Below are 57,671 nucleotides of genomic sequence, written 5' to 3' on the forward strand. Positions count from 1 at the left end.
GACCGATAGCAAACTGTTGACCAGTGCAGCCTGGGACGCCCAGTCGCTCAACGAGCTGAAAACCAAAGCAGGTAAAGACCCGGCGGCGAACATCCGCCCGGTCGCCCGCCAGGTGGAAGGGATGTTTGTACAGATGATGCTGAAAAGCATGCGTGAAACCCTGCCGAAAGACGGGATGTTCAGCAGTGATTCAACGCGTCTCTACACCAGCATGTATGACCAGCAGATTGCGCAGCAGATGACTGCGGGTAAAGGCCTCGGTCTGGCTGACATGATTGTCAAACAGACCGAAGCCGCGCAGGGCATTCAGCCTCAGGAGCAGCCGCAGCAGGTGCCGATGAAGTTCGACCTGGAAACGGTGACCAGCTATCAGAACCAGGCCCTGACGCAGCTGGTGCGTAAAGCGATGCCAAAAGCCACGAGCAGCGGCGATGAGCCGCTCTCCGGTGACAGCAAAGACTTCCTGGCGCAGCTTTCTCTGCCTGCGCGTCTTGCCAGCGAACAGAGCGGCGTGCCGCATCACCTGATTCTGGCGCAGGCCGCGCTGGAGTCGGGCTGGGGTCAGCGCCAGATCCGCAAGGAAAACGGCGAGCCGAGCTTCAACATCTTCGGCGTGAAGGCCACCTCCAGCTGGAAGGGGCCGACAACGGAGATCACGACCACCGAATACGAGAACGGTGCGGCGGTGAAGGTCAAAGCAAAATTCCGCGTCTACAGCTCTTATCTGGAAGCTTTGTCCGATTATGTCGGTCTGCTGAGCCGAAATCCGCGCTATACCGCCGTGACGCAGGCGGCGACGGCGGAGCAGGGCGCTCAGGCGCTGCAAAGCGCGGGCTATGCGACTGACCCGAACTATGCACGTAAGCTCACCAGCATGATCCAGCAGCTGAAATCCATGGGCGAGAAGGTCAGCAAAGCCTATAGCACAGATATTGAAAATCTGTTCTGAAAGTTCTCAAGTCCCGGTGGAGGTTGCCGATAACCTTCATCAGGACTCGTGTCTGAACGTATAAAAGGAACCCCCATGTCCAGTTTGATTAACAGCGCCATGAGTGGCCTCAGTGCTGCGCAGTCGGCACTCAATACCGTCAGTAATAATATTTCAAGCTATAACGTGGCAGGTTACAGCCGCCAGACCACGGTGCTGGGCGCATCTAACAGCACGCTGACCGGCGGTGGCTGGGTGGGTAACGGGGTCTATGTCTCCGGTGTCCAGCGTGAGTATGACGCCTTCATCACCAACCAGCTGCGCGCCGCGCAGACGCAGAGCAGCGGCCTGACGACGCGCTATCAGCAGATGTCAAAAATTGACGATGTGCTCTCTGATTCAACCAATTCACTCTCGACCACGTTGCAGGATTTCTTCAAAAGTATGCAAACGCTGGTCAGCAACGCAGAGGACCCGGCTGCGCGTCAGACGGTGCTCGGTAAAGCAGATGGTCTGGTGAATCAGTTCAAAACGAACGACCAGTATCTCCGTGACCAGGATGCGCAGGTTAATACCGCAATTGCTTCAAGTGTTGAGCAAATTAACAATTACGCAAAACAGATTGCGAATCTAAACGATCAGATCTCCCGTCTTACCGGCGTGGGGGCGGGCTCATCGCCAAATGACCTGCTCGATCAACGCGATCAGTTGGTGAGCGAGCTGAACAAAATTGTCGGTGTGGAAGTTGCTGTACAGGACGGCGGCACCTATAACGTCTCCTTTGGCAACGGTTACAGCCTGGTGCAGGGGAGCAAAGCGAACCAGCTGGCGGCAGTGAAATCCAGCGCCGATCCGAGCCGGACGACTATCGCCTACAGCGATGAAGTGTCCGGAAATATCGAAATCCCCGAGAAAATGGTCACAACCGGCTCTCTGGGCGGGTTGTTAACGTTTCGCTCCGAAGATCTGGATAAAGCGCGCAACAACCTGAATCAGCTGGCGCTGGCCTTTGCCGATGCGATGAACAAGCAGCATGAAGCCGGGTTTGATGCCAATGGTGATGCCGGTGGCAAGCTGTTCGATTTTGGTTCGCCATCCGTGGTGACCAACAGCCGCAATACCGGGACGGCGGCCATGACCGCTACGGTGGCTGACAGTACGAAAGTGCAGGCCACCGATTACAAACTGCAGTTTAACGGAACTGACTGGACCATTACCCGTTCGGATAAAACCAGCTTCACCATGAGCCCGGATGCGAGCGGTAATCTGTCCTTTGATGGCCTGAACGTCAACGTGAGCGGTAGTGCGAACACCAACGACAGTTTTATCCTGAAGCCTGTTTCCGACGTTATCGTCAATATGGAACTCAAGTTCAGGGATGAATCCAAACTGGCAATGGCATCGGCAAACAATGGCGGTGAAAGTGATAACCGCAACGGTCAAAAGTTGCTGGATCTACAAAACAGTAAGGTTGTTGGTGGAAATAAAACGTTCAATGATGCTTATGCTTCTCTTGTCAGTACCGTCGGTAGCTCAACGGCAGCATTGAAAACCAGCAGCGAAACAAAAGCGAATGTGGCGACGCAGTTAACCAAGCAGCAGCAGTCCATCTCTGGGGTAAACCTCGATGAAGAGTATGGCAATTTGCAGCGCTATCAGCAGTATTACCTTGCTAATGCGCAGGTATTACAAACTGCCAGCACGCTCTTCGATGCAATTATCAATATTCGCTAAGGCTGAGGTGAAGAATGCGTATTAGCACCCAGATGATGTACGACCAGAACATGCGAGGGATCACCGATTCCCAGGGCAAGTGGCTGAACTACGGTGAACAAATGTCAACCGGAAAGCGCGTCAATCGTCCGTCTGACGATCCTATCGCGGCGTCACAGGCTGTTGTTCTGTCTCAATCTCAATCTCAGAATAGCCAGTTTGCGCTGGCGAGAACGTTCGCCTCGCAAAAGGTTTCTCTGGAAGATAACGTGCTCAGTCAGGTCAATGCAGCAATTACCAGCGCGAAAGAGAAACTCGTCAACGCGGGAAATGGAACGCTAAGTGATGACGATCGTCTGTCTCTGGCGAGTGACTTGCAAGGGATCCGCGACCAGCTGATGAACCTTGCAAACTCAGCGGATGGTAATGGTCGGTATATCTTTGCGGGTTATAAGACCGAAGCGCCACCATTTGATTCCGCGACAGGCAATTACAATGGTGGTACGCAGGCTATCTCCCAGCAGGTTGATACCGCCCGTAATATGGTCATTAGCCACACCGGTCAGCAGATCTTCGAAAGTATTACCAGTAACGCAAAAGAACTTCCTGGCGGCGGTTATGGTGAGACGAATATGTTCAAGATCCTCGACACGGCCATTTCCGCCCTCAAGGTTCCAGTTGATAACGACTCCGCCGCGGCTGAAGTACAGAATAAAACTATCTCTGATGCGCAGATCGGCATCACCAATACCCAGAACAACGTCCTTACCGTCGTGGCGGACGTGGGCACCAAGATGAATGAACTGGAAAAACTCGATAACCTGGGTGACGACCGCGCGCTGGGGCAGACACAGCAGATGAGTGATCTGATCAACGTTGACTGGAACAGCGCGATTTCGTCGTACATCATGCAGCAGGCGGCCCTGCAGGCCTCTTATAAAGCGTTTAGCGATATGCAGGGCATGTCTCTGTTCCAGCTGAACAAATAACATCTTGACCTCTTAGAGCATGTCTTGAAACTGGGCATGTTTTACTGCCCAATCCGTCTGGATTGGGCATTTTTTTATGCAGCTTCCGCCGGTGCGGAGGCGGCGCGTGCGCTTTCTATTAAACGGATTGCCAGCGCAATGACGCCACAGACTGTCGCCAGAGCGACCACGCCCGTCCAGCCCGCCAGCGAGTAGATATTGCTGCCTAACGCGGAACCCAGCGCCATCCCGATAAAGACAACCGTAAAGAGCAGGGCGTTGAGACGACCGCGCGCCTGCGGTTCAAGGCTGTATACCAGGTTCTGGTGAGCGACCAGGCTGGACTGCAGGCCCAGGTCGAACCCGACGGCAGAGACGGCGATCAGAATCAGCTGTCCATGAACGCCCAGCGCGGGCATCAGGAACATCAGGGCGAATGAGACGGTCACAAGGACTGCACCAAGCTGCGTGACTTTACCTGCGCCCAGTTTGTCCGCCAGACCTCCTGCCAGCGGGGCAGCTAACGCACCGGCGGCACCAGCAATACCAAAACCGCCTGCGACGGCACTCCCCAGGTGATAGCGTTCCAGCAGCATGACCGCAAGCGTAGACCAGAAGGCGCTAAAGGCAATCGACAGAAAACCCTGAGCCAGCGCCGCACGGCGCAGCGCCGGATAGCGACGCCACAGATGTTCCATTGAGCGCATCAGCGCGGGGTAGCTCAGCGTGGAGTGAATGGCAAAACGGGGAAGCACAAACCACATCATCACCCCGATGAACGCAATGCTCGCCGCCGCCAGCTGGTACATGACGCGCCAGCCAAACGCTTCGCCCACCACGCCGCTCACGGTTCTTGATAATAAGATACCCATCAGCAGCCCGGTCATTACCGTACCCACGGTTTTCCCCTGTTTACCTTCCGGCGCAAGGATGGCCGCGGCAGGGACGATATCCTGTGCCATGGTGGCGGCCATGCCGATGAGCAGGCTTGCCAGCAGCAGAGAATGGATCTGCCCGGTCAGGCTGCAGCCGAGAAGAAACATCGCCAGCGCCGCACTCTTTATCAGGATTAACGTCCTGCGGTCGTGGCGATCGCCAAGCGGTAGCAGGAACAGGATCCCCAGGGCATATCCCGTCTGGGTGAGCGTCGGGACCATGCCCATTCCTTCGATACTCAGGTGAAGGTCTGCGCCCATCAGCGGCAGCAGAGGCTGGGCATAATAGATAGATGCCACGCTGAAACCTGCACCGATCGCCAGCATTAAGATTACCCAGCGGCTCACGGCATGGGCGGCGGTTGTTGTGTTCATAAGATGTTCCTCATTCGTCGTGTGAGGCTATTTTTTATCAGTACGCCTTGCGACGGTAGCGGGCCCGGTGGTAAAACGCTTATACGTTGAACGTATAGATTAAAATGCAATGAAAAGAGCTGAGCGTATAGACCGGGTAGAGTTAATGCGGACGTTTGTCCGGATAGTGGAGGCGGGTTCCCTCTCTGCGGCGGCGCGGCAGCTGGCCACCACCCAGGCCACGGTGAGCAGACGATTACAGTCGCTGGAGACCATGCTGGGCGTGCGCCTGATATTGCGCACCACCCATACGACGCGGCTGACGGATGACGGCGAGCGCTGCTATCAGCACGCTCGTCGGGTGATTGACAGCTGGCTGGCGCTGGAAGATGAGGTGGGGCAGACGGAAGATGAGCCCGTAGGCGTGCTGCGGGTGCGGGCACCCCACGCGTTTGGTCAGGACCAGCTTCTGAAACCAGTAACCGAATTTTTGCAACGCTATCCGCAGCTTTCCATTGAGTGGATGCTCAACGATCGGTCGGCGGACTTCCTCGGCGACAACCTTGACTGTGCTATTCGGGTGGGCGTGGAGGTCGATCCGGCGACCGTATCCGTGCTGCTGGCGGAAGTGCCGCGCTCGGTAGTGGCTTCTCCGGCGCTGCTGGCCCGTTTTCCAACGGTTACCGCGCCGGAGGATTTGCAGCAGTTTCCCTGGATAGCGATTAGCTCTTTCTACCAGCGTCATGTGGAGCTTTTTCACGATGCATCACCTGCCACCGCGCGAGTAGCGATTACCCCACGCCTCAGCACCGATAGCTTGTATGTCGCACGCAATACGGCGCTCACAGGCCTTGGCGTGGCGGTGGTATCCAGCTGGACGGTACAGGATGATATTCGGGAAGGGCGGCTGGTGCATTTGCTGCCAGACTGGCAGCCAGCGGCGTTGCCGGTGCATCTGGTTTATCCCTGGTCCCGTTATTATCCGGCACGCCTGCGGCGTTTTCTGGAGTTGATGCGGCAGGTAATGCCGGAGGTCACCGGGATGAGAAAGCCCGTGCAGCAGCCATAAAAAAAGCCGACCCTAAGGTCGGCTTTTTTACTTTCAGCGTCGTTATTCGACAGACTGCGGACGCGTTGCCGGTGCGGTCGCCTGATGCGTTGCACTGTGGCCACCTGCAGCGCCTTTACCGTCGAAGCTGAACGCCGGGCGTACCCAGTCACTGTGACGCGGGGCTTCTGGCACGTAATCCGGCGCCGGGGCGCGAGTCATTGGTGCTGTCGCTACGTGGGCAGCGGCTGGCGCAGAAACAACCGGCTCAGGTTTCACTTCAGGCGCTTTCGGTTCTTCAACAACCGGTTCAACCTGAATCTCAACGTCCTGAACGACTTCTTCAGTGGTGGTTTCAACGAGGGCTTCAGCGGTGTCTTCCACTGCGGCTACAGGTTCAGCCTCTTCAGCCACTTCCTCAGCCACCACGACATCTTCTTCAGCAATAAGCTGCGGTGCGGCATCAACCGGCGCGGCAATCACTTCCGGATGAGTGGTTTCGACGTCCACTGCCTGAGGGGCTTCAGCTTTAACAACCTGAGGTTCAACCACGGTTGCCGCTTCAGTCACAACGTTTTCTACCGCTGCTACTGGTGCAATTACCTCTTCGGTTACTGGCTGTCCTTCAACAACCTGCTCCGGGCGAGCAACCGGGTAGCGGATCCAGACTTTACCGGATGCCATTTCTGGTGAAGCACAGGCAATGGTCAGCGGCATTGGCGACTGATTTGGGTAACGCTCGTCACGATAGCGACGACGGCGCTGACCGCTGACGCGCAGATGACGTGGAGAACGACGTGAACGGCGCGGCATACCGGCGTTATCACGGTTTTCACCGTTGTCATCCTGCTCAACGTTGTTTTCAACGACCGCAGGCAGATCAACTTTCGCCACTTGTGTACCGGTTGTGCTCTCTCTGGTTTCAACTGCGACAACGGCTGACTCTTCGGTTGCTTCTGAGGCGAAGCGAACTTTCTGAGCAAGCTGGCGCTGCTTACGACGCGGCATAACCTGAGTGCGTTCTTCCTGCTCGCTGTCCTGCTGTTCAACAGGCTCTTCGCGGTTCAGGTTCTTGACTTCCTGCTGTGCCTGACGCTTCTCGTCGTTACGGCGACGGCTGCGTTCACGGCGCGGCTGCTGGTCGTCACGCTGTTTGCTCTTCTCAGACTCATCGCCCGCCTGCTGGCGAATTTCACGATCTTCAACATTCTGCTGTTGTTTCTCGCGACGGTTGCGACGGTTGTCTTCGCGTTGCTCACGGCCTTCGCTATTCTCAGAACGATTATCACGACGCTCGCTGCGGTCATTGCGATCGCTACGGTCGTTACGATCGCGGCGGTTGTTCTGACGCTTACGGCGGTCCTGCTGACGCTCTGGCTTGGCCGCTTTTGGCTCTTCTTTCGGCTGCTCAGGCTGAACTTCTTCGCCAGCAAACATCTTCTTCAGTGCGCCAAAGAAGCGGCTCAACAGACCCGGCTGTGCCGGCTGGGCTTTCGCTGCCGCTGCTTCTGGTTTCTGCGCTACAGATTTGGCTGCCGGTTTTTCCAGAGCTGCTTCCGGTGGTGCTTCTGGCATGATGAAGGTTGCTAACGCAGGCTGCTCTGGCAGTTTGCGCTCGGCTGGCTCTTCATCGGAAGGCAGGGCCATCTCTTCTTCATGCAGCTTCGGCAGCAGGTAGCTGAGCGTGGATGTCTCTTCGCCTTTACGGACACGCAGTACGTGATAGTGCGGGGTTTCCATCTGGTCGTTTGGCACGATGATGCAGCGAACGCCGCCCTGGCGCGCTTCAATCGCACTTACCGCTGCTCGTTTTTCGTTCAGCAGGTAGGAGGCAATTGGCACAGGAACAATCGCGTGAACCTCTTTGGTGTTCTCTTTCAGCGCTTCTTCTTCAATCAGACGCAGGATAGAGAGGGACAGCGATTCGTTATCACGCACGGTACCGGTACCGGAACAGCGCGGGCAAACGTGATGGCTGGACTCACCGAGAGACGGGCTCAGACGCTGACGGGACATCTCCAGCAGGCCAAAGCGTGAGATATGGCTAATCTGGATACGAGCCCTGTCCTGACGCACCGCTTCGCGCAGACGGTTTTCAACCGCACGCTGGTGGCGAACAGGGGTCATGTCGATGAAGTCGATAACAATCAGACCGCCCAGGTCGCGCAGGCGGAGCTGGCGGGCGATTTCATCAGCGGCTTCGAGGTTAGTGTTGAAGGCGGTCTCTTCAATATCGCCACCGCGTGTTGCACGCGCGGAGTTGATGTCGATAGCGGTCAGCGCTTCAGTTGTATCAATAACGATAGAACCGCCGGATGGCAGACGCACTTCACGCTGGAAGGCCGACTCAATCTGGGATTCGATCTGATAGTGGCTGAACAGCGGGATTTCACCGGTGTACAGTTTAATTTTGCTGGTGAAATCCGGACGACCCAGCGCGGCGATGTGCTGGCGCGCCAGCTCAAGCACTTTCGGGTTATCGATCAGAATCTCACCGATGTCCTGACGCAGGTAATCACGGAAGGCACGCACGATAACGTTGCTTTCCTGGTGAATCAGGAACGGAGCAGGGCGGCTTTCCGCAGCTTTCTGAATGGCTTCCCAGTGCTTCAGACGGAAGCTCAGGTCCCACTGCAGCGCTTCGGCAGATTTGCCTACGCCTGCGGTACGCACGATAAGCCCCATGCCATCAGGCAGTTCGAGGCTTGCCAGCGCTTCTTTCAGCTCGGTACGGTCATCACCCTCGATACGGCGAGAGATGCCACCCGCACGCGGGTTGTTAGGCATCAGAACCAGATAGCTCCCTGCAAGGCTGATAAAGGTCGTTAGTGCGGCACCTTTGTTGCCACGCTCTTCTTTATCAATCTGAACGATAACTTCCTGACCTTCACGCAGAACATCTTTGATGTTTGGGCGGCCATGGGCGTTGTAGTTTGCGGGGAAATATTCGCGGGCGATTTCTTTCAGAGGGAGGAAACCATGACGCTCAGCACCGTAATCGACAAATGCAGCTTCAAGGCTTGGTTCAATGCGGGTGATTTTACCTTTGTAAATGTTCGCTTTTTTCTGTTCGTGTCCAGGACTTTCGATATCCAGATCGTACAGGCGCTGCCCATCCACAAGGGCGACACGCAACTCTTCTTGCTGAGTTGCGTTGATTAACATTCTTTTCATCGTAACTTACTCGTTATTCTTACATTGACGACAAAGCTGCGGGCAAGGTGACGCTTTCCGGGGTATGAACCGATGGCCTCGTGTCTGTTCACGTCGCCAACCTCACGGTTGTCGCTCGCTTAAGAGGCGCAGAGTGTCGGTTGCCTGTATTTCATACGGAAACACAGCGCAATTATCAGGGGAATTGCCTGGGTAGAACTCTCCAGAGAACAATCCTTATACCGGGAAGTACTGCAACCCGCAGCCCGCTAACTGCCTGAAAGATCAATACGTCTTACGCCATTGCTGCGTGGATGATCGGTCAGACAAAATTGGTCATTCCGTCAACATCCTTACTTAACCAGGATTTAACACGGAAAACAGCCTCATTATTCCACTGCTCGCCGGGTTATAGCAAGATGACTTTTACCAATTATCACCCGGTTACTCACAGTTTTTTCACTTCAGAACGGTGATTGGTTTAATAACCACCAAATCGGTTGCGCGAAATGGGGAGCAGGCCGGATAAAAGTAAATATAAGCATAGAAAAATGAGTGGCGCTAATGGCTGACGATATTTAGAATCGCCAACCATGAAAACAGAGACTCCAGCCGTAAAAATGGTTGCCATCGCCGAAGATGAAGCGGGGCAACGTATCGATAACTTTTTGCGCACCCAGCTGAAAGGTGTGCCAAAGAGCATGATTTACCGCATCCTGCGTAAGGGCGAAGTGCGGGTTAACAAAAAACGTGTGAAGCCCGAGTACAAACTTGAGGCGGGCGATGAAGTGCGTATACCGCCGGTCCGCGTTGCGGAACGTGAAGAAGAGACCGTTTCACCGAAGCTACAGAAAGTGGCGGCCCTGAGCGATGTGATCCTGTACGAAGATGACCATATTCTGGTGCTGAATAAACCGTCAGGAACGGCTGTTCATGGCGGTAGCGGTCTGAGCTTCGGCGTGATTGAAGGGCTGCGTGCCCTGCGCCCGGAAGCGCGTTTCCTTGAACTGGTGCATCGTCTTGACCGTGACACTTCTGGCGTACTGCTGGTGGCGAAAAAGCGTTCTGCGCTGCGTTCTCTGCATGAACAGCTGCGTGAAAAGGGGATGCAGAAAGACTATCTGGCGCTGGTTCGCGGTCAATGGCAGTCTCATGTAAAAGTGGTGCAGGCGCCGCTGCTGAAGAACATTCTGCAAAGCGGTGAGCGTATTGTCCGCGTGAGCCAGGAAGGGAAACCTTCTGAGACGCGCTTTAAAGTTGAAGAGCGCTATGAGTTTGCCACGCTTGTGCGCTGTAGCCCGGTGACCGGCCGTACCCACCAGATCCGTGTGCATACGCAGTTTGCAGGGCACCCAATCGCCTTTGATGATCGCTATGGCGACCGCGAGTTTGATAAGCAGCTGGCGGGGACGGGGCTATCGCGTCTGTTCCTGCATGCGGCAGCGCTGAAGTTTACCCATCCTAATACGGGGGAAATCATCCGTATTGAAGCGCCGCTGGATGAGCAGTTGAAACGCTGTCTTAAGGTTCTGCGCGGCTGAGTTTGCTTTCCTCCCTCTCCCTGTGGGAGAGGGACGGGATGAGGGCATCAGGCCGCAACGTTCCAGTCACATGGTCAGCGGATTACACTCTTCTCGCCTTAACATCTGACACAAGGCAATCAGCGATAACCCCACCAGCGTGTTGGGATCGCGACCGTCCAGCTTGTCGAAGAGCGCAATCCCTAATCCTTCACTTTTAAAGCTTCCTGCACAGTTGAGCGGTCGTTCCCGGCGCACATAATCCATGATCTCTTGCTCGCTAAGATGGCGGAAGTGTACGTCGAACGGCTCGCATTCGGTTTGCAGATGACCGGTGGCGGAGTTATAGAGCGCCAGGCCGGTATAAAAGGTCACTATAGTGCCTCGCGCACGCATAAGTTGCTGGAAGGCGTTCTCTTCCGTATGGGGTTTGCCGGTGATTTCGCCGTCCAGCACGCAGACCTGATCGGAGCCTATAATCAAATGGGCAGGATAGCGTGCGGCCAGCGACTGGGCTTTCTCCTTAGCAAGACGCGTCACCAAATGTCGCGGTGACTCGCCCGGCTGTGGCGTCTCATCAACCTCTGGCGCGGCGCATTCAAACGGGATCCCGAGTTTTTCCAGCAGCATTCGGCGGTAGGGAGATGTGGAGGCAAGGACGAGATTTGGCATATTTTTATCACCAGATATAGCGTATCGATGCCAGCCATTTTAAACTACAGGCCGCAATGTGTGCGAATAATTGGCAAAAGGCAGCTCTGGTTGCCTTTTTCTTTGACTCTATGACGTTACAAAGTTAATATGCGCGCCCTATGCAAAAGGTAAAATTACCCCTGACTCTTGATCCGGTTCGTACGGCTCAAAAACGCCTTGATTACGAAGGTATCTATACTTCCGATCAGGCTGAGCGTATTGCCGAATCCGTAGTCAGTGTGGACAGTGATGTAGAATGCTCCATGTCGTTCGCTATCGACAACCAGCGTCTCGCCGTTTTAACCGGTGATGCGAAGGTAACGGTAACGCTCGAGTGTCAGCGTTGCGGGAAACCGTTTGTACAGCATGTTCACACAACGTATTGTTTCAGTCCGGTTCGTTCTGACGAACAGGCTGAAGCACTCCCGGAAGCGTATGAGCCGATTGAGGTTAACGAATTCGGTGAAATCGATCTTCTGGCTCTGGTTGAAGATGAAATCATCCTCACCTTGCCAGTGGTTCCGGTGCATGATTCTGAACACTGTGAAGTGTCCGAGGCGGACATGGTCTTTGGGGAACTGCCTGATGAAGCGCAAAAACCAAACCCATTTGCCGTATTAGCCAGCTTAAAGCGTAAGTAATTGAGGAGTAAGGTCCATGGCCGTACAACAGAATAAACCAACCCGTTCCAAACGTGGCATGCGTCGTTCCCATGACGCGCTGACCGCAGTTACCAGCCTGTCTGTAGACAAGACTTCTGGTGAGAAACACCTGCGTCACCACATCACCGCTGACGGTTTCTACCGCGGCCGCAAGGTTATCACTAAGTAATCACGCGCAAGCGTGATTAGGCTTAGTGAGGATTTCCCCGTGCAAACGGGGAATTTACCGAACCAGGCTGCGACGATACCTTGACACGTCTAACCCTGGCGTTAGATGTCATGGGGGGAGATTTTGGCCCTTCCGTGACAGTGCCTGCAGCATTGCAGGCACTGAATTCTAATTCGCAACTCACACTTCTATTAGTCGGCAATCCCGACACAATCACGCCATTACTTGCAAAAGCTGACTTTGAACAACGTTCGCGTCTGCAGATTATTCCTGCGCAGTCAGTTATTGCCAGTGATGCCCGACCCTCGCAGGCGATTCGCAATAGCCGTGGTAGCTCAATGCGGATGGCTCTGGAGCTGGTGAAAGAAGGGCGAGCCCAGGCCTGCGTCAGTGCGGGAAATACCGGCGCGCTGATGGGGCTGTCGAAAATGCTGCTCAAACCTATTGAAGGTATTGAGCGTCCGGCGCTGGTGACGGTGTTACCGCATCAGCAGAAGGGCAAGACGGTGGTGCTCGATTTGGGCGCTAACGTCGACTGTGATAGTACTATGCTGGCTCAGTTTGCCGTGATGGGATCGGTGCTGGCAGAAGAAGTGGTCGGGATCAACAATCCCCGTGTTGCGTTACTGAACATTGGTGAAGAAGAGACTAAAGGCCTGGACAGCATTCGCGAAGCGGCTGAATTGCTCAAACAGGTTCCCTCCATCAACTATATTGGTTATCTCGAAGCCAATGAGTTGTTGACGGGTAAAACGGATGTTCTGGTGTGCGATGGCTTCACCGGAAACGTAACGTTGAAGACCATGGAAGGGGTCGTGCGCATGTTTCTTTCTCTGCTGAAATCTCAGGGAGAAGGCAAAAAAAGCGCCTGGTGGCTGGTTTTATTGAAGCGTTGGTTACAAAAGCGCCTGACGCGGCGATTCGGTCACCTCAACCCCGACCAGTATAATGGCGCCTGTCTGTTAGGATTGCGCGGCATCGTGATTAAGAGTCATGGTGCCGCCAATCAGCGAGCATTTGCTGTCGCGATTGAACAGGCAGTGCAGGCGGTGCAGCGACAAGTCCCTCAGCGGATTGCCGCTCGCCTGGAATCTGTATTAGCTAAAAGTGACTGAGCGTACATGTATACGAAGATTTTAGGTACCGGCAGCTATCTGCCAAAACAAGTGCGTACCAACGCCGATCTGGAAAAAATGGTAGATACGTCTGACGAGTGGATTGTCACGCGCACAGGTATCCGTGAACGTCGTATTGCCGCGCCAGACGAAACCGTGTCGACCATGGGTTACGAAGCCGCACAGCGTGCTATCGAAATGGCGGGCATTGATAAAGAACAGATTGGTTTGATCGTAGTCGCCACGACGTCTGCCACACATGCTTTCCCAAGCGCAGCGTGCCAGGTGCAAAACATGCTCGGCATTAAAGGCTGTCCGGCGTTTGACGTCGCTGCAGCGTGTGCAGGCTTCACCTATGCACTGAGCGTTGCCGATCAGTACGTGAAATCCGGTGCCGTTAAATATGCGCTGGTGATCGGTGCTGACGTGCTGGCGCGTACCTGCGATCCAACCGATCGTGGAACGATCATTATTTTTGGTGATGGTGCGGGTGCGGTGCTGCTGGGGCAGTCCGAAGAGCCGGGTATCATCTCGACGCATCTGCATGCTGATGGCAGCTATGGCGAATTGTTGACTTTGCCTAATGCAGATCGCGTTAATCCGGACAACTCGATTTACCTGACTATGGCAGGAAACGAGGTGTTCAAGGTGGCGGTGACCGAGCTTGCACACATCGTTGATGAAACGCTGGAAGCGAATAACCTTGAGCGTACCGCCCTCGATTGGCTGGTGCCGCATCAGGCGAACCTGCGTATCATCAGCGCAACCGCGAAAAAGCTGGGCATGTCGATGGATAACGTTGTCGTGACGCTCGATCGTCACGGCAACACCTCTGCGGCGTCGGTACCGTGCGCATTTGATGAAGCGGTACGCGATGGACGAATCAAACGGGGCCAGCTGGTCTTACTTGAAGCCTTCGGTGGCGGGTTCACCTGGGGTTCCGCGCTGGTTCGTTTCTAGTATAAGGAATAAAAAATGACGCAATTTGCTTTTGTGTTCCCGGGTCAGGGCTCTCAAACCGTTGGGATGTTGTCTGAAATGGCAGCACACTATCCGGTAATTGAAAAGACTTTCCGTGAAGCTTCTGATGCACTGGGTTATGATTTATGGACGCTGACCCAGCAGGGACCGGCTGAAGAACTGAACAAAACCTGGCAGACCCAGCCAGCGCTGCTGACCGCGTCCGTTGCGCTGTGGCGTGTCTGGCAGCAGCAGGGCGGTAAAGCGCCAGCGCTGCTCGCGGGTCACAGCCTGGGTGAATACTCTGCGCTGGTGTGTGCCGGCGTGATCGCGTTTGCTGACGCGGTACGTCTGGTTGAACTGCGCGGTAAATTCATGCAGGAAGCGGTGCCGGAAGGCACGGGCGGCATGTCTGCCATCATCGGTCTGGATGATGCTGCAATTGCAAAAGCGTGTGAAGAATCTGCTGAAGGCCAGGTTGTGTCTCCGGTAAACTTCAACTCGCCGGGCCAGGTGGTTATTGCCGGTCATAAAGAAGCGGTTGAACGTGCGGGGGCGGCCTGTAAAGCAGCGGGTGCTAAGCGTGCGCTGCCGCTGCCGGTCAGCGTGCCGTCTCACTGTGCGCTGATGAAGCCTGCTGCTGAGAAACTGGCGGTTGAGCTGGAAAAAATTACGTTTAACGCACCGACGATTTCCGTTGTGAACAACGTCGATGTGAAATGCGAAACCACGCCGGAAGCTATCCGTGACGCACTGGTTCGCCAGCTCTACAGCCCGGTACAGTGGACCAAAACCGTTGAGTTTATGGCCGCTCAGGGCGTTGAGCATCTGTATGAAGTCGGCCCAGGTAAAGTCCTCACCGGTCTGACAAAACGTATTGTTGACACCCTGACAGCCTCGGCGATTAACGAGCCGGAAGCGATGTCAGCGGCACTCTCGCAATAAAAGAGGAATACCATGAGTTTTGAAGGAAAAATCGCCCTGGTCACTGGCGCAAGCCGCGGTATCGGGCGTGCAATTGCTGAAACACTGGTTGCGCGCGGCGCGAAGGTGATTGGTACAGCAACCAGCGAGAATGGCGCTCAGGCCATCAGCGAGTATTTGGGTGCAAACGGTAAAGGTCTGGTACTGAATGTGACTGAACCTGCATCTATCGAATCTGTTCTGGAAAATATTCGCGCAGAGTTTGGCGAAGTGGATATTCTGGTAAACAATGCCGGGATCACTCGCGATAACCTGTTAATGCGAATGAAAGACGACGAGTGGAACGATATCATCGAAACCAACCTGTCATCTGTATTCCGTCTGTCAAAAGCGGTAATGCGCGCTATGATGAAAAAGCGTCATGGTCGTATTATCACTGTCGGTTCTGTGGTTGGTACCATGGGAAATGCTGGTCAGGCTAACTACGCTGCGGCGAAAGCAGGTCTGATTGGTTTCAGTAAGTCGCTGGCGCGTGAAGTTGCGTCCCGCGGTATTACGGTAAACGTTGTTGCTCCGGGCTTTATTGAAACGGACATGACGCGTGCGCTGACTGATGAGCAGCGTGCGGGTACGCTGGCGGCAGTTCCGGCGGGTCGTCTTGGCGACCCTAAAGAAATCGCCAGTGCGGTTGCATTTTTAGCCTCTGACGAAGCGGGTTACATCACTGGTGAGACCCTCCACGTCAATGGCGGGATGTATATGGTTTAACCACGATGAAAAATATTTGCGTTATTAGGGCGAATGGCCTCAAAATAACGTAAAATCGTGGTACGAACTGCCGGGATTTAGTTGCAAATTTTTCAACATTTTATACACTACGAAAACCATCGCGAAAGCGAGTTTTGATAGGAAATTTAAGAGTATGAGCACTATCGAAGAACGCGTTAAGAAAATTATCGGCGAACAGCTGGGCGTTAAGCAGGAAGAAGTTGTGAACTCCGCTTCCTTCGTTGAAGACCTGGGCGCAGATTCTCTTGACACCGTTGAGCTGGTAATGGCTCTGGAAGAAGAGTTTGATACTGAGATTCCGGACGAAGAAGCTGAGAAGATCACCACCGTTCAGGCTGCCATTGATTACATCAACGGTCACCAGGCGTAAGTGAACATCTCCAGGCGGTCATTCGACCGCCTGAGTTTTATCTTTATTTAGTCCCACGATTATCTTTTTTTATCCCTCCCTGGAGGACAAACGTGTCTAAGCGTCGTGTAGTTGTGACCGGACTTGGCATGTTGTCTCCTGTCGGCAATACCGTAGAGTCCACCTGGAAAGCTCTCCTTGCCGGTCAGAGCGGCATCAGCCTAATCGACCATTTCGATACTAGCGCCTATGCAACGAAATTTGCTGGCTTAGTAAAGGATTTTAACTGTGAAGAGATCATCTCGCGCAAAGAGCAGCGCAAGATGGATGCCTTCATTCAATATGGAATTGTCGCTGGCGTTCAGGCCATGCAGGATTCTGGCCTTGTGATTACGGAAGAGAACGCAACCCGTATCGGCGCCGCTATCGGCTCCGGGATTGGCGGTCTTGGCCTGATCGAGGAAAACCATACATCTCTGATGAATGGCGGCCCGCGTAAAATCAGCCCGTTCTTCGTTCCGTCCACGATTGTTAACATGGTGGCGGGTCACCTGACCATTATGTTCGGCCTGCGTGGGCCAAGCATTTCAATCGCGACTGCCTGTACGTCTGGTGTACATAACATCGGCCAGGCCGCGCGCATTATTGCGTTCGGCGATGCAGATGCTATGGTTGCGGGCGGTGCTGAAAAAGCCAGTACTCCACTGGGTGTTGGCGGTTTCGGTGCGGCGCGTGCGCTGTCTACCCGTAATGATAATCCGCAGGCGGCGAGCCGTCCGTGGGATAAAGATCGTGACGGCTTTGTGCTGGGCGATGGGGCGGGCATGATCGTGCTGGAAGAGTACGAACACGCGAAAAAACGCGGTGCGAAAATTTATGCTGAAATCGTTGGTTTCGGCATGAGCAGCGATGCTTACCACATGACGTCTCCTCCTGAGAACGGCGCGGGCGCTGCGCTGGCGATGGAAAACGCGATTCGTGATGCGGGTATTACCCCAGCACAAATTGGCTACGTGAACGCGCATGGCACCTCTACACCAGCAGGCGATAAAGCAGAAGCTCAGGCGGTTAAGTCTATCTTCGGCGAATCTGCCAGCCGCGTAATGGTGAGCTCCACCAAGTCTATGACCGGTCACCTGTTGGGTGCGGCGGGTGCGGTAGAATCAATCTACTCCATCCTTGCGCTGCGCGATCAGGCTGTTCCGCCAACCATCAACCTGGATAACCCGGATGAAGGTTGCGATCTGGACTTCGTTCCTCACGAAGCGCGTCAGGTTAGCGGTATGGAGTACACCCTGTGTAACTCCTTCGGCTTCGGCGGCACCAACGGTTCACTGATCTTTAAAAAGATCTGATCCTGACGTCCCTGTAGCATTAAAAAAGGTCCGCTTGCCGGGCCTTTTTTATTAAGCCTAATCTTCTTGTCGGCTGCATAACATCCTGCCAGACTAATTGCCAACGCATAAGGAGCCACCATGTTTTTAATCAATGGCCTTGAGCAGGACACGCTGCCTGCCAGCGACAGGGCGATACAGTTCGGTGATGGTTGCTTTACGACGGCGCGCATTCTGGACGGCGATATTTGCCTGATGGAGGCACACATTCGGCGCCTGCAGCATGGATGCGAAAAGCTAATGATCCCCTTTACGCACTGGGACACGTTGCGTCAGGAAATGTGCCAGCTGGCAGCCGGGAAGGACAGCGGCGTACTTAAAGTCATCATCAGCCGCGGCAGTGGTGGCCGGGGTTACAGCGCTGCATCGTGCCTCAACCCTACGCGTATTCTCTCCGTTTCTGCTTATCCCGCGCATTATTCTCGCTGGCGAGAAGACGGCGTCACGCTGACGCTGAGCCCAGTACGACTGGGACGAAACCCGATGCTGGCCGGGCTTAAGCATCTCAATCGCCTGGAGCAGGTGCTCATTCGTACTCATCTTGAACAGACGGACGCCGATGAGGCGCTGGTTCTTGACAGCGAAGGGTTCATTACGGAATGCTGTGCGGCTAATTTATTCTGGCGACAGGGGGGAGAAGTGTTCACCCCGTCGCTGGAGCACGCTGGCGTAAATGGGTTAATGCGTCAGTTTTGTCTGCAACAGCTGGCACGCTCTGGCTTTCGCGTTGTCGAAGTTAGCGCAGGAGAAGCCGCGCTACAGACTGCCGATGAAGTCATCATCTGCAATGCGCTGATGCCTGTTGTACCCGTCCGTGCGTATGGCCAGCAACGCTGGTCTTCGCGCAAACTGTTTCAGTTTTTAGCCCCAATATGTGAGCAAACCAGATAGTCATGAAAAAAATGTTGCGCTTTGTCCTTATCCTCATCGTTGCGCTGGGCATCGCTGGCGGAGCAGGCGTTTGGAAAGTTCGCCAGCTGGCGGACAGCAAGATCCTGGTTAAAGACGAAACGATCTTTACCCTGAAAGCGGGAACCGGCCGTCAGGCGCTGGGGGAACAGCTCTATGGCGACAAGATTATCAATCGTCCACGGGTATTCCAGTGGCTATTGCGCGTGGAGCCTGAGCTGTCACATTTCAAAGCCGGTACCTATCGCTTTACGCCAGGAATGACCGTCAGGGAGATGCTGCAGCTGCTGGAAAGCGGTAAAGAAGCCCAGTTCCCCCTGCGGTTTGTGGAAGGGATGCGCCTGAGCGATTACCTCAAACAGCTGCGCGATGCGCCGTATATCAAACATACGTTAAAAGACGATAGCTATCAGACGGTGGCAGAAGCGCTTAAGCTAGAACATCCGGAATGGGTGGAAGGCTGGTTCTGGCCAGACACCTGGATGTACACGGCAGGCACGACCGATGTAGCCATCCTGAAGCGTGCGCACAAAAAAATGGTCGCCGCCGTGGATGCCGCCTGGGAAGGGCGAATGGAAGGGTTGCCTTACAGCGATCCGAACCAGTTTGTGACCATGGCTTCGATCGTTGAGAAAGAGACGGCCGTCGCCGCTGAGCGCGATCGGGTGGCGTCAGTATTTATCAACCGTCTGCGCATCGGCATGCGTCTACAAACCGACCCTACCGTTATCTACGGCATGGGCGAGAGCTATACCGGCAAAATATCAAGAAAAGATCTGGAGACGCCAACGGCGTATAATACCTACGTGATTAGCGGTTTACCGCCGGGCCCGATCGCCACGCCGAGCGAAGCATCGCTCAAAGCCGCCGCGCATCCGGCTAAAACACCGTATCTCTATTTTGTGGCTGATGGAAAAGGGGGGCATACCTTTAACACCAACCTTGCCAGCCACAATCGCTCTGTTCAGGACTATCTGAAGGCACTTAAGGAAAAAAATGCGCAGTAAATACATTGTCATTGAGGGACTCGAAGGGGCGGGTAAAACCACTGCCCGCAACGTGGTGGTGGATACGCTCAAAGCGCTTGGCGTGGCGGACATGGTATTTACCCGCGAGCCGGGCGGTACGCAGCTGGCTGAAAAGCTACGCAGCCTGGTACTGGATATTAAATCCGTCGGCGACGAAGTTATCACTGACAAAGCCGAAGTGCTGATGTTCTACGCGGCGCGCGTTCAGCTGGTTGAGACGGTTATCAAACCCGCCCTGGCCGACGGCAAGTGGGTGATCGGCGACCGTCACGATCTGTCGACTCAGGCTTATCAGGGCGGAGGGCGCGGTATTGACCAGACAATGCTGGCCACGCTGCGTAATGCCGTATTGGGTGATTTTCGCCCCGACCTGACGCTTTATCTGGATGTGACCCCGGAAGTGGGTCTCAAACGCGCCCGCGCGCGCGGCGACCTTGACCGCATTGAACAAGAGTCGTTTGATTTCTTTAACCGCACCCGTGCGCGCTATCTTGAACTGGCCGCACAGGACAGCTCAATTTGTACCATCGATGCGACGCAGTCCCTGGACGACGTAACGCGCGACATTCAGCATACCATTACGCAGTGGGTGCAGGAGCAGCAGGCATGAAATGGTATCCATGGTTGCGCCCACACTTTGAACAGCTGATCGGCAGCTATCAGGCGGGTCGGGGGCATCATGCGTTACTGATTCAGGCATTGCCAGGGATGGGGGATGAAGCACTGATTTACGCCATCACCCGTTTTCTGATGTGTCAGCAGCCCGAAGGGCACAAGAGCTGTGGAAAATGCCGTGGCTGTCAGCTGATGCAGGCCGGCACGCATCCTGACTATTACACCCTTGAGCCTGAAAAGGGCAAAAGCGCGCTCGGTATTGATGCAGTGCGTGAAGTCGGCGAAAAATTGTATGAACACGCGCGACTGGGCGGCGCTAAAGTGGTCTGGCTTAAAGACGCCACGCTGCTGACCGAGGCTGCTGCTAACGCTCTGCTGAAAACCCTGGAAGAGCCGCCGATAAAAACGTGGTTTTTCCTCTCATGCCGCGACCCGGGGCGATTACTGGCGACGCTGCGCAGCCGTTGTCGTCTTCATCACCTTGCGGTACCTCAGGAATCGTGGGCGCTGAGCTGGCTTGAGCGTGAGGTGACAACGTCACCTGAGAGCGCGCTGACCGCCTTGCGCCTGAGCAGCGGTGCGCCTGCTGCTGCGCTGGCATTACTGCAGCCTGACGTCTGGTCTGAGCGTGAAACGCTCTGCCGCGCCCTGGATGCCTCACTGAACAGTCACGACTGGCTAAGTTTACTCCCTGCGCTTAACAGCGATCGGGCCGTTGAGCGTTTGCACTGGCTTGCCTCCTTGCTGCTGGATGCGCTCAAAATCCAGCAAGGTGCAACGCTTCTGACCAACCCGGATGCGTGGCCACTGGTGAATACGCTGGCGAACCGCCTCTCAGGGAAGATACTTCACGCGATGCTCCATGAAATTTGCCAGAGTCGTGAACAGCTTTTAACCGTGACGGGTCTTAATCGCGAGCTTTTACTGACCGACCAGTTACTGCGTATCGAACATTACCTGCAACCGGGCGTCACACCGCCTGTTTCCCATCTCTGAGAGAGACATTATGTTTTTAGTCGACTCACACTGCCATCTTGATGGCCTGGATTATCAATCCCTGCATAAAAACGTGGATGACGTGCTGGCAAAAGCCGCTGCCCGCGATGTGAAATTCTGTCTTGCTGTGGCGACGACGCTGCCGGGCTACCGCTCCATGCGTGAGCTGGTAGGCATTCGCGATAACGTGGTTTTCTCCTGCGGCGTGCACCCGTTGAATCAGGACGAGGCTTACGACGTTGAGGATCTGCGCCGGCTGGCAGCAGAAGAGGGCGTGGTGGCGATGGGCGAGACCGGGCTGGACTATTTTTACACGCCGGAAACTAAGCCTCGCCAACAGGAGTCGTTCCGCAACCATATTCGCATTGGCCGGGAACTGAACAAACCGGTTATCGTCCATACCCGCGATGCGCGTGCGGATACGCTGGCGATCCTCCGGGAAGAAAACGTGACGGATTGCGGTGGCGTACTACACTGTTTTACAGAAGACAGAGAAACGGCGGGTAAACTGCTTGATTTGGGGTTTTATATCTCGTTTTCTGGGATCGTGACGTTCCGTAACGCTGACCAGCTCCGTGATGCTGCACGTTATGTTCCGCTCGATCGCATTCTGGTAGAGACGGATTCTCCGTACCTGGCACCGGTTCCGCATCGCGGTAAAGAGAACCAGCCCGCGATGACGCGAGATGTAGCTGAGTACATGGCCGTACTAAAGGGTGTCAGCATCGATGAGCTGGCCCGCGTGACGACGGAAAACTTTTCCACGCTGTTCCATATCGACCCCGCCCGCCTGCAATCTGTTTGATACACCTGTTTTTTTTAGGCTCGTAATTAATAAGTAAAGCGAGTAAAGTTCACCGCCTCATTTGGGGCGGTGAGGGTGTTTATAGACACATCCGGACATGATTTTTGTAAATAACTGAAAGTTTTTCGACCGCCTTAAGCTGAAACGTGATAGCCGTCAAACAAACTCAGAGGGAATTATTTTACTCTGTGTAATAAATAAAGGGCGCTTAGATGTCCTGTCCACGGCACGGTACTCCCCCCGGGCCAATGCGTGAAAGCGTAAAAAAAGCACAAATACTCAGGAGCACTCTCAATTATGTTTAAGAATGCATTTGCTAACCTGCAAAAGGTCGGTAAATCGCTGATGCTGCCAGTATCCGTACTGCCTATCGCAGGTATCCTGCTGGGTGTCGGTTCTGCTAACTTCAGCTGGCTGCCAGCCGTAGTGTCCCACGTGATGGCCGAAGCAGGCGGTTCTGTCTTTGCTAACATGCCACTGATCTTCGCGATCGGTGTGGCTCTGGGCTTCACCAATAACGACGGCGTTTCTGCGCTGGCTGCAGTGGTTGCCTACGGCATCATGGTGAAAACCATGGCTGTGGTTGCGCCGCTGGTTCTGCATTTACCGGCAGAAGAGATCGCCGCGAAACACCTGGCGGACACCGGTGTTCTGGGCGGTATCATCTCCGGTGCGATTGCAGCGTATATGTTCAACCGCTTCTATCGCATCAAGCTGCCTGAGTATCTGGGCTTCTTCGCGGGCAAGCGTTTCGTTCCGATCATCTCTGGTCTGGCAGCGATTTTCACTGGCGTGATCCTGTCCTTCATCTGGCCACCAATCGGCTCTGCTATCCAGACCTTCTCACAGTGGGCGGCTTACCAGAACCCGGTTGTGGCGTTTGGTATTTACGGCTTCATCGAGCGTTGCCTGGTGCCATTCGGTCTGCACCACATCTGGAACGTTCCATTCCAGATGCAGATTGGTGAATTCACCAACGCAGCAGGCCAGGTATTCCACGGCGATATCCCACGTTATATGGCGGGTGACCCAACTGCAGGTAAACTGTCTGGTGGCTTCCTGTTCAAAATGTACGGTCTGCCAGCAGCGGCGATTGCTATCTGGCACTCTGCTAAGCCAGAGAACCGTGCAAAAGTGGGCGGTATCATGATCTCCGCAGCGTTGACCTCGTTCCTGACCGGTATCACCGAGCCGATCGAGTTCTCCTTCATGTTCGTTGCGCCGATCCTGTACGTTATCCACGCGATTCTGGCGGGCCTGGCGTTCCCAATCTGTATCCTGCTGGGTATGCGTGACGGCACGTCCTTCTCTCACGGTTTGATCGACTTCATCGTTCTGTCCGGTAACAGCAGCAAACTGTGGCTGTTCCCAATCGTGGGTGCGTGCTATGCCGTTGTTTACTACACCATCTTCCGCGTGCTGATTAAAGCACTGGACCTGAAAACTCCGGGTCGTGAAGATGCAACAGAAGACACCAAAGCTGGCGCTACCAGCGAAATGGCTCCGGCACTGGTCGCAGCGTTCGGCGGTAAAGAGAACATCACTAACCTGGACGCGTGCATCACTCGTCTGCGTGTGAGCGTTGCCGACGTAGCGAAAGTAGACCAGCCGGGTCTGAAAAAACTGGGCGCAGCGGGCGTAGTTGTTGCAGGTTCTGGTGTACAGGCAATCTTCGGTACCAAATCCGATAACCTGAAAACCGAAATGGATGAGTACATCCGCAGCAACTAAGTTGTGACCTGGGGAGACTAAGGCAGCCGAATGGCTGCCTTTTTTATTTGTGTCGTAAAAAGCGCCACTGAGACGCGAGAGCGGTCACTCTTCACTCAGCTGATGAACATTCAGGAAAGAAATCGAGGGAGGAGGTTGAAAGGACAGGAGAAACTCGCTCATACTCTTGAATTGTGTCACACACCGATCCCGGGAGTGTGTTTACAGCGGACGCATTGCGCCAGATTAAACAAAAAAGGAAAAGGTCATGGCTGAAGAAACGATTTTCAGTAAAATTATCCGCCGCGAAATTCCGTCGGATATCGTCTATCAGGATGAACTGGTGACGGCTTTCCGGGACATTTCCCCTCAGGCCCCGACGCACATCCTTATCATTCCCAATATTCTGATTCCGACTGTAAACGACGTAAAAACCGAGCATGAAGTGGCGTTAGGTCGTATGCTGACGGTGGCCGCGAAAATCGCTGAACAGGAAGGGATTGCAGAAGACGGTTACCGTCTGATCATGAACTGCAACCGTCATGGTGGACAGGAAGTTTATCATATTCACATGCATCTGCTGGGCGGACGTCCTCTGGGGCCGATGCTGGCACATAAAGGTCTATGACATGCTTAAAGGGCGTATTGCAGCGCTGGTAATGACGATGATGATTGTGGGGTGCAGCTCGCGCCCGGCGATCCCGGTGAATGATGAACAGACGCTGGTGATGGAATCCTCCGTGCTTGCCGCGGGCATCACGGCGCAACAGCCGGCGTTGACCATCAGTGAAATAAACTCATCTGCCTCCTCTACGCTCTTTAATGAAAGACATGAACCCGTGACGGTCCACTACCGTTTTTTCTGGTATGACGTAAGAGGTCTTGAAATGCATCCGCTGGAGGCGCCGCGCAGCGTCACCATTCCGGCCAGGTCGTCGGTAACGCTCTATGGCAGCGCCAACTATCTGGGTGCGCATAAGGTGAGACTTTATCTTTATCTCTGAGGGGTGAACCTTGATTAAAAATTTGAGCCGCTATGCGCTCGTTACAGCTTTCGCTCTGTTTCTTGCAGGGTGTGTGACTCGAACTGAACAGCCTGCGCCTGTGGAAGAGGCTAAACCGGGTACTGAACAGCCGACACCGCCAACGCAGCAGCAGCCAACCGTGCCGTCTGTACCGTCTATTCCGGCGCAGCCAGGCCCGATTGAACATCCGGACCAGACGTCACAGCCCACGCCGCGCGTGCGCCATTACGACTGGAACGGGGCAATGCAGCCGATGGTAGGCAAAATGCTGCAGGCGCAGGGCGTGACGGCGGGCAGCGTGTTGCTGGTCGACAGCGTGAACAACCGTACCAACGGTTCGCTGAACGCGGGTGAAGCGACGGAAACCCTGCGCAATGCTCTGGCTAACAACGGCAAGTTTACGCTGGTCTCGGCTCAGCAGCTCGCGGTAGCTAAACAGCAGCTGGGCCTCTCGCCGCAGGATAGCCTCGGCACACGCAGCAAGGCGATCGGCATCGCCCGTAACGTTGGCGCACAGTATGTGCTTTACTCTAACGCCACCGGTAACGTGAATACCCCAGCCCTGCAGATGCAGCTGATGCTGGTTCAGACAGGCGAAATTATCTGGTCAGGTAAAGGTGCGGTTACGCAACAATGACAGCACGCGTGAAGAGATTCTGACGCGCTATTTTCCTCAGTACCGCCTAATCGCGCCGCAGGCCCACTCCGGGCTTGGCGGCGCGAGTTGCATTATAGAGCAGGGCGAACGACGTCTGGTCTTGCGGAAAAATCACGACCCCGACGCGCCAGTCTCCCATTTTCGTCGTCAGTTTCGCGCTCTGAAACGTCTTCCGCCGGATCTCGTGCCTGCCCCTCATTTTTTCAGACAGGGCTGGATGGCCGTGGACTATCTGGACGGTGAAGTTAAAAGCGCGCTGCCGGACACGCCGGAGCTTGCGGCGATGCTGTATCATCTGCACCGGCAGCCACGTCTGGGATGGCGAACGACGTTATTCCCGCTGCTTGAACATTACTGGCAGCAAGTCCTGCCTGACAGGCGTACCCCAGCATGGCTGGCACATCTCAAGCGGCTGCGTAACACGGGCGAGCCGCGGCCGATTCGGCTCGCGCCGCTGCACATGGATGTTCATGCCGGGAATATTGTGCATACGCCAGCGGGCATCAGGCTCATCGACTGGGAGTATGCCGGAGACGGCGATGTGGCGCTGGAGCTGGCGGCAGTCTGGACGGAGAGTGAAGCCGCGCGGCAGATGCTCATCAGGGACTACGCCCGGACGGCACATATTGACTCGGACGCGCTGAGGCGTCAGGTCAGACGCTGGCGACCCTGGGTCGTCATGTTAATGGCTGGCTGGTTTGAAATGCGCTATCGGCAGTCCGGAGACAAACAATTTATTGCGCTGGCAGACGATGCCTGGCGTCAGTTACAAACTAAAGGATAAGAGAGGTGGATGTGGGTCCAGTCATGTTGGATGTAGAAGGTTTTGAGCTGGATGCGGAGGAGCGCGAAATTCTGGCGCATCCGCTGGTGGGTGGCCTGATCCTGTTTACCCGCAACTATCACGATCCGGCGCAGCTGCGCGAGCTGGTGCGTCAGATCCGCGCCGCGTCGCGTAACCATCTGGTGGTGGCCGTCGATCAGGAAGGTGGACGCGTGCAGCGTTTTCGCGACGGTTTTACCCGCCTGCCCGCAGCCCAGTCTTTTGCCGCGCTGCTCGGCACGGAAGAGGGGGGAAAGCTGGCTCAGGAGGCCGGCTGGCTGATGGCCAGTGAAATGATTGCCATGGATATCGACATCAGCTTTGCCCCGGTGCTGGATGTAGGGCATATCAGCGCTGCCATTGGCGAGCGCTCATACCATGAAGACCCGCGTATTGCGCTGGCAATGGCGACCCGGTTCATCGACGGCATGCACGACGCAGGAATGAAAACCACCGGGAAACATTTCCCGGGTCACGGGGCGGTGACGGCAGATTCCCACAAAGAGACGCCGCGCGATCCGCGCCCGGAGGCGGAGATCCGCGCCAAAGATATGTCGGTTTTCCAGACGCTTATCACCGATAACAAGCTGGATGCCATTATGCCCGCGCACGTGATTTACAGCGACGTCGACCCGCGTCCGGCCAGCGGTTCTCCGCACTGGCTGAAAACCGTTCTGCGACAGGAGCTGGGTTTCAATGGCGTGATTTTCTCCGACGATTTATCGATGGAAGGGGCTGCGATTATGGGCAGTTACGCAGAACGCGGTCAGGCTTCGCTGGACGCAGGTTGCGATATGATCCTGGTCTGCAATAATCGTAAAGGTGCCGTTAGCGTGCTGGATAACCTGTCGCCGATCAATGCAGAGCGTGTTACACAATTGTATCATAAAGGTTCATTTAGCCGTCAGGAGCTGATGGATTCGGCGCGCTGGAAGACGGTCAACGCCCGGCTTGAAGACCTGAATGAGCGCTGGCAGGCACATAAAGCCAGCCTATAAACCCTCCCGGAAGGCGTAGCGTGGTGAGAAGACGATGATCATCTATTTACACGGTTTTGACTCTAACAGTCCTGGTAATCATGAGAAGGTGCTGCAGCTGCAGTTTATCGATCCGGATGTGCGGTTGATCAGCTATAGCACGCGCCATCCGAAGCATGATATGCAGCATCTGCTCAAAGAGGTGGACAAGATGTTGCAGCTCAACGTCGACGATCGACCGCTGATTTGCGGCGTGGGGCTGGGCGGCTACTGGGCGGAGCGGATTGGCTTCCTGTGCGATATCCGCCAGGTGGTATTCAATCCCAACCTTTTTCCGAACGAAAACATGGAAGGCAAAATCGACCGCCCGGAAGAGTATGTCGATATAGCGACCAAGTGCGTCAGCAATTTTCGGGAGAAAAACCGCGACCGCTGTCTGGTGATCCTGTCGCGTAACGATGAGGCGCTCAACAGCCACCGGGCTGCAGAACTTCTGCATCATTACTATGAGATCGTCTGGGACGAAGAACAGACCCATAAGTTCAAAAACATCTCCCCGCATCTGCAGCGCATCAAAGCCTTTAAAACGCTCGGTTAATCCTATACCCGCAGACATCAAAGCCCGGCCGCGAAAGCGCTCCGGGCTTTCTTTTTGACCAGAATTGTCTACTTTTAAGCCATCAAAACTTGATGCATATCAATTTTGGTATGACCAATGCGCCTGACGTGGTATTCTCAATGCACCTGAATGGTTTCAGTGCTGTAACCTGTTGTTAATTAAGGGTTATTTTTATAACTTTTAATTAACAATTGGTTAATAATTTGAGGGGGTCACGTTGACTACGCCATTGAAAAAGATAGTTATTGTAGGCGGTGGTGCTGGCGGGCTGGAGCTGGCTACACAGCTGGGCAAGAAGCTGGGTCGCGGTAAAAAAGCCAAAATTACGCTGGTGGATCGTAACCACAGCCACCTGTGGAAACCGCTGCTGCACGAAGTGGCGACCGGCTCTCTGGATGAGGGCGTGGACGCGCTCAGCTATCTGGCGCACGCGCGCAACCATCATTTCCAGTTCCAGCTGGGCTCGGTGGTGGACATCAACCGTGAAAGCAAAACCATCACCCTGGCAGAGCTGCGCGATGAAAAAGGGGAGCTGCTGGTTCCCGAGCGTAAACTGGCGTACGACACGCTGGTCATGGCGCTGGGCAGTACCTCCAACGATTTCAACACGCCAGGCGTAAAAGAGCACTGTATCTTCCTCGATAACCCTCACCAGGCGCGTCGTTTCCATCAGGAAATGCTGAACCTGTTCCTGAAGTACACCAGTAATATGGGTGCGAACGGTAAGGTGAATATCGCCATTGTCGGCGGCGGTGCGACGGGCGTTGAGCTGTCTGCGGAGCTGCACAATGCGGTGAAACAGCTGCACAGCTACGGTTATAAAGGGTTAACGAACGAAGCGCTGAACGTCACGCTGGTTGAAGCCGGTGAACGCATTCTGCCTGCTCTGCCTCCGCGTATTTCCGGTGCGGCGCACAATGAACTTACCAAACTGGGCGTGCGGGTGCTGACGCAGACTATGGTGACCAGCGCCGACGAAGGCGGTCTGCACACCAAAGACGGCGAGTATATCAAAGCGGATCTGATGGTCTGGGCAGCAGGTATCAAAGCGCCTGACTTTATGAAAGAGATCGGCGGTCTGGAAACGAACCGCATTAATCAGCTGGTGACTGAGCCAACGCTGCAAACCACGCGTGACCCTGAAATCTTTGCCATCGGTGACTGCGCCTCCTGTGCACGTCCTGAAGGTGGATTCGTGCCGCCGCGCGCGCAGGCCGCTCACCAGATGGCAAGCCTGGTACTGCACAACATTCTGGCGCAGTACAAAGGCAAGCCAATGAAAGCCTATGTCTACAAAGACCACGGTTCACTGGTGTCACTGTCAAACTTCTCTACCGTCGGCAGCCTGATGGGCAACCTGATGCGTGGCTCAATGATGGTAGAAGGGCGCATTGCCCGCTTCGTGTATATCTCCCTGTACCGTATGCACCAGATTGCGCTGCACGGCTATTTCAAAACCGGGCTGATGATGCTGGTGGGCAGAATCAACCGTGTGATCCGTCCGCGTCTGAAGCTGCACTAATCTTTCACTCCCTCCGGGCCCACCGGAGGGAGTTTTTAGCATTTCATGCTGCAGATCACAGTTTGAGTGCTTAAGAGTTCTCCTAAATACAATATATCTCCTTTCAACACCCCTTTTTTGATCCTTTATCTGATTGGCGAAGCGTTGCCTCCATTGCAAAATTGTTACCAATAGCAACAAAGGAGGAAGTCCCGTGAATAAATCAATGTTGGCGGGTATAGGGATTGGCGTCGCGGCTGCGTTAGGTGTGGCTGCCGTTGCCAGTCTCAACGTATTAGATCGCGGCCCGCAGTATGCACAGGTGGTTTCTGCTACACCGATTAAAGAAACCGTGAAAACCCCTCGTCAGGAGTGCCGCAACGTCTCCGTGACGCACCGTCGTCCTGTCCAGGATGAAAACCGCATTGCCGGTTCTGTTCTGGGTGCGGTAGCGGGTGGCGTGATTGGTCATCAGTTCGGCGGCGGCCGGGGTAAAGACGTAGCGACAGTGGTCGGCGCGCTGGGTGGCGGCTATGCCGGTAACCAGGTGCAGGGTGCGATGCAGGATAGTGATACCTACACCACAACTCAGCAGCGCTGCAAAACCGTCTATGACAAGTCGGAAAAAATGCTGGGCTATGACGTAACGTACAAAATTGGCGATCAGCAGGGCAAAATCCGCATGGATAAAGACCCTGGCACGCAAATTCCACTGGATGGAAATGGCCAGCTGGTTCTGAATAACAAAGTGTAAAAAAGATGTTCTCTGAATTTAGCTCCTCATGCGCTCAGGCTGAGGAGCTTTTTTTTGCGTCAGATTTTGAGTAGCTCAGGCCACAGCCGCAGCGTGGTTTCGCTAATATTCTGCAGTTTTTCCAGCGTGGCTCCTTCACGGGCGCTGATCGACATCCCCTGCAAAATACAGCTCAGGTATTGCGCCAGAAGCTGAGGATTGCACTGCGCAGGGATTTCACCGCGCTGCTGACGCTGCGCCAGAAATGCGCAGAGGGTCTCCTCCTGCATGGCATGTCGCGATTTCACCGTATTGGCAATCTCTTTAGAGGACGCCGCCAGGGTGGCAGAGGTATTAATCATAAAGCAGCCCGCAGGAGTGTCTTTACTGGTGAAGCAGGTCGCAACGGCGGTGAAATAGTCGCGAAGCGCCTGTTCGACGCTTTTCTCTTCACAGAACAGCTGGGCTTCGTGTTTCGCCGCAAAGCGCGAAATGTACCTGTCCAGCACCGCCCTGAACAGCCCCTCTTTATTGGTAAATTCGGCATACAGCGTCGGCGCTTTGGCTCCGGTGGCTTCTACCAGATCGGAAAGCGAGGTTGCTTCATACCCATGTTGCCAGAAGAGAGTCATGGCCTTATCAAGCGCTGCATCCCTGTCAAACACTTTTGGTCGGCCACGGCTTTTCTTCGCACAACTCGTGACATCGGTTGTCATTTGCCGTTGGTCCTCTGTTGGTTTGGTGAACGACCATTATAAAAATAAACGCAACCCATCACCAGTCCAGAATGCTTAAAAATAAATTAATCATATATGTATGAAAAATAACAATTTTAAAATTAAGTTAACGCTCGTTATAAAATTATGTTGACGCGTGACCTGGATCACATTTATGATTTATCTATCGATCGTTAACTAAATGATTAACGACCTCCAAATTCATCTGCTAAAGGTAAACATCATGAAAAACGTAAAAACCCTCATCGCTGCCGCTGTCCTGAGTTCACTCTCTTTCGCAAGCTTTGCTGCTGTACAGGTGCAATCCACCCCAGCTGACCAGCATAAAGTCGGGACAATCTCTGCCTCTGCCGGTACTAACCTGGGTTCCCTGGAAGATCAGCTGGCACAAAAAGCGCAAGAGATGGGTGCAAAATCTTACCGCATCACCTCCGTGACCGGTCCTAACACCCTGCACGGCACGGCTGTCATCTACAAATAAGCCGGGCATAAACCCTCATTTATGCCACTGCAATAAAAAAGGCCCTGCTCAGCAGGGCCTTTTTTTATTTCTGATTTACATCGACTGCGCGACGACGCCGTTATGCCGGGTGACGTCGGTCGGCATGCCTGACCGCGCTTCCATCGCACGCTCCATCACCACGCTATTGGTATTCGCATTCGTTTTGAAGCTTACCATCGCGGCATTCAGGTTAATGGGCAGCGTCTGCGGATCGTCGCCAATATTTTTCGATAACGGCTGGTGAATTTCAACCAGCCGCACGCCGCCGGGCTCCTCAGAAACCTTAATCGGCGTATTGATAATATTTACTTTGGTTCCCGGCGTAACGACGTTAAACAGCGTTTTGATATCGTCATCGCGCAGACGAATACAGCCGGAGCTGACGCGCATGCCGATGCCAAAGTCCGCATTCGTTCCGTGCAGCAGGTAAACACCGCCGTATGCCGCGAGGCGGATCGCGTGGTGACCCATTGGATTATCCGGACCTGCCGGCACCACGGCGGGAAGATCGATCCCCTGGGCCTTATAGCGGGCGCGAATGTTGGCCGTCGGAGTCCAGGTTGGATTCGCGCGTTTATCCGAGACGGTGGTGACCATTGTTGGCGTCAGCGTGTCGCCGCCCAGCTGGCCAATACCAATAGGGTAGACCGTCACTTCGTTTTTACCCGGCGGGTAATAGTACAGGCGCAGCTCGGCCAGGTTAATCACCATCCCCTCGCGCGGGGCGTCCGGCAGGATAGTCTGTAACGGGATGGTCAGTACGCTGCCCGCGCGCGGGACATACGGATCGACGCCGGGGTTCGCCTGCAGCAGGGCCAGAAAACCGACGTTATATTTTTTGGCAATCGCTTCCAGTGACCCCCCATTGTTTTCAACCACGTGAAAGCGGTTCTCACCCACTACCTTGCTGCCGGGAGGGGGTAGGGCCCAGGTGTTTGCCCGAGCGGGAAGCGCAACCGCGACGGTGGCTACCAGCGCAAACAGGGTCATCCAGCGAGTAAAACGCGAAGAGATCATCATCACCATAATCCATGCAAATGATAAGGTTATTGTTTTATAAGGCGTTAAATATAATTATGGCGAATGGGTGTGTCGGGAAGATCGGGTGAAGTGCAAAGAGTTTGTAAATTGTCCCCCCGTAGCGCTGGGCTAACAGGGGGAAGGGAGGTCAGGCGATCGCGTTCTCTTCCAGCTGACGCATGAAGTTACGCACCCATTCCATACGGGTTTTGCGCTCCGTCAGCTCCTGGGTAAATTTCAGACGGGTTGGACCATCCAGACGGAAATGCTGCGGCTGTTTTTGCAGCAGGCCGATCAGCCACATCGGGTTGACGTGATTCTTCTCGGCGAATTCAATCACGCCGCCTTTTTCATTGCCTTCGAGCTTGCGGATCCCCAGCTTTTGCGCCTGCTGGCGCAGCCTCGCGATATCCAGCAAATTTCTCGCCGCATCGGGCAGCAGACCAAAGCGGTCGATCAGCTCCACCTTGATCTCTTCCAGCTCGTTCTCCTTCTTCGCGCTGGCGATGCGCTTGTAGAATGAGAGACGGGTATTCACGTCCGGAATAAAATCGTCCGGCAGCAGGGAAGGCATACGCAGCTCAACCTCGGTCTGCTGGCTGGTGAGATCTTCCAGCGACGGCTCGCGTCCGGCCTTCAGGGCATCAACCGCGTTTTCCAGCAGCTCCATATAGAGCGAGAAGCCGATGGTCTCCATGGAGCCGCTCTGGTCTTCACCCAGCAGCTCGCCGGCACCGCGGATTTCGAGATCGTGTGTTGCCAGCGCAAAGCCTGCCCCGAGGTCTTCCAGCGAGGCGATGGCTTCCAGACGCTTTTGCGCATCGGTGGTCATCGCTTTCGGATGCGGCGTAAGCAGCCAGGCGTAGGCCTGATGGTGCGAACGTCCGACGCGGCCGCGCAGCTGGTGAAGCTGTGCAAGGCCAAAGTGATCCGCGCGTTCAATGATGATGGTGTTTGCCGTCGGAATGTCGATCCCGGTCTCAATGATGGTGGTGCACACCAGCACGTTAAAGCGCTGGTGATGGAAGTCGTTCATTACCCGTTCCAGCTCGCGCTCGCGCATCTGCCCGTGACCGATAGCAATACGCGCTTCCGGCACCAGCTCTGCCAGCCTGTCGGCGGCTTTCTGGATGTTTTCCACGTCGTTGTAGAGGTAGTAGACCTGCCCCCCACGAAGCACTTCACGCAGAATGGCCTCGCGTACCACCAGATTATCGTACTCGCGAACGAAGGTTTTCACCGCCAGACGGCGCGCCGGCGGCGTGGCGATAATCGACAGATCGCGCATGCCGCTCATCGCCATGTTCAGGGTTCGCGGGATTGGCGTTGCGGTCAGGGTGAGGATATCGACGTCGGCGCGCATCGCTTTGATGCGTTCTTTATGGCGCACCCCGAAGCGGTGCTCTTCGTCGACGATCAGCAGCCCCAGATCTTTCCACTTCACGTCGCTCTGCAGCAGCTTGTGGGTGCCGATCAGAATATCGATTTTGCCTTCGCTGGCCTGTTCCAGAATCTGAGTCTGTTCTTTGGTGCTGCGAAAACGCGACAGCATCTCGATACGTACCGGCCAGTTGGCGAAACGGTCGCGGAAGTTGTCGAAGTGCTGCTGAGCGAGCAGGGTGGTCGGCACCAGCACCGCTACCTGCTTGTTGTTTTCCACCGCAAGGAAGGCGGCGCGCATCGCCACTTCGGTTTTACCGAAGCCGACGTCGCCGCAGACTAAGCGGTCCATAGCCAGCGGCTGGCACATGTCGCTCAGCACGGCGTTAATGGCCTGGGCCTGATCGGGCGTGGTTTCAAACGGGAAGCTGTCGCAGAACAGCTGATACTGTTCTTTATCATGCTTAAAGGCGAAGCCCTGTTTGGCCGCGCGCTGGGCGTAGATATCCAGCAGCTCGGCAGCCACATCGCGCACTTTTTCCGCGGCCTTCTGGCGCGCGCGTGCCCAGGCATCGCCGCCCAGCTTGTGCAGCGGCGCATTGTCTTCTGCACCGCCCGCGTAGCGGCTGATCAGATGCAGGGAGGAGACCGGAACATACAGTTTGGCGTCGTTAGCATAGGTCAGCATCAGGTATTCACCTTTGATGCCGCCCGCTTCCAGCGTGGTCATCCCCTGATAGCGCCCAACGCCGTGCTCCAGGTGAACAATCGGCTGGCCAGGATGCAGCTCGGCCAGGTTACGGATCAGCGTGTCCGGGTTGATGGTCCGACGGCTGTCCTGACGGCGGCGCGCGACGCGCTCGCCCAGCAGGTCGCTTTCGCAAACCAGCGCGAGGTTGTTAAGCGTGTCGATGAACCCGTGCTCGGCGGCGCCAATCATCAGGTAACGACCGGTTCCAGTCGCTTCGCTCAGACGCAGGATGCGCTTCGGCGCCACCTTAATGCGTCCCAGCAGCTCACCTAAAGCTTCGCGGCGGCCTTCACTCTCAACGGAGAACACCACCGGGCCGGTAAAGGACTCGAGGAACTTGCGCAGATTATCCAGCGGGGATTTCTGCTGCGCCTGAACGGCCAGGTCCGGCAGCGTCCGGAAGGCGAGGTTGGTGTTAGCGGCCTTATCGGCAAGCGAATCGGTTTTGAGCTGCATGCGCGGCCAGCGCTTCAGCTCGGCGTTGAGCTCGTCGGCGCGCAGCCACAGGGCTTCCGGCGGCAGCAGCGGACGCATCGGGTCAACGCCCCGGTTTTCAAAGCGGGCGCGGGTTTCGCTCTCGAAGCGGCTGGCGCTGGCGTCGATATCCCCGGTGTTTACAATCAGCGTATTCGCCGGGAAGTAGCTGAACAGGGCAGGCAGCGGCTCGTTGAAGAACAGCGGCTGCCAGTATTCGATCCCGGCAGGAAGCGTGCCTTTACTGACCTGCTGATAAATATGTTCCGCGTCGCGCTTCACCTCAAACTTATCGCGCCACTGGCTGCGGAAAAGTTCGATAGCGGTTTTGTCCGTGGGGAACTCATGCGCGGGCAGTAAATTGATGGACTCTACTTCCTCCAGCGTGCGCTGCGTGTCGGCGTCGAATACGCGCAGGCTGTCGATTTCATCATCAAAGAAATCCAGACGATAGGGCTGGTCGCTGCCCATCGGGTAAAGATCGAGCAGCGCGCCGCGGGTCGCGTATTCCCCGTGCTCCATCACCTGGTCGACATGGCGATAGCCGGCACCGTCTAGCTGCGCGCGCAGGGCATCACGGGACAGGCGCTGGCCTTTTTTCATCACCAGCGTGTGACCGTGCAGGTAGCTGTGTGGACAGACGCGCTGCATCAGGGTGTTTACCGGCACAATCAGCACGCCGCGCTGCATGGTTGGCAGCTGATAGAGCGTCGACAGGCGCGAGGAGATGATCTCCTGATGCGGAGAGAAGCTGTCATACGGCAGCGTTTCCCAGTCGGCCAGGCTGAACACCAGGCTATCGGTGAACTGACGAATTTCGTCGTGCAGGCGCAGGGCGTTTTGCATGTCCGGGGCAACCAGAATAACCGGCCCTGGATGACGCTCGGCGATTTCCGCCACCAGCGTGGCGCACGCCGCGCCCGTGAGTTCACCCAGCTGGCGCTGGTCGCCCGCTTTGACAGGCAAGGAATAACGATAGTGTTCAGGCATGGCTATGTCAGAGTCTCTTATGGATATACCAACAGTATTGGGGCATATCACTGATACGCAATGTCTTTATTATCCTCGATCGTTTTACATAAGCAAATCGTAACCGCACGGCAGGGCTAAACGCCCCCGAAACGGGGGCGGAGAGGGCATTAACGCGTAGAAAGTGACAGGGGAAGCGAGGACGGAGGAGAGAAGAAAACGTCCCCAAACAGCGCGCTGGAGAGTTTACGCACCCCAAGCCCGACAAGGGTACAGATAAGCAGGCTGGCAAACGGGTAGATCAGAATTAAGGACAGTTCGGCCCAGACCGGCCAGTATGCGGCATTCATTTCGCCAATCAGGAACAGGCTAAAGGCCTCAATCAGGATGCGGTGGGTGGTATAAATCGCAATGGTATTTGAGCCAATCACATTCAGCAGATTGTTCGGGTGAACGGCGTAGCGCTGCTCAAGGCTATAGAACAGCTTCATGATCAACACAATCGACAGCAATGAGAGCAGCAGCGGAACGTTAGCAAACCACAGCACCACGGAGACGGCGGCGAAAGCACCGGTTGCCAGCCAGCTGCGGCGCAGATTGACGCTTTTCATCCACGCCATCAGCTCTGCGCCATACCACGCCCCGAGGCTGTAGTAGATCATGTTGCGTACCACGCTGTTCATTCCCCACCACGGCAGCGGCAGGAAGTTAATCGCAATGCTTGCCAGCGCCAGCAGTCCCAGTACCGGCAGCTTCCAGCGGCTTAGCAGTTTACATAGCGTGAAGTAGACCACCAGAGCATACAGATACCATAGACTGGTGCTGGCGGTGACCATCCCCAGCACAAATCCTGAGAACGAGTCGGCGTAGGCAGCGTTCGACGAGGCGGCGAGCTCGCGCTCGGGTGCCAGCCAGGCGTTCAGGTGGGTCAACGCCTGCCATTGCAGGACGCCCCACAGCGCCAGGACCCAGACAATGCTCCAGATCCGTTTGTCGAAACTGGTTCGCCAGCCCACTTCGTCAATATAACGACGGATCAGATAGCCGGAGATGAAGAAGAAGACCGGCATACGAAACGGTGCGAGATAGAGGTTAAAATAGACCCAGCATTTGGCGAGAAGGCCGGAGAGCGGGTGTTGCAGCCCGATCAGATGCGGATAAAACGTGATAACCGAATGATAGATAACCACCAGGCAGATACACAGCCCTTTTATCTGGTTAATCCATAATGCTTTTTGCTTCATTGTTCGCCACTACCTTATTGCCATAAACGAACGGGCAATTGTTGTTAAACGAAGCCGGGATGTAATGGGTAACAGTCTGTATCCGGTGGTTTTTCGGAAAAGGTGGAGCTCGTGAGGTGAGTATTCAGACAATAGCACCCTGATTTATCTGAATTTTTCGGAAAAATGATTACCAAAGCTTACTGTTTCAGTCATTTACGCTTAACGGATTCGCTTATATACTCGTGGGTCTGCTATCAGCAAACAGACGGATTTCATGTATCAACCTGTCGCACTCTTCATAGGCTTACGTTACATGCGTGGGCGCGCCGCGGACCGCTTCGGTCGCTTTGTCTCCTGGCTTTCGACTATTGGCATTACGCTTGGCGTGATGGCACTGGTGACGGTGCTTTCCGTCATGAATGGATTCGAACGCGAGCTGCAAAACAACATCCTGGGGCTGATGCCGCAGGCCGTTCTCTCATCCTCCAACGGTTCGGTTAACCCGCAACAGCTGCCGGAAAGCGCGGCGAAGTTACAGGGCGTCACGCGCGTAGCACCGTTGACGACCGGCGACGTGGTGCTGCAAAGCGCCCGCAGCGTGGCGGTCGGCGTGATGCTGGGTATCGACCCGGCGCAAAACGATCCGCTAACGCCGTATCTGGTTAACGTGAAGCAGACCGATCTGGAAGCCGGAAAATACAACGTGATTCTGGGTGAACAGCTTGCCGGACAGCTTGGCGTCAACCGTGGCGATCAGCTGCGCGTGATGGTGCCTTCTGCCAGCCAGTTTACGCCGATGGGGCGTTTGCCAAGCCAGCGCCTGTTCAACGTGATTGGTACCTTTGCCGCCAACAGCGAAGTCGATGGCTACCAGATGCTGGTTAACATTCAGGATGCTTCACGCCTGATGCGCTACCCGGCTGGGAATATCACCGGCTGGCGCCTGTGGCTCGACGCACCGCTGAAGGTCGATACCCTCAGCCAGCAAAAACTGCCGGACGGCACCAAATGGCAGGACTGGCGCGAGCGCAAAGGTGAATTGTTCCAGGCCGTGCGGATGGAAAAAAACATGATGGGGCTGCTGCTGAGCCTGATCGTGGCCGTGGCCGCATTTAACATCATTACCTCGCTGGGCCTGATGGTAATGGAGAAGCAGGGCGAAGTCGCCATTCTGCAAACCCAGGGGCTCACGCCGCGCCAGATCATGGCGGTGTTTATGGTGCAGGGGGCCAGCGCAGGCATCATCGGCGCGCTGCTCGGCGCCGTGCTGGGGGCATTGCTTGCCAGCCAGCTTAATAACTTAATGCCGATCATCGGCGCGCTGCTGGACGGCGCGGCGCTGCCGGTGGCTATCGAGCCGCTGCAGGTGGCCGGTATTGCGCTGGCCGCGATGGCCATTGCGCTGCTTTCTACGCTTTATCCTTCCTGGCGCGCCGCCGCCACTCAACCCGCTGAGGCTTTACGTTATGAATAAGATCCTGTTGCAATGCGACAACCTGTCCAAACGCTATCAGGAAGGCACTGTGCAAACCGACGTGCTGCACAATGTGAGCTTTAGCGTGGGTGAAGGCGAAATGATGGCGATTGTCGGCAGCTCCGGCTCCGGCAAAAGTACGCTGCTGCATCTGCTGGGCGGGCTGGATACGCCAACCAGCGGCGACGTGATTTTTTCCGGCCAGCCGATGAGCAAAATGTCCTCCGCGGCGAAGGCCGAGCTGCGCAACCGCGAGCTGGGCTTTATCTACCAGTTCCACCACCTGCTACCGGATTTCACGGCGCTGGAAAACGTGGCGATGCCGCTGCTGATTGGCAAAAAGAAACCGGCAGAAATTAACGCGCGCGCCAGCGACATGCTGAAAGCGGTAGGGCTGGGCCATCGCGGTAATCATCGTCCCTCTGAGCTTTCCGGCGGCGAGCGCCAGCGCGTGGCGATTGCCCGTGCGCTGGTCAACAACCCGCGTCTGGTGCTGGCGGATGAGCCTACCGGTAACCTGGATGCCCGCAATGCGGACAGTATTTTCCAGCTTCTGGGCGAGCTGAACGCCTCGCAGGGGACCGCGTTTCTGGTCGTAACCCACGATCTGCAGCTGGCAAAACGCATGGGGCGTCAGCTTGAGATGCGCGACGGTCATCTGAACGCGGAACTGACCCTGATGGGAGCAGAGTAATGGCGTCACCGTTATCGTTACTCATTGGTTTACGTTTTAGCCGCGGCCGTCGTCGCGGCGGCATGGTGTCGCTGATCTCCGTCATTTCGACCATCGGTATTGCGCTGGGCGTGGCGGTGCTGATTGTCGGCTTAAGCGCGATGAACGGTTTTGAGCGCGAGCTGAATAACCGCATTCTGGCGGTGGTGCCGCACGGGGAGATCGAGCCGGTTAACCAGCCATGGACGAACTGGAGCGATGCGCTCACCAAAGTTGAAAAAGTGCCGGGCATTGCCGCGGCCGCGCCCTACATCAACTTTACCGGGCTGGTGGAGAGCGGGGTAAACCTGCGCGCCATTCAGGTGAAAGGGGTCAACCCCGTCCAGGAGGCGCGCCTCAGCGCGCTGCCAAACTATGTGCAGAACGGCGCGTGGGCCAATTTTAAGGCTGGCGAGCAGCAGATCATCATGGGTAAAGGCGTTGCCGATGCCCTGAAAGTGAAGCAGGGCGACTGGGTGTCGATCATGATCCCGAACGCCAGCGCCGACCACAAACTGCAGCAGCCTAAGCGCGTGCGCCTGCACGTCACCGGTATTCTTCAGCTGAGCGGTCAGCTCGATCACAGTTTCGCCATGGTGCCGATGGAAGATGCGCGCCAGTATCTGGATATGGGCGACAGCGTGACGGGTATTGCCATTAAGGTGAACGACGTCTTTAACGCCATCAGGCTGGTACGCGACGCGGGCAGCGTGACCAATAACTATGTCTACATCAAAAGCTGGATCGGCACTTACGGGTATATGTACCGTGATATCCAGATGATCCGCGCCATCATGTATCTGGCGATGGTGCTGGTGATTGGTGTGGCGTGCTTTAATATCGTCTCGACGCTGGTGATGGCGGTCAAGGACAAGAGCGGCGACATCGCCGTGCTGCGTACGCTGGGGGCGAAAGACGGTCTTATTCGCGCCATCTTCGTCTGGTACGGTTTACTGGCAGGGCTGTTTGGCAGCCTGTGCGGCGTGGTAATTGGCGTGGTGGTTTCCCTGCAGCTGACCCCAATTATCAACGGGATCGAAAAGCTTATTGGCCACCAGTTCCTGTCGGGTGATATCTATTTTATTGACTTCCTGCCGTCTGAACTGCACTGGCTGGACGTTTTTTATGTGCTGGTTACAGCACTTTTACTGAGTCTGCTGGCAAGCTGGTATCCGGCGCGTCGCGCAAGCCGAATTGATCCGGCGAGGGTATTAAGTGGCCAGTAATTACGTCATGATCTAGCGGCTTTCGGGCCGCCAGGTTAAAAGAGGAATGCGTTATGTATTACGGATTTGATATTGGCGGCACCAAGATTGCGCTCGGCGTGTTTGATAAAGACCTCAAGCTGCAGTGGGAAACCCGCGTTCCCACGCCGCGCGAAAGCTACGACGAATTTTTAACCGCGATTGCCGCGCTGGTGGCGCAAGCTGATGAACGCTTTGGAGAGAAAGGCAGCGTCGGCATCGGCATTCCCGGGATGCCCGAAACCGACGACGGCACGCTGTATGCCGCCAACGTGCCTGCCGCCAGCGGTAAACCTCTCCGCGCCGATCTCTCTGCCCTCCTTGAACGCGACGTGCGTTTAGACAATGATGCCAACTGCTTTGCGCTCTCCGAAGCCTGGGATGATGAATTCCGTCGCTATCCGCTGGTGATGGGGCTGATCCTCGGTACGGGCGTTGGCGGTGGGATCGTTATTAATGGCAAACCGATTACCGGGCGCAGCTATATCACCGGCGAGTTCGGTCACATCCGTCTGCCGGTGGATGCGCTGGAAGTGGTGGGGCGTGATTTTCCGCTGACCCGCTGCGGCTGCGGCCAGCACGGCTGTATTGAGAACTACCTCTCAGGCCGCGGGTTTGCATGGCTTTACGAACACTTCTATCATCAGAAACTTGAGGCCCCTCAAATCATTTCCCTGTGGGAGCAAGGGGATGCGCAGGCGCGTGAGCACGTCGAGCGCTATCTGGATCTGCTGGCGGTGTGTCTGGGAAATATTCTCACCATCGTCGACCCGGATCTGCTGGTGATCGGGGGAGGGCTGTCAAACTTTACCGCGATTACGGAACGGTTGTCCGGGCGTTTGCCCCGACATTTATTGCCGGTTGCCCGCGTGCCGCGTATTGAACGCGCGCGACACGGGGACGCAGGAGGCATGCGCGGAGCCGCATTCCTTCATCTCACCGATTAGTTTACGAGGTTTCTATGCTGTCGCGTCGCCAGGGTCGACTCAGCCGTTTTCGCAAAAACAAACGCCGCTTGCGTGAGCGCTTGCGCCAGCGGATCTTTTTCAGAGACAGAATGATGCCAGAAGCGATGGATAAACCCAGAGTGGTGGTGCTGACCGGAGCGGGGATCTCCGCCGAGTCAGGAATTCGAACCTTCCGCGCGGCGGACGGGCTGTGGGAAGAGCACCGCGTGGAGGATGTGGCCACGCCGGAAGGCTTTGCCCGCGATCCGGATCTCGTGCAGGCGTTTTACAACGCCCGCCGCCGTCAGCTTCAGCAGCCTGAAGTCGCGCCGAATGCGGCGCATCTGGCGCTGGCGAAGCTGGAAGAGGCGCTGGGCGATCGTTTTCTGCTGGTGACGCAGAATATCGACAACCTGCACGAGCGGGCCGGTAACAAGAACATCATCCACATGCACGGCGAGCTGCTCAAGGTTCGCTGCGCCTGGAGCGGTCAGGTGCTGGACTGGAAAGAGGACGTGCTGCCAGAGGATAAGTGCCACTGCTGCCAGTTCCCGTCGCGCCTGCGTCCGCACGTGGTCTGGTTCGGCGAAATGCCGCTGGGAATGGATGAGATCTACAGCGCGCTGGCGATGGCCGACGTGTTTATTGCCATCGGCACATCCGGTCATGTTTACCCGGCGGCGGGGTTTGTCCACGAAGCGCGACTGCACGGTGCACATACGGTAGAACTCAATCTTGAGCCAAGCCAGGTGGGCAGCGAGTTTGAAGAGAAACACTACGGTCTGGCAAGCACGGTCGTCCCGGCGTTTGTCGACAAGCTGCTGAAAGGGCTGTAACGATAATCGCGTGAAAAGGCACCCGTCCTTCGGGTGCCTTATTATTTATGAATGAAAGAACGCCAGCGTCTTCTCCAGCGATTTAGCCTGCTCATCCAGCGAGAGCGCCGCCGCAGAGATCTGCTGAACCAGAGAGGTGTTCTGCTGGGTTGTGCTGTCCATCTGATTAACGGCGGTGCTGACCTGGCTAATCCCCCGATTCTGCTCGTCCAGCGCCTGAACAATATCGTTGATGACCAGATGCACATGCGATACCGCCTCAATCACCTGTTTCATCATCACACCGGTCTCATTGACCAGCTCAACGCCTTTGCTGACGCGGCCTGAGGACTCGGCAATAAGCTGAGAGATCTCTTTTGCCGCGTTAGCGCTTCGCTGGGCAAGATTGCGCACTTCCCCTGCGACTACCGCGAAGCCGCGCCCCTGTTCGCCAGCCCGTGCCGCTTCAACGGCAGCATTCAGCGCCAGGATATTGGTCTGGAAGGCGATACCGTCGACGATGCTGTTAATCTCACCGATCTTACGCGCGCTCTCATCAATTTCCCCAATCACCACGACCACGTCGTTTACCAGCGTTTCGCCATGCCCGGCGAGGCTTGCGGCACGATCGGTCAGCGTGGTCGCCTTGTGGGCGTTGTCGGCATTATTTTTCACCGTGACCGAAATCTCTTCCATGCTGGCCGCCGTTTCAACAATCGCAGCCGCCTGTTCTTCGGTTCGCGAAGCGAGGTCAAGGTTGCCCGCTGAAATTTCGCTGGTTCCGCCGTGCACGGAATGGCTGGCTTCGCTGATGTTGCCGACGATGCGCTTGAGCTGCGTCTGCATGGTGTGCAGGGCATAAAAAATGCTGTGGGTATCCCCGGAACGCACCGGGATGGTGTTGTTCAAATCCCCTCGGGCAACGGCCAGGGCAATACCGGCGGCCTCTGAAGGTTCTCCCCCCACCGGACGATCAACTTTGCGGGTAAAGATCTGCGCCATCACCAGGCTCACCGCAACAATGCTTAACACCATCATGACAAGGGCTTTGAGTAAAAATGCGCGCGCTTCGGCCATCACTTCGCTGACCGGGGTGACAATGGCGAGTTTCCACGGCGTCTGGCTGTTACCGACGGCGATCTCCTGCCAGGTGATAAACACCTCTTCATTGAGCTGCGGGTCGTTTACCCGAATGACCTCATGGCCAGCAATTTTGCCCGCGTAAGGCTTGCCTGCAGCACGTTTGTCCGGGCTGGACACAACGTTGTTACCCGCTGAAAGGAGCATGGCGTAGCCTGTGCCGTTCCACGGTTTAATCGCGCCGATCGTCGATTGCAGCGTGGCCAGGGAGAAGTCAGAGGTGACCGAACCCAGAAACTGACCGTCACGCATGATGGGGGCGGCAATCGAGGTGAGCATCACGTCTACACCGTTGTAGGGATAAATATAGGGCTCGATGATCACGTCTTTATGCCTTTGTTTCGGCAGCAGATAATAATCACCGCTGCCGGGCGTTTCGATGTCCGTCAGCAGGTGCAATGCCGGTTTGCCGGTGGCGTCCCGGTCAACGTAGCGGGCGTAGCGTCCGGCAGGATCTTCACCGCTCTGACCGGCAAAGGCGGCATCTTTATCGTCGAACGCGTTGGGCTCAAAGGCCATCGACATGGAGAGAAACGATGGATGAGCCGACAGATAGTGAATGAGCAGCTGGTTCAGGCTCTGGCGATCGGATACCCCCGCCTCGCGCAGCGCCAGGGCACTGTTGCCCATGTCCCGGGCGGCAGTCAGGGCAGAATCCAGCTGTTTGCTGACCTGCAACGATTGCACCTCGGCAATCTGGCGGATATGTTTCCTGGCCAGAACCTCCTGCTGTGCCATCCACTGCCACATCATAAATCCGATAGTTGCCGTAAAGCCCACCGTTACGGTGAGGAAAATGGACAATAGCATCAACGTCTTGACGCTTATTTTTTTTCTTCTGACCATGGCGTCTTTCATTCTCATCTCCCGTAATATCGTGCATGTAAGGCAGGCACATATTCCTTATCGGTTATTTTCTCCTCTTTCTGTAGGTCGCCTGGTATATTTAATTTAAATTTTAATTTTTAAATCCAGTTAATTAGTGTGGATGCTTTTATTTTGTGCATTCAATCAAAATAGTGCTCGATAATGCTCGTTATCGTCGTGTAGAAAGAGGATGCTAATAAATATAAAGCTGTAGAGGAGGATGGGATATGTACGGATTTATTGCGCGACAACCCATTTTTAACCCTGAGATGAAGACGGTGGCCTACGAGCTGCTCTTCAGAGATGGGATGACAAACCGTTTTCCGGATGTGTCGGCGGAATATGCCACCTCCAGGATGATATCAGATCAATTTTTATGCGTGCCGTCCCAGCGTATCGCCGGGGCACATACGTCGTTTATTAATTTCCCTTCGCGAATGGTCATAGACCGCAGTGGAGAAGCGCTGGATAAAGAGAGCGTGGTCATTGAGATCCTTGAAGATGCTGTACCGGGGGCTGAACTCTTGCAGGCCGTTAAGGAAATGAATGCGCACGGTTACCAATTCGCACTTGATGATTTCACCCTCGCACCTGAATGGGATGTTTTTTTACCCTATATTTCAATACTGAAATTCGACGTCAGAAATTATACCTTAGCGCAAATTAAACAGTATCTGAATGCACGTAAAGATCTGACCGGACATATTAAATATCTCGCTGAAAAAATTGAGACTAAAGAGGAATTCAGCCAATACAGGGAAGAGGGATTCTCGCTGTTTCAGGGCTATTTTTTCTGCCGTCCGGAGGTCATTAAATATAAACGGCTATCGCAAAATCAGCTGGCGATTTTTCGGCTGCAAATGGAGGTTGGGCGCAATAAACCTGATTTTCGAATTATCGAGTCGTTGATTAAAACCGATCTCACGCTGTCCTGGAAGATTATGCGCTACATGAAACACACCGCATTTAAACATATCGGTGCCTGTAATTTCAGTAAGTTAACCCTGAGTGAAGTGCTCAGATACCTTGGGGAGAACCAGCTGAGGCGGTTTGTTGCCGTCGTGGTCCTCGCCAGTGCGGGCAATGACACCGTCAGCGAGCTTTACCCGTTGAGTATGATGCGCGGAAAGTTCTGTGAACTGATTGCTGAGACGATGAAAGAACCCGCGCTGGCTGAAAATGCCTTCACGTGCGGCCTGTTTTCTCTGCTCGATACCCTCCTCGAACAGCCGATGGCCGAGTTGATGAAGCAAATTGCGGTCCCGCAGAGCGTGAGCAATGCGCTGTGCCATCAGGAGGGACGGTTAGCCGATATGGTGAACCTGTGTCGATACTATGAACAGCAGCAGTGGGACGAGGCGACCAGAGTTCGTCAGGCGCTGGGTCTGTCGGATGAGGATGTGGTTGAGGCGATGAGAAAGGCGACAATCTGGGCAGGAGAGAACGCGGTCAGTTAATCCTTCCTCACGCCGTACGGGCGGCGTGAGGAGGAACGCGATACCGTTTAGCGGCCCGCTTTTAATTTCTGGTAATACTCTTCGTAGAGGCGGCTGGCGTCACCGACATCGTTCTGCCATTCACCTTTGCTGATGGTTTCGGCATCCGGGTAGAGCGATTTATCGTTAGCCACTTCAGGCTTCAGCAGCTTGCGCGCCGCGAGGTTTGGCGTCGGGTAGCCAATCGTCTCGGCAACCTGTTTCGCCACGTCCGGGCGCAGCAGGAAGTTAATTAACTTATGCGCCCCTTCAACGTTTTTCGCGTTGGCGGGGATCGCAAGGCTGTCCATCCAGAATATCCCGCCTTCTTTCGGCCAGACCACCTCAAGCGGCGTACCGGCCTGGCGGGCAACATACGCAGATCCGTTCCACACCATCCCCAGATTTACTTCACCTTCCATATACGGGTTTGCCGGGTTATCAGAGTTGAACGCCGCCACGTTAGGCATCAGCTTTTTCAGCTCGGTATACGCCGCTTCAATCTCTTTGGGATCCGTCGTGTTGCCTGAGTAGCCCAGCTTGCGCAGCGCGACCTGGAACACTTCACGTGCATCGTCGGTTAACAGCAGGCTGCTTTTATATTCCGGTTTCCACAGATCGGCCCAGCTTGTCACCGTTTTCGGATCGACGGCATCGCTGTTCACGCCAATCGCCGTCGCGCCCCAGATGTAAGGAATCGAGTAATCGTTATTCGGGTCGAACGGCTTGTTAAGCATCTCCGGATCGAGGTTTGAAAAATGGGTTAGCCTGGTTTTGTCGATCTTCTGGATCATGCCCTCTTTGCGCATTTTGTCGACAAAGTAGGTCGAGGGCACGACCAGATCGTACGCGCCGTCTTTGTAGGTTTTGAGCTTGGCGTACATGGTTTCATTCGACTCGTAGGTCGAGTAGATAACCTTGATACCCGTCTCCTTCGTGAACTGTTCCAGCAGGCCCGGTGGCACGTATTCGGTCCAGTTGTAGAAGTAGAGCGTTTTGCTGTCATCAGCGTGCGCGGCACCCATGCCAAGCGCCAGTGCCGCAGCGGCGAGCATTTTTTTCATTTCATTGTCCCCTGAGATTTTGTTTTATCACGAGCAATAAGCTGGCTGGTAACCACCAGCACCAGCGAAAACACCAGCAGTATGGTCGCCAGCGCGTTCACCTCGGGCGAGACGCCGACTTTCACCATTGAATAGATCTTCAACGGCAGAATTTCATAGCTCGGGCCCGTCACGAAGGAGGAGACCACCACGTCATCCATCGACAGGGTGAAGCTAAGCAGCCACCCGGCCGCCACGGCAGGCATCGCCAGCGGCAGGATGATTTTACGCAGAATCGTCATCTCGCTGGCACCCAGATCTTTCGCCGCCTCCAGCATGCGCACGTCGAATCCTTTCAGGCGCGCGTAGACGGTCACCACCACAAACGGCAGGCAGAAGGTGATATGTGAGAACAGCAGCGACCAGAAGCCCAGCTGCACGCCCAGCAGCATAAACAGCACCAGCAGCGAAATTGCCATCACGATGTCCGGTGACATCATCACCACGAACAGCATGCCGCTGACGAACGGCTTACCGCGAAAGCGGTAGCGGTACAGCGCCACGGCGGTAAGGGAGCCAATCAGCGTCGCGAAGGTGGCAGAGAAAATCGCCATCGTCAGCGAGTGCTGAGCGGCCTGCAGCAGGCTGTCATTGTTCATCAGCAGGCTGTACCAGTTGGTGGTAAAGCCCTGCCAGTTGATCCCAAAGCGCGAGCTGTTAAACGAGTTCACGATCAAAATGATAATCGGGATATAAAGGTAAGCGTAAATGGCGGTCATAAAACCGCCGCGAAGCAGTCGACCGATCATTCGAGTTCCACCTTCTTATTCAGCAGGCGAGAGGCTCGCCAGTAGACCAGCAGCATCAGGCCCATCACGACCGTCAGCGTAATGCTGGTGGCCGAACCGAACGGCCAGTCGCGAATGTTCAGGAACTGGCTTTTAATGACGTTACCAATCAGCAGGTTTTTCGCCCCGCCCATCAGATCCGACACGTAGAACAAGCCCATCGCCGGAAGCATTACCAGCAGACAGCCCGCAATAATGCCGGGCATGGTCAGCGGGATAATAATGCGGATGAAGGTCTGCAGCTTGTTAGCTCCCAGATCTTTTGCCGCCTCCAGCAGCGGTTTATCCAGCTTCTCGATGCTGGAGTAGAGCGGCATCACCATAAACGGCAGCAGGATATAGACCAGGCCGACAATCACCGCGCTCGGGGTAAACATGATGCGGATCGGCGTATCAATCACCCCCAGCCACAGCAGAAACTCGTTGAGATAGCCTTTAGTGCTGAGGAAGATTTTCAGCCCGTAAATGCGGATCAACGAGTTGGTCCAGAACGGTACAATCAGTAAAAACAGCAGCAGCGGACGCACCTTTTGCGGCAGGCCCGCGAGGAACCATGCGAAAGGATAACCCAGCACCAGACAGGCTAGAGTGGCAATCAGCGCCATATTGAGCGAGTGCAGCAGCACGTCAAAATAGAGCGGATCGAGCAGGCGCGCGTAGTTGTCCAGCGTAAAGACCAGCTTAACGAAGTTTGTATCGTCGCGGGTCAGGAAGCTGGTGGCAACGATCATCAGGTTGGGTAAAAAGACAAACAGCACAAGCCAACCGACGATCGTGGCGATCACCACATTCTGGAATTTACTTGTGTTCTTCATCAGCCAGCACAACCTCCCAGCTTTCTACCCAGTTGATAACCATTTTCTGGTCGAGAGAGTGGTCGAAGTCAGGGTCGTCTTCGTTAAAGAATTCGCTGACCATCACCATCTTGCCGTTCTCCAGCTCGACAACGGACTCCAGCGTCATCCCTTTGTAGTTGCGTTCGCGGATATAGCCGATAAGCCCCTCAGCCTCTGTATTGCCGTGAATTTCATCGACACGCAGATCTTCCGGGCGCAGCAGAACGTTGAGCTTTTGTCCCTTTTCGACGGGGAAATTCACCGTGATATTGCACTCGCGTCCTTCGACGCTGGCGCGAACGCGCTGGTCGTCCAGACGCTCAATCACCGTGGCGTCGAAGATATTGATCTCGCCAATGAAGCTGGCGACAAACAGATTCTTCGGCTCTTCGTAGATTTCGCGCGGCGTGCCGTCCTGCTCGATTTTGCCGTCGCGCATTACCACGATGCGATCGGACATGGTCAGGGCTTCTTCCTGATCGTGGGTGACAAACACAAAGGTAATGCCCAGTTTGCGCTGCAGGGCTTTGAGCTCGTTCTGCATCTGCTTGCGCAGCTTGTAATCCAGCGCCGAGAGGGATTCATCCAGCAGAAGCAGGCGAGGCTTATTGACCACGGCGCGGGCGATGGCCACGCGCTGCTGCTGGCCGCCGGAAAGCTGATGGGGTTTACGCTGGGCAAACGTCTCAAGCTGCACCATGCGCAGGGCGTCGGTGACGCGCGGTTCGATCTCGCTCGCCGGGGTTTTTTGCATCCGCAGGCCAAACGCCACGTTTTCAAACACGGTCATGTGTGGGAAAAGGGAATAGCTCTGGAAGACGGTATTGACGTGGCGATCTTCGGCGGGAACCCGGGTAATGTCCTGGTTTTCAAGATGGATTTGACCGTTATCGACGCTTTCCAGCCCCGCGATAAGGCGCAGTACGGTTGTTTTGCCGCAGCCAGAGGGGCCAAGCAGCGTAAGAAATTCACCGTCATTGATGGTGAGGTTGAGGTCGGAAATAACGTCTTTACCATCAAAACTTTTACGAATTCGTTCCAGTTGCACCAGCGGCGAACGTGAACGGGATTGTGTATTCAATTTTTGCGCTGTCCCATATAGACGCCTCAGGCAGCAGACTGAAGCGGGGTTTGTGTGTAACCACCTTGGTGACTCGTAATGAGGGCGGACATTCTACGGCAATCCCCTGCGATCGCCAATCCTTGTCACTGATTCATAAGCTACATTTACTAACGCATAACGATATAAACGGAAAATATTCTCGTTTGCGGGATAAAAGTGACCTGACGCAATATTTGCGTTTTGATGCTTATTGATAATGTTGTCACAAAAAGTGAGGGTGACTGCATGGATAAATTACTTGAGCGTTTTTTACAGTACGTTTCGCTGGATACCCAATCTAAACCGGGTGTTCGCCAGGTGCCGAGCACCGAAGGCCAGTGGAAGTTGTTAAACCTGCTTAAAGAGCAGCTTGACGCCATGGGGCTGGTCAACGTCACGTTAAGCGAGAAAGGCACTGTGATGGGAACGCTGCCGGCGAATGTCCAGGGAGATATTCCGGCGATTGGCTTCATCTCCCATGTCGACACCTCTCCGGATTTTAGCGGTAAACATGTGAACCCGCAGATTGTGGAAAATTACCGCGGCGGCGATATTGCGCTGGGCATTGGCGACGAAGTGCTCTCGCCCGTGATGTTCCCCGTGTTGCACCAGCTGCTGGGCCAGACGCTGATCACTACCGACGGTAAAACGCTGCTGGGGGCGGATGACAAGGCGGGTATCGCGGAGATCATGACCGCGCTGGCGGTGCTGAAGGGCAAAAATATCCCGCACGGTGATATCCGCGTGGCCTTTACGCCGGACGAAGAGGTCGGCAAGGGCGCTAAGCACTTCGACGTGGAGGCCTTTAACGCGCAGTGGGCCTATACCGTTGACGGCGGCGGCGTCGGTGAACTGGAGTATGAAAACTTCAACGCCGCGTCCGTCACGATCAAAATTGTCGGCAACAACGTTCACCCCGGTTCGGCGAAAGGCGTCATGGTGAACGCGCTGTCGCTGGCGTCACGAATTCATGCGGAAGTCCCGGCGGAAGAGAGCCCTGAACAGACCGAAGGGTATGAAGGTTTCTATCATCTGACCAGCATCAAAGGCACCGTGGACAGCGCGCAGATGCACTACATCATCCGCGATTTCGACCGCAAAGCCTTTGAGGCCCGCAAGCGTAAGATGATGGAGATCGCCAAGAAGGTCGGTAAAGGATTACACCCTGATTGCTATATTGAGCTGATCATTGAAGACAGCTATTACAACATGCGCGAGAAGGTGATGGCGCATCCGCACATTCTCGATATCGCCCAGCAGGCGATGCGCGACTGCGATATTGAACCGCAGCTGAAGCCGATTCGCGGCGGTACCGACGGTTCTCAGCTGTCGTTTATGGGGCTGCCGTGCCCGAACCTGTTTACCGGTGGCTATAACTACCATGGCAAGCATGAGTTTGTGACGCTGGAAGGGATGGAAAAAGCGGTGAAGGTGATAGTGCGGATAGCGGAGTTGACCGCGAAGCGGTAAGAAAAAGCCCGGTGCCGAAGTGCCACCGGGCATTAGAGCGACTTAGTCCTCAAAGAACCAGTACCCGCTGTTGACGAGCGCGGCCAGCATCGCGAGGAAGGAAGGATCTTCCAGCGCATCGCCAAAGGTGTCGGCAGTCAGCACCAGATGGCTGGCAATAGCTTCCAGCGCCGGTCGGTGCGGAGAGTCCAGCTTCTCGCCGTTGACGAACACCTCCTCACCTATGCGCAGCACGCGCAACCCGCCCAGACGCGTCAGCCTGTCGCCCTGCTGAAGCGCATCATAAATCTCGTCAGCCTGATAAGGCGGCTCCGGTGGCGCGACGTCCAGCTCATGACGAGACTGGCTAATAAACTCACCAAACCACTGTCTGAAATGTTCCGGCTCGTTGATCAAATCCAGCATCATGCCGCGCAGCTTATCCAGTTCTTCTGGCAGAATATCCGCGGGATGCTCGCGCGAAGGCACATCAGGATCGCTGTAACGATAGCTGCCCAGCTCGCGTTGCAGAACATAGTCGGCAAATCCGCTGATCATTTCGCGGCCGCTTGGCGCGCGGAACCCCACGGAGTAGTTGAGTGAATTTTCCAGGGAGTAGCCTTCGTGAGGGAATCCCGGCGGAATGTAGAGAATATCACCCGGCTCCAGCTCTTCGTCGATAATCCCTTCAAACGGGTCAACCTGAAGCAGGTCCGGATGCGGACAGTGCTGCTTCATCGGCACTTTTTCACCAACGCGCCAGCGGCGACGGCCCGTACCCTGAATGATAAATACGTCGTACTGGTCCAGATGTGGACCGACGCCGCCGCCCGGCACGGAGAAGGAGATCATCAGGTCGTCCATGCGCCAGTCGGGCAGGGCACGGAACGGGCGCATTAAGGCGGTAGTTGGCTCGTGCCAGTGGTTGACCGCCTGCACCAACAGCGACCAGTTGTTTTCACCGAGGTGATCGTAGCTTTCGAAAGGACCGTGGCTAACCTGCCATTTCCCGTCCTGGTGGCTGACCAGACGGCTGTCGACTTCGTTTTCCATGGCCAGACCAGCCAGTTCGTCAGGCGAGATAGGGTCGACAAAATTGCTGAATCCGCGTTTCAGAACCACCGGGCGTTTTTGCCAGTAACGTTCAATAAACTCGGGCCAGTTAAGCGTTAAGTGATAATCCATATTTTTTTATTCCGCAGGCTCTTACTGACTCGGATTATAACGGAAGCTCAGCCCCCCGGCTGCGAGATCCTCGCATTTTTCACATAACGGGTTAACTATCGTTCAGTGTGGGCTGCTGGCGGCCAAAAATAACCTCCATTCTGGCGCCGCCCAGCAAGCTTTCGCTGGTTTCGATTTTTCCGTCGTACTGGTCGACAATTTCACGGGCGACGGCTAATCCGACGCCCTGGCCAGGACGTAGCGTATCGGCGCGCTGACCGCGATCGAACACCACGTCACGCTTATTGCGCGGGATCCCCGGGCCATCATCCTCAACGATAATATGCAGTTCGGTTTCCGTCTGGCGCGCAGACACTTCCACGAACTCCAGGCAGTATTTGCAGGCGTTATCCAGCAGGTTACCCATCACTTCCATGAAGTCATTTTTTTCACCCACAAAGCTTATCTCTGGCGAGATATCGAGGCTGATGTTCACCCCTTTACGCTGATACACCTTGTTGAGGGCTGACGTGAGGTTATCCAGGAGCGGGGCTACCGGGTGCAGCTCGCGGCTCAGGAGCGCGCTGCCGGAACGCATGCTGGCGCGGTGCAGATAATAGCCAATTTGCTGGGAAATACGGCTGATCTGCTCCAGCATCACCGGCTCGGCATCATCCACGCTCAGCTTCGAACTGCGCATTGAACGCAGGGTACTTTGCATGACGGCCAGCGGGGTTTTCAGGCTGTGGGTCAGGTCGGTGAGGGTGGTACGGTATTTATCGTAGCGTTCGCGTTCACTTTTCAGCAGGCGGTTGAGGTTACGCACCAGGCTGGTGAGCTCCCGGGTGGTTTCCGGGTTCAGCTTTTCGCGATGATGTTCTTCCAGCTCGCGTACCTCGCGGGCCAGAGATTCAATTGGCCGCAGGCTCCACCAGGCCGCCACCCACAGCAGCGGGATCACCAGCAGCAGATTGGCGGCAAGAACATACACGAACCAGCTCCAGACCTTATAAGAGCGTTTTAGCTCAACCGGAATGGTGTCGATCACCACAATGGTCAGCTGCGGCATGTTCATTGTCGCAGGGTAAATATTGATCGCTACGGAGTGCGTCATCTCCGTCTCGGCATCATCAGCGCGAATTTCATTGAGCTTCTGCTGCATAGAGCGATCTTCGCGGATCAGCGTGCTGGTGGTATTGAGATCGGCTTCAATCTCATGAAACCCGTTAGTTTTAAGCCACTCCGGACGAATGCTTTTGACCAGCCAGGGGATGTCGCGCTGCGCCCACAGTAACTTTCCCTTTTCGTTATAAATCAGGGCTAGAGTAGGGCTCTGCTGATTCAGGTTTTCCGGCATTTCGACGGTGATTCGGTTGTTTTCCCACTTCGCCAGGGTATAAAAAAGATTGCTTTCGCCGCGCAACAGCCGAAAGGTGGTTTTATCAAAGCTGACGCTGTAGCCCACCAGGGCGACCATGCCGTAGGAGAGCGACAGCACCAGCACGACGGCGGCTGTTGCCAGTAAGAAACGAACCCGCAGCGAGAGGGGCAGAATGTGGCGTAAAATCCGTCTCATTTAGCGTAATTCGAACAGGTAGCCCTGACCGCGGACGGTGGTAATCACATCCTGCGGATACTGCGCCTGAATTTTCTTGCGCAAGCGTCCCATCAGCACGTCAATGGTATGGCTCTCGCGAAGTTCAGCATCAGGATAAAGCTGGAGCATTAAGGAATCTTTGCTCACCACTTTGCCATTGTTACGGATCAGCGTTTCCATGATGGTGTATTCGAAGGCGGTGAGCTTGATCACTTCATCATTGATTGCTAATTCCCGGCGGGAGAGATCGACCTGGAAAGGCGGGATGGAAATAACCTGTGAAGCCAGCCCGCTGTTGCGGCGTAACAGCGCCTGCATACGCGCCGCTACCTCTTCAATATGAAACGGCTTGGTGACGTAATCATCTGCACCCGCGCTGAGCACTTCAACTTTATCCTGCCAGCCTTCACGGGCGGTCAGAACCAGAACCGGCAGGGAGACATCGTGACTGCGCCAGCGGCGAATTAGCGACAGACCGTCTTCGTCAGGCAACCCTAAATCGACAATGGCGATATCCGGCAGGTGCTCATTGAGATAATAATCGGCTTCTTTTGCATCTTCAGCATCGTCCACCTGATGTCCCATCTCCTGAAGCTGAACCTTCAGGTGATGACGTAGCAATGCGTTATCCTCAACAACCAGTACGCGCATCATCTCTTCTCCCTAAATAATTGGTATGAATAGTTTAACGCTGATTATGTAGTTTGAAACCAGCGTCATGAAATTAAATGACTTTTTTAATGCTACCAGTGCCTTGGGGGCGTCTTGGGGGCATTGCAGTCGGCATCTGATTATTCAGCATATTGACCTGATCCTGGTTCATATCTCCAATCCACTTCGAGTAAACCTCGTACACCATACGCGCATCCTCATGGCCCATCTGGCTGGCGATAAAGGAAGGGTTAGCACCGGCCATAAGTGTCCAGCAGGCGTAAGTGTGTCGCGACTGATAGGGATTTCTTTCACGTATACCGGAAAGTTTAATGCCCCGTTTCCATCCATACGAAATCGAGTTTTTGGAAAGATACCGGTTCTTGCCCGACGCACACCTCTCAGGAGAAAAAACGAAACGTAGATTCTGCGTTTCGGTTTTGCCAAGCTCCCGATGATGGAAGATGATTTGCTGCCTGGGACTATTGCCGGTGATTTCGTACTGCTCCTTCAACGCATCAAGGGCAGGCTTCAGCAGAGTTATCGTTCTTATCCCGGCATCAGTTTTGGGCGGCACAAACAACCCTTTATTCGTCAAGCTTCTGGAAACGTGAATTTCACCTTTCTTCAGGTCGATATCCTCCCATGCCAGAGCACAAACCTCACCTGGCCTCATTCCTGTATGGACAGACACAATAATGATTAAAACCCACTTGCGAGGGAGGAGAGCAATTAACGCATGATACTCATGAAGTAAAAGCGGATCAGGATCTGCCTTTGATAGCTTGAGCCTCGATACTCCCTCATAAGGAGCGTGTAATATAAACTGGCTTCTGTTCGCAAGCTTCAGCATTTCTGATAAAACCGCCATCTGTTTATTGACTGTTGAGGGCGCGCGTCCCTTTTTAACCAGATTAGGCATTGAAGGGTTTAATACACTGCCGGTCAGCAGCTCTTTACGGTAATTCAGGATGTCGGCGTGCTGAATATCAGCCAGGGGAGTATTTTCTCCCACCACGCGCTTCAGGGTGTTAACTGCAGATGTGAGAGAGTGCAGTGTTGCCCCTGAAACCTCCAGCGCTTTTGTATCAATGAAAAAATCGCTCAGCTCTTTAAACGTCGTGATCCGCTTAGTTGATGAGAATTTTTAAGAGCCTTCGATTCAGGGAAGCGCGCCGCGTAGTCGAACTGGCCGAACTGGATCTCACTCACGATGACGGCGCGAAGGTTTCCAGCCTTCTTGATGTTGCTGCTGTTAACCACCCAGCCACGGAGAACTTCACGGCAGCGAATGCCGCGATAGGTAAACGTGATCCTGATTTTTCCGTTATGAAGTTCAACGCCGGTTGGAAAGTTCATCATGCTTCCTGAATAAATCTATTAATCAGCGGGAAGTTGTACCAGACCAAAGCGCGTTTGCTCTCTCCGCCGGGTACCGCGGGTACTCGCTTAAAATGAACCCCTTCAATCCAGCTTCCGAGGCGATAAGCTTTTATTTGCCTGTCATCCAGCCCCGTTTTCTCAGTCAGCCTTCCCGCCACCATCCACTCTTCATCAAAAATGATTTGCGCCATGCTTAACTCCATGACACCGCCACGATACTGTAGCGGCAGATAGTATATTGATTGCCAAAAATCACCGGCTAAGCCCTGGGAGACATTGCAGATGTCGGGCCCGGCTCATTGCCGTGGCCACGTAACTACGTGGGCGGTTTACAACCTCAACCGTAATTTTTCTCCCCTGGATCCTGACGGTGTAAAACGTCTGTTTGTCGCTGCGACCATGCTCGCCATATTTCTCAAAATGGCATTTAAGCGCGGCGGCACATGCTGGCCCGCCGATGCTGTCTTTCGCGCTGCGATTAATCAGACGCATTGATAAAGTTCCTGACCAGCGCTGATTCCATCCTCCTGATGCAGTCGCGTATTCTCGTCATCTGGACTTCGGGAAACTGGCTTTTCCCCATTTCCTCCAGCACGCTGACAAGATGGTGATCTTGTGCCTTGGCGGCCAGAACGCGAGCGCAAGCACGTAGCGATTCACCAATACGGCGTTTTTCTATGGCTGCAAACGCGCGGCACAGCTCCAGAGTTACCATCGTGTCCGGGAATTCCGCATACCTGGTATTGGCGATGACTTCCTTTGCTTTGTTCACTCTGCAACCTCCTGCTGACTGACAACGCTGCGGGCAAGTCCGGCGGCCATAGCCGGTAATTCCTCATATTGATTGCAGTATGCTGGGTTGGAACATAAGCCCTGCAGCGCTGCAATGGTCAGCTGCTGCAGGTAGGTAACAGAAGAAAGCGGACCGTTTGTTTCAGGTGCTGGTTCGGGCTCTGCTTTGGGATTTGCAGTAACGGTCGGCGGATCGAGTACGATAGATTTTGGTGGTTCCGGTCGTCGGTATTCCACGATCGCATCAAGCGCTATTTTCTGGCGTTCACTTTGATCATCAGACCATTGATCAAGGATGCAGGCTGCAACCATTTGAATCTCATCAATTTCAAAATCGGGAGAGAGACAAAATTCAGTATCTGCAATATCTGTGATCATTAAATCTATGAGATGCGCGACCGGATGCCCTGTACGCAATACATCACTTTCGGATTCCTTAAGAGACAGTTCCCGAGTGCGACCCGACATAAGATCGTTAAGGGCGTAGGCAATTTCTATTTCCCGCTCGCTCATTTCCGGACGATTTTCCGTTTTTTCGACTTCATTTGAGGGGGAATTACTAATCAGTGCATAAACAGAGAAGACTCCGCCGCCCAGGTTCTCCACACGTGGCTGTTCACTTGCTTGCTTTTCTGGGGCTGAGCTCTGAGCGAATGCCTCATTGAGTTCTTTGTCGAGCTGTGCAGCTTTGCCCGGGCAAACTGCTGGTAGCTCAGTTTCACCCAGTACAGGCGGTTTGGTTTCATCATGGGAAGCATTCTCTTTGATGGCTTGTGGCATAGGTGAAGAGGACCGGCCGCAGGCAATATCGACGATCAACGGGTCAGGGTTCGCATGATCTGATTCGGTCATGACGCGATTGAAGTATTCACGATGCTTAACATGGTCTTTCCAGATATCCTCCGGCGCGGTTTTAACGACAGCGATATTCATCGCGCGCGAGAAGTCCAGCCCGCCAGGCGTGGTTATAAACATGCGGTACCATGCATTAAATTCTTCA

Annotated in this window: 54 protein-coding genes and 1 pseudogene (2 of these 55 only partly in view); 35 read left to right on the plus strand and 20 right to left on the minus strand. The window is 55.0% G+C overall.

All coding sequences use genetic code 11. The features are described 5' to 3' along the window. The 3 genes from flgJ to flgL form a co-directional block, all read left to right on the plus strand. Nucleotides 1–949, plus strand: partial view of a flagellar assembly peptidoglycan hydrolase FlgJ gene (gene flgJ, locus KGP24_RS09125; RefSeq protein ID WP_223563094.1) — the 3' portion only. 5 nt of this gene lie to the left of the window's left edge; the window shows 949 of its 954 coding nt (coding positions 6–954); the start codon falls outside the window, past its left edge; the stop codon is at nt 947–949. A 75-nt stretch (nt 950–1,024) separates the two neighbouring features. After that, nucleotides 1,025–2,662 carry a flagellar hook-associated protein FlgK gene (gene flgK, locus KGP24_RS09130; RefSeq protein WP_223563095.1) on the plus strand — a complete coding sequence of 546 codons (1,638 nt, stop codon included), beginning with the start codon at nt 1,025–1,027 and terminating at the stop codon, nt 2,660–2,662. A gap of 14 nt (nt 2,663–2,676) precedes the next feature. Next, nucleotides 2,677–3,630, plus strand: coding sequence for a flagellar hook-associated protein FlgL (flgL, locus tag KGP24_RS09135; protein ID WP_223563096.1), 954 nt, complete (start codon nt 2,677–2,679; stop codon nt 3,628–3,630). A 74-nt stretch (nt 3,631–3,704) separates the two neighbouring features. Here the strand turns inward: flgL and KGP24_RS09140 are convergent, their stop codons facing one another. Next, the gene (locus tag KGP24_RS09140; protein ID WP_223563097.1) at nt 3,705–4,919 is read right to left on the minus strand and encodes an MFS transporter; all 1,215 of its coding nucleotides are present in this window, start codon (nt 4,917–4,919) and stop codon (nt 3,705–3,707) included. A 109-nt stretch (nt 4,920–5,028) separates the two neighbouring features. On the opposite strand from KGP24_RS09140, the gene KGP24_RS09145 reads away from it, so the two are divergent. Further along, a complete protein-coding gene (locus tag KGP24_RS09145) occupies nt 5,029–5,967 on the plus strand; it encodes a LysR family transcriptional regulator (RefSeq protein ID WP_121425890.1) in 939 nt (312 codons plus the stop codon). A gap of 42 nt (nt 5,968–6,009) precedes the next feature. On the opposite strand, the gene rne is transcribed toward KGP24_RS09145, so the two are convergent. Further along, the gene (gene rne, locus KGP24_RS09150) at nt 6,010–9,120 is read right to left on the minus strand and encodes a ribonuclease E (protein ID WP_223563098.1); all 3,111 of its coding nucleotides are present in this window, start codon (nt 9,118–9,120) and stop codon (nt 6,010–6,012) included. Nucleotides 9,121–9,692: 572 nt separating this feature from the next. On the opposite strand from rne, the gene rluC reads away from it, so the two are divergent. Next, complete coding sequence (rluC, locus tag KGP24_RS09155) at nt 9,693–10,640, plus strand: 23S rRNA pseudouridine(955/2504/2580) synthase RluC (protein ID WP_223563099.1); 948 nt, start codon at nt 9,693–9,695, stop codon at nt 10,638–10,640. Between the two features lie 66 nt (nt 10,641–10,706). Here rluC and KGP24_RS09160 read toward each other — a convergent pair whose 3' ends face one another. After that, complete coding sequence (locus KGP24_RS09160; RefSeq protein ID WP_223563100.1) at nt 10,707–11,291, minus strand: nucleoside triphosphate pyrophosphatase; 585 nt, start codon at nt 11,289–11,291, stop codon at nt 10,707–10,709. Nucleotides 11,292–11,431: 140 nt separating this feature from the next. On the opposite strand from KGP24_RS09160, the gene yceD reads away from it, so the two are divergent. From yceD to KGP24_RS09270, 22 genes are all read left to right on the plus strand, one after another. Next, nucleotides 11,432–11,953 (plus strand): 23S rRNA accumulation protein YceD, encoded by a 522-nt coding sequence (gene yceD / locus KGP24_RS09165; RefSeq protein WP_014883375.1) that lies wholly within the window; start codon nt 11,432–11,434, stop codon nt 11,951–11,953. Between the two features lie 16 nt (nt 11,954–11,969). Then, a complete protein-coding gene (gene rpmF / locus KGP24_RS09170) occupies nt 11,970–12,143 on the plus strand; it encodes a 50S ribosomal protein L32 (protein WP_003857964.1) in 174 nt (57 codons plus the stop codon). A gap of 80 nt (nt 12,144–12,223) precedes the next feature. After that, nucleotides 12,224–13,258, plus strand: coding sequence for a phosphate acyltransferase PlsX (plsX, locus tag KGP24_RS09175; RefSeq protein WP_223563101.1), 1,035 nt, complete (start codon nt 12,224–12,226; stop codon nt 13,256–13,258). Nucleotides 13,259–13,264: 6 nt separating this feature from the next. Further along, a complete protein-coding gene (locus KGP24_RS09180; RefSeq protein WP_023311150.1) occupies nt 13,265–14,218 on the plus strand; it encodes a beta-ketoacyl-ACP synthase III in 954 nt (317 codons plus the stop codon). 15 nt (nt 14,219–14,233) lie between these two features. Further along, nucleotides 14,234–15,163, plus strand: a complete 930-nt coding sequence (gene fabD, locus KGP24_RS09185; RefSeq protein ID WP_223563102.1) for an ACP S-malonyltransferase — start codon at nt 14,234–14,236, stop codon at nt 15,161–15,163. Between the two features lie 12 nt (nt 15,164–15,175). Further along, complete coding sequence (gene fabG, locus KGP24_RS09190; protein WP_008500795.1) at nt 15,176–15,910, plus strand: 3-oxoacyl-ACP reductase FabG; 735 nt, start codon at nt 15,176–15,178, stop codon at nt 15,908–15,910. 154 nt (nt 15,911–16,064) lie between these two features. Next, nucleotides 16,065–16,301, plus strand: a complete 237-nt coding sequence (gene acpP, locus KGP24_RS09195; protein WP_003857954.1) for an acyl carrier protein — start codon at nt 16,065–16,067, stop codon at nt 16,299–16,301. Nucleotides 16,302–16,393: 92 nt separating this feature from the next. Next, nucleotides 16,394–17,635, plus strand: coding sequence for a beta-ketoacyl-ACP synthase II (fabF, locus tag KGP24_RS09200; RefSeq protein ID WP_223563103.1), 1,242 nt, complete (start codon nt 16,394–16,396; stop codon nt 17,633–17,635). 120 nt (nt 17,636–17,755) lie between these two features. After that, nucleotides 17,756–18,565, plus strand: coding sequence for an aminodeoxychorismate lyase (gene pabC, locus KGP24_RS09205; protein ID WP_223563104.1), 810 nt, complete (start codon nt 17,756–17,758; stop codon nt 18,563–18,565). Between the two features lie 2 nt (nt 18,566–18,567). Next, nucleotides 18,568–19,590 carry a cell division protein YceG gene (gene yceG / locus KGP24_RS09210; RefSeq protein ID WP_223563105.1) on the plus strand — a complete coding sequence of 341 codons (1,023 nt, stop codon included), beginning with the start codon at nt 18,568–18,570 and terminating at the stop codon, nt 19,588–19,590. Then, nucleotides 19,580–20,221, plus strand: a complete 642-nt coding sequence (tmk, locus tag KGP24_RS09215; RefSeq protein ID WP_223563106.1) for a dTMP kinase — start codon at nt 19,580–19,582, stop codon at nt 20,219–20,221. Before yceG ends, tmk begins: the two co-directional genes overlap by 11 nt. Continuing rightward, nucleotides 20,218–21,222: a DNA polymerase III subunit delta' gene (gene holB / locus KGP24_RS09220; protein WP_223563107.1), complete on the plus strand. Its 1,005-nt coding sequence runs from the start codon at nt 20,218–20,220 to the stop codon at nt 21,220–21,222. The genes tmk and holB overlap by 4 nt, the downstream gene beginning before the upstream one ends. A gap of 10 nt (nt 21,223–21,232) precedes the next feature. After that, nucleotides 21,233–22,027: a metal-dependent hydrolase gene (locus KGP24_RS09225; protein ID WP_223563108.1), complete on the plus strand. Its 795-nt coding sequence runs from the start codon at nt 21,233–21,235 to the stop codon at nt 22,025–22,027. Between the two features lie 297 nt (nt 22,028–22,324). Then, the gene (gene ptsG / locus KGP24_RS09230) at nt 22,325–23,758 is read left to right on the plus strand and encodes a PTS glucose transporter subunit IIBC (protein ID WP_223563109.1); all 1,434 of its coding nucleotides are present in this window, start codon (nt 22,325–22,327) and stop codon (nt 23,756–23,758) included. A gap of 247 nt (nt 23,759–24,005) precedes the next feature. After that, nucleotides 24,006–24,365 carry a purine nucleoside phosphoramidase gene (hinT, locus tag KGP24_RS09235; RefSeq protein ID WP_006809243.1) on the plus strand — a complete coding sequence of 120 codons (360 nt, stop codon included), beginning with the start codon at nt 24,006–24,008 and terminating at the stop codon, nt 24,363–24,365. A gap of 1 nt (nt 24,366) precedes the next feature. After that, the gene (locus KGP24_RS09240; protein ID WP_063144624.1) at nt 24,367–24,741 is read left to right on the plus strand and encodes a YcfL family protein; all 375 of its coding nucleotides are present in this window, start codon (nt 24,367–24,369) and stop codon (nt 24,739–24,741) included. Between the two features lie 10 nt (nt 24,742–24,751). Further along, the gene (gene lpoB, locus KGP24_RS09245; protein WP_023311160.1) at nt 24,752–25,399 is read left to right on the plus strand and encodes a penicillin-binding protein activator LpoB; all 648 of its coding nucleotides are present in this window, start codon (nt 24,752–24,754) and stop codon (nt 25,397–25,399) included. Then, entirely contained in the window at nt 25,380–26,204 is an 825-nt protein-coding gene (gene thiK, locus KGP24_RS09250; protein WP_223563110.1) for a thiamine kinase, read from the plus strand. The genes lpoB and thiK overlap by 20 nt, the downstream gene beginning before the upstream one ends. A gap of 11 nt (nt 26,205–26,215) precedes the next feature. Then, the gene (gene nagZ / locus KGP24_RS09255) at nt 26,216–27,241 is read left to right on the plus strand and encodes a beta-N-acetylhexosaminidase (protein ID WP_223563468.1); all 1,026 of its coding nucleotides are present in this window, start codon (nt 26,216–26,218) and stop codon (nt 27,239–27,241) included. A 34-nt stretch (nt 27,242–27,275) separates the two neighbouring features. Next, nucleotides 27,276–27,818: an alpha/beta hydrolase YcfP gene (ycfP, locus tag KGP24_RS09260; RefSeq protein WP_008500781.1), complete on the plus strand. Its 543-nt coding sequence runs from the start codon at nt 27,276–27,278 to the stop codon at nt 27,816–27,818. Nucleotides 27,819–28,056: 238 nt separating this feature from the next. After that, nucleotides 28,057–29,361 (plus strand): NAD(P)/FAD-dependent oxidoreductase, encoded by a 1,305-nt coding sequence (locus tag KGP24_RS09265; RefSeq protein ID WP_023335290.1) that lies wholly within the window; start codon nt 28,057–28,059, stop codon nt 29,359–29,361. A gap of 193 nt (nt 29,362–29,554) precedes the next feature. Then, nucleotides 29,555–30,094: a glycine zipper 2TM domain-containing protein gene (locus KGP24_RS09270; RefSeq protein ID WP_223563111.1), complete on the plus strand. Its 540-nt coding sequence runs from the start codon at nt 29,555–29,557 to the stop codon at nt 30,092–30,094. A gap of 59 nt (nt 30,095–30,153) precedes the next feature. On the opposite strand, the gene comR is transcribed toward KGP24_RS09270, so the two are convergent. Continuing rightward, nucleotides 30,154–30,789, minus strand: coding sequence for a TetR family copper-responsive transcriptional repressor ComR (gene comR / locus KGP24_RS09275; RefSeq protein ID WP_223563112.1), 636 nt, complete (start codon nt 30,787–30,789; stop codon nt 30,154–30,156). 244 nt (nt 30,790–31,033) lie between these two features. On the opposite strand from comR, the gene bhsA reads away from it, so the two are divergent. Then, complete coding sequence (bhsA, locus tag KGP24_RS09280) at nt 31,034–31,291, plus strand: multiple stress resistance protein BhsA (RefSeq protein WP_023616599.1); 258 nt, start codon at nt 31,034–31,036, stop codon at nt 31,289–31,291. A gap of 75 nt (nt 31,292–31,366) precedes the next feature. Here bhsA and KGP24_RS09285 read toward each other — a convergent pair whose 3' ends face one another. The 3 genes from KGP24_RS09285 to KGP24_RS09295 all read right to left on the minus strand — a co-directional run bounded on the left by KGP24_RS09285 (nt 31,367) and on the right by KGP24_RS09295 (nt 37,150). Then, the gene (locus KGP24_RS09285; RefSeq protein ID WP_223563113.1) at nt 31,367–32,332 is read right to left on the minus strand and encodes a L,D-transpeptidase family protein; all 966 of its coding nucleotides are present in this window, start codon (nt 32,330–32,332) and stop codon (nt 31,367–31,369) included. 148 nt (nt 32,333–32,480) lie between these two features. Next, nucleotides 32,481–35,927: a transcription-repair coupling factor gene (gene mfd, locus KGP24_RS09290; protein ID WP_223563114.1), complete on the minus strand. Its 3,447-nt coding sequence runs from the start codon at nt 35,925–35,927 to the stop codon at nt 32,481–32,483. Between the two features lie 149 nt (nt 35,928–36,076). Further along, entirely contained in the window at nt 36,077–37,150 is a 1,074-nt protein-coding gene (locus KGP24_RS09295) for an acyltransferase family protein (protein WP_223563115.1), read from the minus strand. A gap of 256 nt (nt 37,151–37,406) precedes the next feature. On the opposite strand from KGP24_RS09295, the gene lolC reads away from it, so the two are divergent. From lolC to cobB, 5 genes are read left to right on the plus strand one after another with little or no spacing between them, the layout of a single operon-like run. Then, nucleotides 37,407–38,606 carry a lipoprotein-releasing ABC transporter permease subunit LolC gene (gene lolC, locus KGP24_RS09300; protein WP_223563116.1) on the plus strand — a complete coding sequence of 400 codons (1,200 nt, stop codon included), beginning with the start codon at nt 37,407–37,409 and terminating at the stop codon, nt 38,604–38,606. Continuing rightward, nucleotides 38,599–39,300: a lipoprotein-releasing ABC transporter ATP-binding protein LolD gene (gene lolD, locus KGP24_RS09305; protein WP_112781858.1), complete on the plus strand. Its 702-nt coding sequence runs from the start codon at nt 38,599–38,601 to the stop codon at nt 39,298–39,300. Before lolC ends, lolD begins: the two co-directional genes overlap by 8 nt. Beyond that, nucleotides 39,300–40,544, plus strand: a complete 1,245-nt coding sequence (gene lolE / locus KGP24_RS09310) for a lipoprotein-releasing ABC transporter permease subunit LolE (RefSeq protein ID WP_223563117.1) — start codon at nt 39,300–39,302, stop codon at nt 40,542–40,544. Before lolD ends, lolE begins: the two co-directional genes overlap by 1 nt. Nucleotides 40,545–40,597: 53 nt before the next feature. Next, the gene (gene nagK / locus KGP24_RS09315; protein ID WP_223563118.1) at nt 40,598–41,509 is read left to right on the plus strand and encodes an N-acetylglucosamine kinase; all 912 of its coding nucleotides are present in this window, start codon (nt 40,598–40,600) and stop codon (nt 41,507–41,509) included. Nucleotides 41,510–41,523: 14 nt separating this feature from the next. After that, complete coding sequence (gene cobB, locus KGP24_RS09320; RefSeq protein ID WP_223563119.1) at nt 41,524–42,345, plus strand: Sir2 family NAD+-dependent deacetylase; 822 nt, start codon at nt 41,524–41,526, stop codon at nt 42,343–42,345. A 45-nt stretch (nt 42,346–42,390) separates the two neighbouring features. Here cobB and KGP24_RS09325 read toward each other — a convergent pair whose 3' ends face one another. Then, complete coding sequence (locus KGP24_RS09325; protein ID WP_223563120.1) at nt 42,391–44,322, minus strand: methyl-accepting chemotaxis protein; 1,932 nt, start codon at nt 44,320–44,322, stop codon at nt 42,391–42,393. Nucleotides 44,323–44,558: 236 nt separating this feature from the next. Here KGP24_RS09325 and KGP24_RS09330 point away from each other — a divergent pair, with 236 nt between their 5' ends. Next, nucleotides 44,559–45,788 carry an HDOD domain-containing protein gene (locus KGP24_RS09330; protein WP_223563121.1) on the plus strand — a complete coding sequence of 410 codons (1,230 nt, stop codon included), beginning with the start codon at nt 44,559–44,561 and terminating at the stop codon, nt 45,786–45,788. A gap of 47 nt (nt 45,789–45,835) precedes the next feature. Here KGP24_RS09330 and potD read toward each other — a convergent pair whose 3' ends face one another. From potD to potA, 4 genes are read right to left on the minus strand one after another with little or no spacing between them, the layout of a single operon-like run. Then, nucleotides 45,836–46,870: a spermidine/putrescine ABC transporter substrate-binding protein PotD gene (gene potD, locus KGP24_RS09335; RefSeq protein ID WP_223563122.1), complete on the minus strand. Its 1,035-nt coding sequence runs from the start codon at nt 46,868–46,870 to the stop codon at nt 45,836–45,838. Further along, nucleotides 46,867–47,658, minus strand: coding sequence for a spermidine/putrescine ABC transporter permease PotC (potC, locus tag KGP24_RS09340; RefSeq protein ID WP_223563123.1), 792 nt, complete (start codon nt 47,656–47,658; stop codon nt 46,867–46,869). The genes potD and potC overlap by 4 nt, the downstream gene beginning before the upstream one ends. Next, complete coding sequence (gene potB, locus KGP24_RS09345) at nt 47,655–48,512, minus strand: spermidine/putrescine ABC transporter permease PotB (RefSeq protein WP_223563124.1); 858 nt, start codon at nt 48,510–48,512, stop codon at nt 47,655–47,657. The genes potC and potB overlap by 4 nt, the downstream gene beginning before the upstream one ends. Then, a complete protein-coding gene (potA, locus tag KGP24_RS09350) occupies nt 48,496–49,644 on the minus strand; it encodes a spermidine/putrescine ABC transporter ATP-binding protein PotA (protein WP_223563469.1) in 1,149 nt (382 codons plus the stop codon). Before potA ends, potB begins: the two co-directional genes overlap by 17 nt. A gap of 237 nt (nt 49,645–49,881) precedes the next feature. On the opposite strand from potA, the gene pepT reads away from it, so the two are divergent. Continuing rightward, nucleotides 49,882–51,105, plus strand: a complete 1,224-nt coding sequence (gene pepT / locus KGP24_RS09355; RefSeq protein WP_023311179.1) for a peptidase T — start codon at nt 49,882–49,884, stop codon at nt 51,103–51,105. Between the two features lie 42 nt (nt 51,106–51,147). Here pepT and KGP24_RS09360 read toward each other — a convergent pair whose 3' ends face one another. The 8 genes and pseudogenes from KGP24_RS09360 to KGP24_RS09395 all read right to left on the minus strand — a co-directional run. Next, the gene (locus KGP24_RS09360) at nt 51,148–52,269 is read right to left on the minus strand and encodes a cupin domain-containing protein (protein ID WP_223563125.1); all 1,122 of its coding nucleotides are present in this window, start codon (nt 52,267–52,269) and stop codon (nt 51,148–51,150) included. 91 nt (nt 52,270–52,360) lie between these two features. Continuing rightward, nucleotides 52,361–53,824 (minus strand): two-component system sensor histidine kinase PhoQ, encoded by a 1,464-nt coding sequence (gene phoQ, locus KGP24_RS09365; RefSeq protein WP_223563126.1) that lies wholly within the window; start codon nt 53,822–53,824, stop codon nt 52,361–52,363. Continuing rightward, nucleotides 53,825–54,496: a two-component system response regulator PhoP gene (gene phoP / locus KGP24_RS09370; RefSeq protein WP_028019015.1), complete on the minus strand. Its 672-nt coding sequence runs from the start codon at nt 54,494–54,496 to the stop codon at nt 53,825–53,827. It abuts the gene before it with no gap. A 73-nt stretch (nt 54,497–54,569) separates the two neighbouring features. Continuing rightward, nucleotides 54,570–55,855 (minus strand): annotated as a pseudogene (locus KGP24_RS09375) (site-specific integrase). Further along, nucleotides 55,855–56,070: an excisionase family protein gene (xisR, locus tag KGP24_RS09380; RefSeq protein WP_023343778.1), complete on the minus strand. Its 216-nt coding sequence runs from the start codon at nt 56,068–56,070 to the stop codon at nt 55,855–55,857. The pseudogene KGP24_RS09375 and the gene xisR overlap by 1 nt, the downstream one beginning before the upstream one ends. A 61-nt stretch (nt 56,071–56,131) precedes the next feature. After that, nucleotides 56,132–56,371 carry a DUF4060 family protein gene (locus tag KGP24_RS09385; RefSeq protein ID WP_223563127.1) on the minus strand — a complete coding sequence of 80 codons (240 nt, stop codon included), beginning with the start codon at nt 56,369–56,371 and terminating at the stop codon, nt 56,132–56,134. After that, complete coding sequence (locus tag KGP24_RS09390; RefSeq protein WP_223563128.1) at nt 56,358–56,651, minus strand: hypothetical protein; 294 nt, start codon at nt 56,649–56,651, stop codon at nt 56,358–56,360. Before KGP24_RS09390 ends, KGP24_RS09385 begins: the two co-directional genes overlap by 14 nt. Next, nucleotides 56,648–57,671, minus strand: the 3' portion of a protein-coding gene (locus KGP24_RS09395) for an exodeoxyribonuclease VIII (RefSeq protein WP_223563129.1). It continues 602 nt past the right edge of the window; 1,024 of the gene's 1,626 nt are visible here — the last part of the coding sequence; its start codon lies off the right edge, out of view; its stop codon occupies nt 56,648–56,650. Before KGP24_RS09395 ends, KGP24_RS09390 begins: the two co-directional genes overlap by 4 nt.

It is taken from the genome of Enterobacter sp. JBIWA008 (genome assembly GCF_019968765.1).
In the GTDB taxonomy this organism is placed as follows: Bacteria; Pseudomonadota; Gammaproteobacteria; order Enterobacterales; family Enterobacteriaceae; genus Enterobacter.

Bases quoted from the DNA above. Each gene is read 5' to 3' on its own strand.
- flgK (WP_223563095.1), top strand. From the start codon at position 1,025: ATGTCCAGTTTGATTAACAGCGCCATGAGTGGCCTCAGTGCTGCGCAG.
- flgL (WP_223563096.1), top strand. From the start codon at position 2,677: ATGCGTATTAGCACCCAGATGATGTACGACCAGAACATGCGAGGGATC.
- KGP24_RS09140 (WP_223563097.1), bottom strand. From the start codon at position 4,919: ATGAACACAACAACCGCCGCCCATGCCGTGAGCCGCTGGGTAATCTTA.
- KGP24_RS09145 (WP_121425890.1), top strand. From the start codon at position 5,029: ATGAAAAGAGCTGAGCGTATAGACCGGGTAGAGTTAATGCGGACGTTT.
- rne (WP_223563098.1), bottom strand. From the start codon at position 9,120: ATGAAAAGAATGTTAATCAACGCAACTCAGCAAGAAGAGTTGCGTGTC.
- rluC (WP_223563099.1), top strand. From the start codon at position 9,693: ATGAAAACAGAGACTCCAGCCGTAAAAATGGTTGCCATCGCCGAAGAT.
- KGP24_RS09160 (WP_223563100.1), bottom strand. From the start codon at position 11,291: ATGCCAAATCTCGTCCTTGCCTCCACATCTCCCTACCGCCGAATGCTG.
- yceD (WP_014883375.1), top strand. From the start codon at position 11,432: ATGCAAAAGGTAAAATTACCCCTGACTCTTGATCCGGTTCGTACGGCT.
- rpmF (WP_003857964.1), top strand. From the start codon at position 11,970: ATGGCCGTACAACAGAATAAACCAACCCGTTCCAAACGTGGCATGCGT.
- KGP24_RS09180 (WP_023311150.1), top strand. From the start codon at position 13,265: ATGTATACGAAGATTTTAGGTACCGGCAGCTATCTGCCAAAACAAGTG.
- fabD (WP_223563102.1), top strand. From the start codon at position 14,234: ATGACGCAATTTGCTTTTGTGTTCCCGGGTCAGGGCTCTCAAACCGTT.
- fabG (WP_008500795.1), top strand. From the start codon at position 15,176: ATGAGTTTTGAAGGAAAAATCGCCCTGGTCACTGGCGCAAGCCGCGGT.
- acpP (WP_003857954.1), top strand. From the start codon at position 16,065: ATGAGCACTATCGAAGAACGCGTTAAGAAAATTATCGGCGAACAGCTG.
- pabC (WP_223563104.1), top strand. From the start codon at position 17,756: ATGTTTTTAATCAATGGCCTTGAGCAGGACACGCTGCCTGCCAGCGAC.
- yceG (WP_223563105.1), top strand. From the start codon at position 18,568: ATGAAAAAAATGTTGCGCTTTGTCCTTATCCTCATCGTTGCGCTGGGC.
- tmk (WP_223563106.1), top strand. From the start codon at position 19,580: ATGCGCAGTAAATACATTGTCATTGAGGGACTCGAAGGGGCGGGTAAA.
- holB (WP_223563107.1), top strand. From the start codon at position 20,218: ATGAAATGGTATCCATGGTTGCGCCCACACTTTGAACAGCTGATCGGC.
- KGP24_RS09225 (WP_223563108.1), top strand. From the start codon at position 21,233: ATGTTTTTAGTCGACTCACACTGCCATCTTGATGGCCTGGATTATCAA.
- ptsG (WP_223563109.1), top strand. From the start codon at position 22,325: ATGTTTAAGAATGCATTTGCTAACCTGCAAAAGGTCGGTAAATCGCTG.
- hinT (WP_006809243.1), top strand. From the start codon at position 24,006: ATGGCTGAAGAAACGATTTTCAGTAAAATTATCCGCCGCGAAATTCCG.
- KGP24_RS09240 (WP_063144624.1), top strand. From the start codon at position 24,367: ATGCTTAAAGGGCGTATTGCAGCGCTGGTAATGACGATGATGATTGTG.
- ycfP (WP_008500781.1), top strand. From the start codon at position 27,276: ATGATCATCTATTTACACGGTTTTGACTCTAACAGTCCTGGTAATCAT.
- comR (WP_223563112.1), bottom strand. From the start codon at position 30,789: ATGACAACCGATGTCACGAGTTGTGCGAAGAAAAGCCGTGGCCGACCA.
- bhsA (WP_023616599.1), top strand. From the start codon at position 31,034: ATGAAAAACGTAAAAACCCTCATCGCTGCCGCTGTCCTGAGTTCACTC.
- KGP24_RS09285 (WP_223563113.1), bottom strand. From the start codon at position 32,332: ATGATGATCTCTTCGCGTTTTACTCGCTGGATGACCCTGTTTGCGCTG.
- mfd (WP_223563114.1), bottom strand. From the start codon at position 35,927: ATGCCTGAACACTATCGTTATTCCTTGCCTGTCAAAGCGGGCGACCAG.
- KGP24_RS09295 (WP_223563115.1), bottom strand. From the start codon at position 37,150: ATGAAGCAAAAAGCATTATGGATTAACCAGATAAAAGGGCTGTGTATC.
- lolC (WP_223563116.1), top strand. From the start codon at position 37,407: ATGTATCAACCTGTCGCACTCTTCATAGGCTTACGTTACATGCGTGGG.
- lolD (WP_112781858.1), top strand. From the start codon at position 38,599: ATGAATAAGATCCTGTTGCAATGCGACAACCTGTCCAAACGCTATCAG.
- lolE (WP_223563117.1), top strand. From the start codon at position 39,300: ATGGCGTCACCGTTATCGTTACTCATTGGTTTACGTTTTAGCCGCGGC.
- nagK (WP_223563118.1), top strand. From the start codon at position 40,598: ATGTATTACGGATTTGATATTGGCGGCACCAAGATTGCGCTCGGCGTG.
- cobB (WP_223563119.1), top strand. From the start codon at position 41,524: ATGCTGTCGCGTCGCCAGGGTCGACTCAGCCGTTTTCGCAAAAACAAA.
- KGP24_RS09325 (WP_223563120.1), bottom strand. From the start codon at position 44,322: ATGAAAGACGCCATGGTCAGAAGAAAAAAAATAAGCGTCAAGACGTTG.
- KGP24_RS09330 (WP_223563121.1), top strand. From the start codon at position 44,559: ATGTACGGATTTATTGCGCGACAACCCATTTTTAACCCTGAGATGAAG.
- potD (WP_223563122.1), bottom strand. From the start codon at position 46,870: ATGAAAAAAATGCTCGCCGCTGCGGCACTGGCGCTTGGCATGGGTGCC.
- potC (WP_223563123.1), bottom strand. From the start codon at position 47,658: ATGATCGGTCGACTGCTTCGCGGCGGTTTTATGACCGCCATTTACGCT.
- potB (WP_223563124.1), bottom strand. From the start codon at position 48,512: ATGAAGAACACAAGTAAATTCCAGAATGTGGTGATCGCCACGATCGTC.
- pepT (WP_023311179.1), top strand. From the start codon at position 49,882: ATGGATAAATTACTTGAGCGTTTTTTACAGTACGTTTCGCTGGATACC.
- KGP24_RS09360 (WP_223563125.1), bottom strand. From the start codon at position 52,269: ATGGATTATCACTTAACGCTTAACTGGCCCGAGTTTATTGAACGTTAC.
- phoQ (WP_223563126.1), bottom strand. From the start codon at position 53,824: ATGAGACGGATTTTACGCCACATTCTGCCCCTCTCGCTGCGGGTTCGT.
- phoP (WP_028019015.1), bottom strand. From the start codon at position 54,496: ATGCGCGTACTGGTTGTTGAGGATAACGCATTGCTACGTCATCACCTG.
- xisR (WP_023343778.1), bottom strand. From the start codon at position 56,070: ATGGCGCAAATCATTTTTGATGAAGAGTGGATGGTGGCGGGAAGGCTG.
- KGP24_RS09385 (WP_223563127.1), bottom strand. From the start codon at position 56,371: ATGCGTCTGATTAATCGCAGCGCGAAAGACAGCATCGGCGGGCCAGCA.